Below are 49,423 nucleotides of genomic sequence, written 5' to 3' on the forward strand. Positions count from 1 at the left end.
GGAGTAGGAAGTAAACAGTAGGAAGTGGTTAGTGGTTAGTAAACAGTGGTTAGTGGTTAGAGGTTGGGATGCGTCATCCTACGAAGTCGAAGGATCCAGTTACGGTCTAGACGAGAGACTCAAAAGCAACACGGACAACAACCGAACAACAGCCGCAATCTTCATGTACTTGCGTGATTTTACCCAATAGCGGGACTTGAGTTTGTTTGATTCGTTATTGACAAAAGAACGGATACCACATCCAGCTATCAAATGGTACTTGATTTCAGCAGAAGTATCGCGAGATTCTATTTCAGCAGATTCGTTACCGCAGGCATCTTTTCCGTCCAAAATCTTCTTTATGCCATCATCAGCAGAATCGGGCGTTATGTATGTAATAGAAAACGAATCCAACAGTAACTATCTAAAAAATTCTTTGAAAACAAATGTTTTCATCATAACAACTCTTTTGTAAAAATAAATTAAGAATACACAGATTATTCCTAATTGAACAACATCGCACTACTTTTCGCACACCCTAATTTTCTAAAATTAAGGTGTTAAACAATTTTATAATGAGTGTTCCTATGATTCGTTCGTTTGTAAAAAAAGAAAGTTCTCTCGCCCGCTTGACCGCTGCATTCGGGTTGTTTTTCCTGTTTTCTTGCGCTGGCAATAACACGCCAGAGGTGAATCCCTCCCCCGCAACGGATGTATCGGCTACGACCGAAGAATCGTCTTACGAAGAAGACACCCCAGAAGTCGATTACACTTCTGAAGAAACGGTCGCGCCAAAAGCAACCGGCGGCACCATCGAAACGAGCGGCTACACGTTTACCGCCCCACACAACGGATGGACAATCATCGGCGGCGAAGACAACGCCCCCTACGAATTTTACAACCCAGAGACAGGTCGCCGCGCCGTTCTCGTCGAAGTGACGCTCCCCGATGGAGAACCGCTCCGCCTCATGGATCGCGCACAAATCGAAATGCAGTCGTTTGAATCGAGCGGCAAAAAAGCGACGCTCGCAGAGACTTACCCCGAAGAAGCTTTCGGCACGACGGGTGCATTCTTTGACGTGGCAGGCAAGCGCTACGACACGCCATACGAAGCCGTAGGCATTGTCCTCGGAGCCGGAAACCGAGTCTTTACGCTCACGCTTGCCGCAAACGATGTCCAGCTGTCCGCAGGCGAACTCAAGCAAGAATGGAAAGACTTCTTCGCGGCATTCAAGCTCAAGGACGTTGTCAAAGAAGCCGTATCGGAACTTTCCGACGAACGCGTCACGAAGCATTCAAGCGCAGACCTAGGCTACACCTGGAGCACCAAAGACACGCTTTGGCATACCTGGACAAGCGTTGCACGCCAGAACGAAGACCCAGACTTGGTCTTAAGCAACAAGAAAGAAGACATTTCGTTGTTCGTATATGGAGCAATCGTCCCGAGCGAAGAAGTCGGCCAGCAGGACATGTTCAAAGTGCTCCTCAGCCGTCTCGGCCTTTCAATGAACGATCCGTCCATTGAAGTCCAGCGCGTGAAAGTCGGCGACCGTTACGCCCAGGAATTTACGCTCACTCGCGTTGTCAACAAGTTTGACTTCTATTATACAGGCCGCTATTTCTACGATAACGGGCGCGGCATCCTCATCGCCACATGGACGCAAGGTGTCAACAAAAAGAAATACGCTTCGGTGATGAAGAACGCCATCGAAGGGCTTAAAGTCGGTGCAAAGCCAGAACAGGCCAGCGACGAAGAAGCACGCAAAAAGCAGAACAAATTCAACGCAGCCGTCATGAGCCAAGTCGGCATTCTCCGTTTGCTCGAAGACCAGCCGTTTGTCGCCCTCAGTTACTTTGAACGAGCGAACAAGATGGACCCGGAAGAACCGCTCTACCTCATCAACTGCGGATTCGTATATCAGATGAAAGAACTTTACGGTCCTGGCATCAGCTACTTTACAAGCCAAATCGATCTCGTGCGCAAGAACGGCAAGTTGCTCTCCATCCTCGGTGAAATGTACGAAGCATTGTTCGATTACGGTCACGCCCGCGAATGTGCCGAAGCAGCACTGCGCTATACGCCGAACAACCCGGAATACGTCATTAACTTGAGCGACGCCCTTTGGGGTTTGGGACAACGTCACCAGTCCCTCATCGTCGTGCAACGACTCTACGACACGCAGCCCAGCTCCCGCCTCGGCGTTTATCTCGCCAAGACATACATGGGCCTGGACCAGTACGCCGAAGCCGTCGATATTTTGTACGCTATCCGTGGACGCTTTGGCATGAGCAAGGAACTTGGCGAAACGCTCATGGATGCATTGATGTTCCTCGGTCGCTACGAAGAAGCCCGCGCCATCAGCGAAGAAACGCTCGCCAAGGCCAAGAACGATTACAAGATTTGGACGATGCACGGCAAGATTCTTTTCTACAGCCGCAATTACCGCGATGCCGAAAAGGCGCTCACCAAGGCACTTGCCCTCAAGTCGGATAACGAAGATGCAAAGAGTTTCCTCTCCGCGACAAAAGCTTACCTCGGCAAGGCCGACAACCGCACGTTGCAAAAGCCAATTACGCCTGTCGAAGACCGCACCGCCGACTTGAAAACGCTCCTGCATCCGCAAGCCAAGAAAACCGCCGTCGAAGGCGACTTCCCAGCCGTCATCCATTACCAGAAAGAAGCTCTCAAGGCAGAAAAAGGTTCTAACTGGGTCCGCAGCGAAGAAATGTTGCTCGAAGTTTTGGACCAGCGCGGGGCCGCCATCTATCGCGAATTCACGTTCGACTTTTTGCCGGGCTTTGACCGCATTTACCTGAACGCCCTTGAAGTCTATGACAGCAACTGGAAGCTGAAACAGAAAGCAAGCTTGAACGGAGCTTACATCACCTACGCTACAGAAATCGGCGGCGGCAACGAAAGCCAGACGGCCCACTTCCCGCTCTCCGAAATCGCTCCGGGAGACTTCATTTACATGCAGTTCAGCCGTACGAACATTCAGAACAAGGGAATGATACCTTACACAAATTACGAAAGCAGCCGCGACGTGCCCGTGGGAGAATCGGTATTCCGCATTTATGCCGACACGACACGCTTTGTCACCGAAGAATACGGTCCGCTCCAAAAGGCACCTATCAAGGGTGGCATCGAATGGAAGATTGAAAATCCTGTTATCGTCCGCAAGGAACTTTACATGCCGGTGTATCGCGACTTCGGCGCAGGCCTCATGCTCACGGGCAAGCAGGAATGGCGCGACGTCGGCGACGATTACCAGAACCTCATCAGTCACCAGTTCAAGCAGGCCGTCAAAGTTCGCGAACAAGCTTTCGAAGTACGTGGCAACAAGATTGGCGACGAAGCCGTCAAGGCGATTGTCAACTTTGTCCGCCATGACATTCGCTACCGCGACGTGCGATTCGGCGGTCACAGTTTGATTCCGCAGACCGCAGAAGTCACGCTCAAGGAACACCGCGGCGACTGCAAGGACATGGCTCTTTTGCTCAAGGACATGCTCGAAGCGATTGGAGTCAAGAGCTACCTCACGGCCATCCACCTGACCGAAGAAGGTTTCTCGCACTTGCCGACCATCCAGCAGTTCAACCACATGATACTCTACATCCCGAAGCAAGGCAAGATTAGCGAACGCTGGGTCGATGCAACCGACAAGACCGGCAACGACCGCCCCGTACCACTCGACATGGAAGGCAAAGTCGCCCTCGTCATCGACGGAGACCAGAGCCATGTGGTAACAACTCCGATTCTCGAAGACAACCAGGAACATCAAATTGCAATCCAGCACGATTTGTTCATCGGCGAAAACGGCAATTGCGAATTCCGCGATTCCGTGCAGCTCCAGGGCAAGTTCGCAAGCGCCATCCGCAACAAGTTCTTTGGCCGCGATGTCAAGGAACAGGAGAAATTGCTTGAACAGTTCCTCGCATCCGGCGTACCCGACGTGAGCATCGGCAACATCCGCATCGAGAATCTCGACCAGTTCAACAAGCCGCTGATTATCGTGAATACTTACCTCTCCAAGGGTTACTTCGGCCAAGGCGGTTCTGAACTCAAGGGACGCTTCCCGAACGTCTGGGAAAGAAGCCTCTTCAAGCTCCCGAAAGTCGCCAAGCGCCACCACCCCATCCGCATGCCGCACGAAACGCAATTCAGCTTCAAGCTGAACATCAAGACGGCAAGCGGACACACAGCAACGCTCACCGAAGCCAAGCCGCTCAACCGCGAAGTCGATTACGTCAGCTTCGAAAAGCAGCCGAAGTCCAAGACTTCCAGCGGTATCAAGTGGACCACGTTTGCGCTCTACGCCGACCCCAGCGAATACGACAAGATCCGCGAAGAATGGAACTACCTGTTGAACGAAACCAGCCCGATGATTACAGTGAAATAAGCGGCTTCGCCGCAGTAGGCAATAGGAAGTAGACAGTAGGCAGTGGTTAGGATTTACAATCGCGGAGAAGCCGCCCTGCATACTAACCACTGTTTACTAATCACTAAATTCATTCCTGTTTACTAACCACTGTTTACTAACCACTAACAACCATTGACTAATGACCAATAACCATTGACTAACTATGCGTGCTTTAATTCTCTCCGATATTCATGGTTCGGCCTTGGCAGCAAGGCAAGCACTCTCGTTCTTTGAAAAATTCAACTGCGACAAGATTTTCTTGCTCGGCGATACGCTTTATCACGGGCCACGAAATCCGCTCCCGGCAGGACACGGCCCCATGGGCGTTGTCGAAGCACTCGCGCCTTACAAAGACCGCATCGTCGCCGTCCGTGGCAATTGCGATGCCGAAATAGATTTGATGATGCTCGACTTTTCCATCGAAAACGAATACGCCGTCATTGAAGATAACGGTTTTCACTTGTTTTTGAGCCATGGGCATATCTTTATGCCGGAATGCTTTCCGCGTAATGCTCTCGAAAGCATCGAATCGACAGGCGCCGCACACTCCATAGAACTCGAAATCGCCGCAAAACAAAAGCCGTCAATTGACGTTTATTTATACGGACACACGCACATCTGGAAACTCGAAAAGAACTTTCGTGACGTGCTCATCGTGAATCCCGGTTCCACGAGCCTGCCCAAAGGTGGAAATCCCCCCACCTTCGGCTTTTATGAAAGCACGCCGGCAACCGCAAATGAACCTGCCCAAGCCAAATTCAGCATCCACAAACTTGACGATGGCAAAGAACTAGCAACCTTCAGCATCACTGCATGAAGTTAAGTTATAAATAAATCCCCCTAAAAGATTCCGATAGTATTTAATAAAATTAAAGAGTCTCCACCGGAGACTCTTTTTTTACGACACTCGCCTTTAAATTAAGTAAAAAACAACTTCGTTGTTTTTATAGATATTGCGCCTCGGTTATAAAAACGTGCAAGCACGGTCGCAGCTCTCGCCTTTAAATTAGTTCTTCAGCGGTGATTTTTTCGTCGTGTTCGGGTTCCTGGTAGCAGGCATCCGGCACTTGAACCTGATTCTGGAAATAAGCCCTGTGAGCGGCTATCACCTTTTCACGGGCGAACGCCGCATCTTTCCAATCGCCAATTTGAACGTCCTTGCCTTCCAATTCCTTGTAGTTCTGGAAGAAGTTCTTCGTAATGCGGAGGAACATTTGATCAACGTCGGTAATATCGCAGAACGGACGCGGGTTGAACACCGGCACGCCAAGAACCTTGTAGTCCTTCTTGCCGCCGTCGGTCATGTCGAGAGCGCCAATGACACGGCACGTGCAAACGGTTCCCGTAATCATGGATGCCGGACTATAGATGAGCATGTCCAAAGCATCGCCATCGTCAGCCTTGGTGCTCGGAATAAACCCATACGTGCAAGGGTAGCTCATGGAACTCAAAAGGCAGCGATCCAGACGAAACACATGCAAGCGTTCGTCGTATTCATACTTCAAATTCGTGTCTTTGCCGATTTCCACGACGCAATCCACTTCAAAGGGATACTTGCGTCCGATAGGAAGATCTAGATAGTTAATAGCCATTTGTTCTCCGTAGCCCCAAATCGAGCTTTTTCATTTCTTTCAATATGGTAATATAAATTTAACATTTATTTACATAAAATTCAAGGGGGATGGTTAGAGGAAAGACGAGAGACGAGAGACGAAAGACGACAAGCGCGAAAGACGAGAGAAAAATCTTTCGTCTCTAGTCTGTAGCCGCGTAGCGGCGTTCTTTCGTCTATCATCTGTAGCCGCATAGCAGCGTTCTTTCGTCTAACCTACCGGGCTCGCCAGCGGATGGCGGTGGTCTTGTCAAACAAACCTATGTGGAAAACCGGTTCCCCGTGATCAGGGCTGTACCCCACTTCAAAGCGGATGCGATCCAACGCAGGAACGATAAGATGCAAACCTCCATAAACAGCGCCTTCGTAATTTTTCCAGCTAGGAGTACCTTTATCCCAAAGCAAGCGGCCATCCAAACCCGCCACAATCTGAAGCCCATAGAAGAAGTTGACACCCCACAGCGACGCAGAACGGCGTTCGAGCAATACAAAACGCTCTTCGAGCGTGAGCAACACTTCGTTGATGCCCAAATACAACGAATCCGATTCATGACCGCGGAAAGTATTTGCCCCGCCATGATAATAGTAATCGTAGCGTTCCACCTCACCCAATCGCATACGGAGCAAGGCGGTAGCCCCCGTCACAAAAGGCCCATACGAGTAATAAATACGACCATCCCCCAGAAATTCCGTGAAATTTTCGTTCGTACTTCCAGCCCCCACATGCGTTACGTTACCTTCAAAATAAACACCCTTGCGGGAGTCCAGTTCACTATCGCGGAAATCAACAGCAAAACCAAGACCGAATTCAGGCAAATGGCCAGGACCACCTTCAAGATAGCGGTAAGCCGTCTTTCCCAAAATCGACAAATGCGGGAGCATATTCCAATCCAGATCCAAACTAAACAACCAACTTGCATCTTGAAAACCACGAATATCGTCCCAACTGTTCGTCCGCAAAAATTCAAAATTCCAACCCAGCGGAAGCCCCAATAAATACGGAGAACTGGCATACAAGGCATACTCGTTGTTTTCGAAGAACGGATTGACCGAAGTACGGTACTGCACCTCTGCACGGATATCTTCACCAAGAACGTTCAAGTCCGCAAGGGCAACTCCCAGCATGAAGCCATCACGATCTGTCTTTTTACCTGCGGGAGAGGGAATCCAGCGGAAAATTTCTTTAAAGTGGTAAGTAACTTTATACGAATTTAACGAACGTACCGTAGAGAGGTAGCCTTTATCAGACGAGATGGAATTAGGATTAGATGAACGTTGTTCAGCTAATTCGACAGATTCATCAACCGGAATGAGAGATGAAAGTGCGACGGTATTAGCCGAAAGACGAGAGACGAGAGACGAAAGTGAGTCCGTGTTAGACGAGAGGCGAGAGACGAGAGACGAGAGAGAATCTGTATTAGACGAGAGACGAGAGACGAGAGACGAAAGAGAATCTGTATTAGACGAGAGGCTTGCGACGAGAGACGAGAGGGTTTCGTTATTAGACGAGAGACGGGAAACGAAAGACGGGAGCGAATCCGGGTCTGGCGAACTCGATTTTTTTACAGGAACACTTGGCGGAGGTTCTGGGGATGGTTCATCCGGAACAGCAAGGATTTCATTGATGGATTCCTTTGTCGGCTCACAAGTGACCGTAATTTCGGTAAAAAGGTCAAGATCTTGCAACCGCAATTTTTCAACTTCAAAAGTTTTCTGTGTAAAGTGCTCCCCTACCTTTTGCAAGAGTTCACGCAAGACGACATGCGGCTGCGTATATTTAAGCCCCTTGAGTTCAATGGATGCAATTAAAGCTTCATCAGTACAAGGAACAGAATTATCAATGATTAGACCAGCGAAAGCTTGTCCAGAAAAACCAAGAACAGCACCCCATAAAACACAATTTTTCAAAGAACTAAACATGGGTGGAAATATAAAAATTCAAATTAATGATTTTCATCTACGGTTTATAATTTCTCGAATTACAGATTTATTTAAAATATAAGCTTTGGGCGATGGAGCATTTTTTCTATATTTGGGTCGTCTGAACCGAATGTTGAGGTGATTATGTTAGACTTTTTTGCAAACTACTGGCCGTACATCCTTATTCTGGTGGTGGTCGTTGTTTTATTTTTTGCTATCCGTGGTGCATTGAAGGGCCTAAAGGCTAGAAGCCCGTTCAACATGGAAAACATCCGCAAGAGCACCGAGCCGAACTTCCTTGCCCTCCAGCAGAAATCCAAGGCTCTGCTTGCCGACGCCGACATGATCTGCGAAATCAAGCCGGGTAGCGATCAGGTAATTCCCAAGAAAGAAGACATCAAGTTCTTCCGCCGTGCCGTGTCGCAAAAGTTCAAGCTGGCCGTGTTCCAGGTTCCGGGCACCAACAAGGTCGTATTCTTCTTCTGCAAAACCGAAGCCGGCATCAAAAGAAGACTCCAGAATTTGGTCATCAACCAGAAGTTCCGTGAAGGCAAGCCGCCCTACATGGACGATGCCACCGGCGAAAAGCTGAGATATCCGAAGGCTTAGGAAGTAGACTGTAGACGGTAGGAAGTGGTTAGTCGTTAGTGATTAGTGGTTGGGTTTTGTCACCATTGAGGGAGCCGCAAGGCAAGTCCTAGAGCGATGTGATAAAACAGATCCAGAGCATATATTTTACCGTTGTCACCCCGGTCACCGTGCCGGGGTCAGTTGTTTAAAGAGAAACTAAGAGAAAAAGACGCATGCGCACATACAAAGACCTAGCCATTGCCGAAGAAGAAGATAAGCTTGTCCAAGCCATCGAAACTTCAAGGAATTTGTTGATTGAAGCGCCTACGGGTAGCGGCAAGTCCTTGTATATTCCGTGGTTTTTGAGTAGGCATTGTAGCGGTCGCATTGTCGTGTTGCAGCCGAGGCGAATCGCGGCCCTCGCACTTGCACAGTATTCGGCAAAACTCCACAGCGAACCATGCGGAAAGACGGTCGGTTACCAGTTTAGGCAAGAGAGCTGCAAATCTAGCGAAACCCGCATTTTATTCCAGACATACGGAAACTTTTTGCAGGAACTTTTGCACGGGAAACTCGATGCGGACTGGGTCGTGTTCGACGAATACCATGAACGCAAAGCCGATATGGATTTGCTGTTCGCATTTTTGGTTAGACGAGAGATGCCACGGATTGCGGTGATGTCGGCAGCGCTGAACCGAGACGAACTCGAAAGCGCCCTTGGTGTAAAATGTTTGCAGCTCGGGCATCCGCTTTATCCTGTACAAATTCTGCACCAGAAACCCACCGCTGGAATAAACCTTGCAGCAGGGCAAGGCCTCGAAAGCGAAGTCGTCCGCGCTTTGCGAACTCTGTACCGCAACAACATTTGGCAAACGACGCTTGTCTTTTTGCCGGGTAAAGCAGAAATTGCCCGTTGCCACACCGCCGCAAGCGAAGCGTTTGGCGAAAACGTCGCTGAATTTTTGGAACTCTACGGCGGACAAGACCGCGCAACGCAAGACCGCATTTTCGAAGAAACGGAACGTCCGCGAGTCATCTTTACGACCAACATCGCAGAAACATCTATCACTGTGCCGAATGTAACTGGCGTCGTCGATAGCGGCATCGAACGCGTGAGCGAATACGACGATAGCGAAAAAGTGAACGTACTGCGAACGCTCCCGATTTCGTTGCAAAACGCGATACAACGCAGTGGCCGCAGTGGCCGTACGCAGAACGGCTGTGCCATCCGCCTCTGGACCGAAGATGCAGAAAAGCACATGCCGCAGGGAATCGTGCCCGAAGTATTGCAAATCGAGCCATCGGAACTCTTGCTGCAAAAAGCGGCACTGGAATTAGACGAGAGACGTGGTTCGACTAATTCGACAGGCTCATCAACCGGCTCACCAACCTTGACGAGATATACAACACTTGGGGCTTTGCCCCTTAGTGGACGTTATCCACTTTGTGGAGACGAGAGAGGCGAGAGCTGCGGGGCTGCTTGCAGACCCATAGCCGAGCCGACCAGTTTTGGCTCGAAGAGCAAAGACGAAAGAGGCGAGAGAGATGTCATTGCGAGCGAAGCATGGCAATCTCAAATACAATTGCCTACCGCGATTCCAGAAGCACGAGAGAGAGTCGCGACCAAGCTTCTCGAAATGTTCGGCATGCTCCAAGACGGTCGCATCACGGAACTTGGCAAACGTGCGATCCAAACGCCAATTTCAAGCATTCCGCTCGCCCTCATTCTCGCTAAGGCAAACAGCGCGGCAGACCTCCCCGACTTACTTTTAGCAGCTATGGCATGGATCCATTCGGGAACAGAATTTGTCCAGAAATCCAAGGTTTCGCTGGACTTGCTCACACTTGCGAATGACACACTTTCAAAAGCTGTGAACGTTCCGCGAGAAGTAAGCTTTACGCTGAAGCAGTTAAAGGATTATAGAGACTTTATAGACGAGAGACGTGGTTCGACTAATTCGACAGGCTCATCAACCGGCTCACCAACCTTGACGAGAGACGAGAGACGTGGTTCGACTAATTCGACAGGCTCATCAACCGGCTCACCAACCTTGACGAGAGACGAGAGACGAGAACCTTACAAGGCAAGCGACAACAATGACAAAAACAGTTCCATCAAAAGGAACGAAGTTCCGTCCTCGCAGTTCATCGCCCAAAGCCTTCTCGACGCTTTCCCAGACCGTCTCGGCACGCCGAGCGGAAGTGCATACAAGCTAAGCAACGGCAATACAATCCGGTTGCAAGTAGCTGAACCGCCTTACGCATTGCTCGCCCTCACGATGCTTCGCACCGGCGGTGGCAGCAAATCGGAACTCCGCGTAAGCCTTTACGCCCCCATCCCTAAAGAACTGCTCGGCGGCGAAAGCGAAAACGTCCGCTACGAACTCCTGTGGCGAAGCGGCCAAGAACGCTTTATCGGCGTTGAAATTCACGAAAGCGAAAGCATCAACGGCGACGTGCGCGAAATCAGCCGCAAAGAAATCCTCCCGCAAGAAGCGTCGCCCAAAGTTCTCGAAAAGCTCAAGGAACTCACCGCCGAAGCGTGGCAAGACAAACTTGAAAAAGAAAACTGGACGGGACGCTACATGACCGAAAACGTGCAGACGCTCCTCATCAAAATGCGTCTTGCCGCAAAACTTTATCCAGAATACGGGCTCCCGGAATTCAACGACGAGGACATGGAACTGATTTTCAATGAACTCACGGACGGCATTTTCTTGCTGCGAGACATCAACGAAGACCGTTACAGAAACATCGTCGAAGATTACTTCGGGAAGTCGATGTTAGCTTGGTTGCAAAAGACATTCCCCAACCATTACGTTCTTCCGAACGGGAAACGCGCACGCTACAGCTACCAAGCCGTCGCCACAGCCGACGAACAAAGCAGCGGCAAGATTGTGCAAAGCGCAGACGGCGTACTCGTCGAAATTTCTGCCCGCATCGAAGACTTCATGCAGCTCCGCGGTGAACATAAAATTGCCGACGGCAAACTCAAAGTGCGTTACGACATTCTCGCCCCGAATTTTCGCACGATACAGAAAACGTGGGACCTCACAAGCTTCTGGCAAAACACCTACGCCGAAGTCCGCAAAGAATTAAGAGGAAGATACCCCAAGCACCCGTGGCCGGAAACGGTATAAGTGGTTAGTGGTTAGTGATTAGTGGTTAAGGATGTAATAAAAACGTTCTAATTACACATCCTGTTTACTAAACACTGTTTACTAACCACTAAAACCTACTTCACGCTATATACCGCTAGCGCTTTGCTGTACTCGTAGCCGACGACTAAAAGCGGCTCGCCGTTCGGGCTTTTTTCAGCAGGAATAAATAAAATGCCTTCAGGGCCGCGATCTTTCGGATTCAAATAAAAATCAACGATTTTCGGCATAGTTCCGTTTTCGACTCCGGTAATGTCAAAAACAGCGACAGCACTTGCGCGTTCCAGCCCAGCAAAAGCATAGCGTTTTGCGCCCGCAACTCCCGTCGTCACGTTTTCCGGTTCGCATCCTTTGTCCTCACTGCGGGCATCCATCTTGACTTTGCCTTTCTTGGAATTCCAGTTAAAGTAATCCGGAGCGACTTTTGCCATCGTCTGTTCAAAAGCATCACCGGAATCCCAAATCAAGCGTCCCGTTGCACCTTCAAAAATGCTGATGGAACGTGTTCCAAAGCTGTACATATAAGGGCACTTGCCATTCTGCGTTTTATCCGGCGCGGTGTCGCAACGTTCCAAATTGCTGACCGTCACGTTTTTGAGTTCATCAAGCATGCCTGTGTTAAACAGAACCGGGTCAAGAACTCCCTGCTGCATAAGCATCATCGGAGTCGTCACGTCCGTCCAAGCCTTGTAATCATTGACTGGCGCGCCTTCATTTGCGGTGAGCACAAACGACTTTCCGTTCACGGTGAACGAAGATATTCCATCCGGCTGGCGCAAGCCTCGCAACGGATAATTCTTGATATCAATTTTCTTGTCCTTCTTGACATCAAGTCCAAAGCCCGGCTTCGAATGATCGACATACCCCAGCGGGAACACGTCCAAAATTTTCTTGGCCACAACATCAAACTTCACAAGTGCATTATTTTCTTGCAAACTAATCCATGCCGTCTTGGAATCCGAGGCCACCGTGATATATTCCGGTTCGAGCGACTGCACGAAACTTTTCACGCCCGTTTTGCGGACACCGGCAGCCATAAGCTTTAGCGAGTCAAGCCCATTAAAACCCACAACAGTTTTTTGTGGCTTTGCCCAAGCTTTCGCAAGGTCTGCATCACGCGCCGGCGCATTTACGCCAGCAATCGAAAGCACGCCAATGCCGCCTTCCGGGTCTTCGGCAAACGTCTCGTCCGGCGAGCCTTCGCAAGCCACTAGCAAATTCTTTCCGTCCGGCGTAAACGTAATCATGTCGGGCATGTAGCAAAGTTCGTGCAAGCCCAGCACCTCAAGCCCTTTATTGTAGCGCATCACCTGCACATGGCCCATCTTCCATTCGGGATTGTTCAAGAGGCTCACCGCCACGAGGTCGCCATAAACGGTCACGCTAGAAGCGCCGCCCGGCAGCTTGACTTCACTGACCTTTTTCGGATTCGCAGGATTGGCCATATCCACGACTTCAAGGACGTTTTCGCCACCGACAACGAACAACACCTTCTTTTCGGGCATGAACGATGAGATTTCAGCCGTTGTCATGGGAATTGAAGCAATCTGCTTTAACACAGAGCCCATCTGGAACGGACCCGCCGGAGCATCCGACTTCTTAGCAAACGAAATACCCGTACCGAAGGTCGCTCCCAAGAGCAAACTACAGACTAAAGCGAATTTATTCATTTCAACCCCCACCGCGACGACCGCGATTGACTCAAAAAAGTTATTTCATGATAAGCCACATGATAAGCATGCCCACGCCAAAGCTCGCCGCCATCGACATAGAAGCCATCGCACGGTCGGAGACTTGCTTATCCTCGTCCGCTTGTTTCTGCTTTTCAATTTTTTCAGCTTGTTCCTGGCTGGCTTCCATCGCAACGCTCAAAGCCTTGGCACAAGTTTCGTTGTTTTTCTTGAGCGTGTTGTAGCTCTGTTCCCAGTTTTCGCATTTTGCACGTTCGACTTCGAGTTCAGAACGGAGCGAGTTTTTCTCGACGGTGCAAGAGCTATCACGGAGGGCCATCACGCTATCGCGAACGGCGATTTCCGCAACAAGTTCCGCCTTTTCCGCATCCTGAGCCGCACCCTTAGCGCTTTGAGCAAGCACAGGCGATACAGCCAAAGCAGCGACAGCAAACAACTTCACAAAAGAACGAACAACAGAAACCATATATCCTCAACTACATCTGTGCGTGAACGCGCTGCCAGCCTTCTTCCGGGATTTGCGCACCCATGACCTGGACGACTTCGTTCGAAACGATGCTGCCGAGGTTGCCCGAACGTTCCATGTCCCAGCCGTTCATGTAGCCGTAAAGGAATCCCGATGCCCAGAGGTCACCGGCGCCCGTCGTGTCGATTGCTTTTGCAGCCCCCGCAGAAACACGAGTCACCACGCCGTCCTTTGCAATCAAGGCACCGCGTTTGCCAATCTTCACGACTGCAACCTTCGCTTTTTTCGCTAAAACTTCGAGTGCAGCTTCTTCTTTCACGCCCGCATAAGCAAAAGCTTCGTCTTCGTTCGCGATGATGATATCAATCATCTTGTTTTCGAAAAGTTCATCGAACAACTTGCGGCAAGCATCGACCACGCCGAACGAGCTGAAATCAAGAGCCGTTTCGACACCGAGACTGCGGGCAAGTGTAAACGATTTTTTGAAGCATTCGCCGTTAAACGCACGGTAGCCTTCGGCATACAAAAGTCCCACATCGTCATAAAGCGCCGGCGTAAAATCATCCGAACCGAGGAAATCAGAAGCACCAAGATACGTCCACATCGAACGCTGGGCATCCGGAGTCACGGCAGAGAATACGCAACCCGTAGCCGCTTCGGAAAGACCGACCTTTGACTCCACACCGTTGTTTTTCAAATGAGCTTGGAAGAGCTTGCCGAGTTCGTCATCGCCCACCTTGCTGATAAACGCAGCCTTGCCACCGAGACGGGCAACACCCACCATCGTATTGCAAGTCGAGCCACCCGGAACGCGAATCGGATTTTCGAGCGAACCCAAAAACTTTTCCATCTGCGGCCAATCGACCATGTTCATGCCGCCTTTCTGCACGCCCTGGGCCGCGATCCATTCATCGCTTACGTTAGCCAAAATATCAACAAGGGCAGCGCCCATACCAAGTACTTTTTTCATTAGAATCCTCCGCGACGGCGACGCAACTTGTCGCCCGCTTTCAATAAAAATTCACGTTCCGATTCGCTCAAGGACTGGACGCCTTCGCGCTCCACTTTCTTGAGAATATCGTCCATGCGTTTCTGTTCATCAACGTAGAACACTTCACCTTCGAGAACTTCCGGCTCTTCGCTACGACTTTGATAAGAACGCGAAGAACTTGTCCGATTATATTTTTCAGGATTGTTCGAGAACAAGCGGAACAACCCGGACAACGGAGAGTTGTAAAGAAAATTCGAACCGTTCTGGTAAATCGACATATAAATGAAACCGGCGACAACGCCGCCCAAGTGGGCAAAATGCGCAATCATGTCACCGGATCCGGCAAAGAAAATATCCAAAAAAATCATCACCCATATAGCATGCTTGATTTTCATCGGAATGATAAAGAACATGAGGAGCATGCGTTCCGGGAAGAACTTGTAATAGGCGACAAAGATTCCCATCAACGCACCCGATGCGCCGATAATCGGATTGTTCGTAAGACCGAGCAAGCACATAAAGAAACTGAACAAGGCCGCAAAAATTCCACAGAAGAAATACATGACAACAAAATGCCGCGTCCCCATCCATTCCGCCACTTCAGAACCGAACATCCAAAGCATAAGCATATTGAAGAAAAAATGCACAAAATCGACATGGACGAACATATACGTCACATAGCGCCAAACTTCGAGCGGACTCGTCGGGAAAAACGCCCCGAAATAAACGATATACTCGCGTAAACTACCGTAACCGACTCCCGGCAAATTCAGAGCAAGATCTTTCCCAAACAAGGCCATCAAGAAAACAGCCGCGTTCACAAGCAACAAGAGCCGTAAGGGTGTGGTTAAATATTTAAAGGGTTTCATAAGTTTTCCTATACGCAATTAAAAGCATTCTAACAATATTTTTCGGAACGAATTTCGACAAGAGATTCTTCCGTTCGGCCAAGGATTTTTCTTTACCGCACTTGAGGAGTTCACGGACAAGGGAACTGCTCACCGCGAGGTGTTCCTGCGCGCTCATCAAAAACACAGTTTCGATATCGCCCACCCCATAAATGACCTTGTTGTTCCATGCGACCGCCTGTTCTGCGTCGAGGTCAGACGCATTGCGGATTCCGCGAACGAGGTAACGAGCATCTACGGACTTCATAAAATCGACCGTCAGTCCATCGTGAACAGCAACCGAAACGTTCGGAATTCCTGAGACAGCCTCCTCCACCATCGCCTTGCGGGTTTCGGCATCGAACATGTTCTTTTTGCTTGCGTTCTGCGCGACAACGACAAACAAGGAATCGAACATCATTGCGGCACGCTTCACAAGGTCCAAATGCCCAACGGTAAACGGGTCGAAAGAACCGGCAAAAACCGCCACGCGAAGTCCGCAACGATTCCCTTCAAGCAATTTTTCCGCGATTGCATTTTTGAGTGTGTTCAAGTTCCGCTCCATGGTTAAAATTTACAAAAAAGCAAGCAGGAAAAAGAGGTATTAGGCAATAGGTTTTAGGGATTAGGCTTTAGAAAAAGGTCAATGGTCATTAGTCATTGGTCATTGGTCAATGGTTTACAAACATTAGAGAAGCCCGATTAAGTCGGGCATGACAGGACGAAAAGTCCGAGACAACAACGCGTAATATGTCCTAAAACCTACAACCTGTAACCTAACCCCTAACAATTATCAACGACGATTCGCCGTAGCGGCGGACCTGACCTTGAAAACCTTCTTCTGTGGCCCAATCGGGCAACTTACGGCTCGGAGCCTCGAACACAGCGACTCCGCCGGGATTTAGCCATTCGATGAACGGTCGCAAGTCCGGGTAGTCCATATCCTTAAACGGAGGGTCTGCATAAATTAAGTCAAAGCCTTCTTCCGCACAAAGAACTTCTTTCTTGAGCGTAAGCACGTTTGTTTCTAACAATTTAAGTTTGTCAAAAACGCCAACGGCCTTATACGAACGCTCAATCATCCGCGCTTGCGGACGAGCAAGCTCTACCGCAGTCACGCTTACAGCCCCGCGACTAATCGCTTCAAGTCCCATGATGCCGCTCCCGGCAAACAAATCCAGCATGTGGAATCCTTCGACTCCCTGCAATATATTAAAGAGAGCTTCCCTTGTACGGGAAGCTGTTGGACGAGTCTTCATGGAGTCCGGGGACTCTATATTACGTCCCCGCAACAAACCACCAGTGATACGTATCGGCATACTAGCGGAGAACGAACATTTCGATGCGCATCGATGCGAGCATAAACTTCTTTGAGAACTTGAGAGACGTTTTTGGAATACCCATACGGATTGGGGATTCTGCGAACGCGTTGAAGAAGTTCAGCATATCGGCAAAGTCTGTCGTCGCCGTCACAAAGTACGCATAACGTTTATAGACACCGAAATCCTCGATTACAGGCTTTTCAAAACCCTTCAGCACGACTTTATTTGCAGTGCCCAAAGCCTTGACCGCCTTTATCTCAGCAGCGATTTCTGCAGATGGAACAAACTGACGCACCGCATCAAGGCGTTTCTGCGGAACAGAGAACTTACCAAATGCGGAAACTTCCGTCGCTGCTTCAGAAGAGATATCCGACTTGAGATCCATAGACACAGCCTTGAGTCTATCCATAAGCGAATGCTGAGAAGAAGACTTCATCGCAACACCGCGCAAATAGTAGTAGTTCGGAACTTGATAAACTATTTCAGAGAAGCCGATATCGTCCGGTACAGCCGTATTGAGGAACGACATGAACTGCGACAAGGATGTCTTTTGGAACGAAAGTTTTTCAAGAGGGAGATAATTATCATAGTCCGTTCGTTTGTTATTAAACAACGCTTGCGGACTAATCTCGCCGACAAGTTCCTTCACAGGCATCGCAGCACGCTTCTGTGCAGCCAAACGTTCTTGCTCGGCAATTTGTTCGGCAGTCGGACCGGCAGGGGCTGTCGGAGCAGCCTTCTTAGCACCAATCAAATCCACATAAGCATTCGGCAAAACGCCATCCAACGCAGCAGGAATACCAGCAACTTTCAAGAAAATGCTAAAAGCAGCAAAGATAACGACAGCCGCAACTGCAATAGTCAAAACTTTCTTCTTATGGCGGCGCTCCACTTCCACCACATTCGTCACATGCAAGTGTTGCGACAAATTACCCAAAGTGGCGTTCTTTTCAGCCACTGCAATAAGGTTCATGTGAATCATAGACCCTCCACCAAATTCAATGCTGCACCAACAGCACCGACACAGCAAATCATATCAACCGGGTTCACGCTTTCGTCAGACGGAAGCTGCGACAAACCAGTCACCAGCGAAACCTGGTATTCAGGAAGCTTATCCATAAGGATATTTACAAACAGTTCGTTCGAAGCCATTTCACCGCACAAACGAACATCAGTCACGCCCTTGACAGCATTCTCGGACTGGACCAGTTTCATCTGTTCGACAATTTCATTGGCAAGAATCGGGTAAGCAGCGTCTTCAGTCTTACCGACCATCGAAAGAGTCGATACGCAACGCAATGCTAAAAGTTCATCGCGGCGCATCCAGACAAGCGTCACGCCAGAGAAGTCCGCCTTCACGATGCAAACGGCATCCTTGATTTTTTCGCCAACATCCATCACGTTCATCAACGAAAGCACATCGACTTCCATAGACCTCGGGGAAAGCACACGAGAACGGAATCCCTTGCGAAGAGCATCAACCCATTCCTTGCGGACCGCCATGACAAGTTCGTTGTAACCCAACGAATCATCGCCACTTAACGTCTTGGAATCAACGATATAAGCACTTGATTCGGCATTGGTAAACAGTTCCAAATACCAGTCCAAATACTGATCCTTGCTTGCAACAGCCTCAGGCGGAACATAAACCTTGCGAATGATGGACATCGTCGCAGGCATCGTAACCGACGTAGCTTCAATGTTTTCGATCTTATTATCATCAACCCACTGCTGGAGCGTACTTTCGAAAAGAAAGATGTCATAAACAGGGTTGCACTCCGTCGGAAGGACTGCAGCCTTGAGAACCTTTTTTGCGGACGCATCCACAAGGGCGACTTTCATAGAAGTGTCGCTAACTTCAATTCCTAGATATAACTTCGTTTCACTCATAAAAATGCTTATGTAAAGTTTTATATCCTAAAACTAATCAAAAATTATCGATTGTAACATGTTTTCAAGTTTTTTCTTTCCAATTCCATGCACTTTTTTAAGGTCTGAGGGGCCTTTGAACGGTCCGGCAGCGTTTCTACGCTCGATAATCTTCTCGGCAAGCTTCGGTCCTACCCCTTTTAACGCACATAAATCATCGACACTCGCCGTGTTAATATGAAGCGGCAACACGACTTTTTTCTTCGGTTTTCGGTGATTTTCAAATTGAACCGCCCCCGCCTGATCAATCGTCTGGACAAGTTCTGTAGAGGTATTTATTTTATTTACAACGTCTCCAGAATCCGCACTAGCTATCGTATCGGGAACATCTTTTTCAAGCAGCGGCGATGACGCATTCGCGACAACAAAAGCCTCCCCCACCTCGAAACTTTCGATAGACGGGAGCCCCCAAGGGAAATAACGGAAAACAAGACCAATTGTAAAGAGGATTATTGCAAGTTTGATTATTCTTTTTTCAGATACGTTCATTGCCTTTTCTTAAAGGTTCATCTAGCAAAGGATATAGCAAACGATCTAATAAAATATTTTCAACCTGCTCTGCGTCCGAAGGGACATCCACAGAGATGCTCGGATAAGCGCTCTTGACAATGCGGATGGGACGACGTCCAAGAATTCGCATTTGTTCTAAAGAACGCTCCAGCTCAATTTTGCTCTGCGGAAGCGACGCAAACTCTTCGCGCGACTCGCGGGAGTAAGCGTAAATGCCCTGGTGCTGGAACCAGCGGCTAGCTTCTGCAGGGGCAACCGACCTTGTAAAATCGACAGCCACACCATCGCAAACGAGCACTTTCACGACGGTCTTGAGTTCTGCTTCTGACGGATTGAGCGGGCACGCCACCGTCACCCAGCAGTCGGGGTGTTCCGAGAGGTCTTGCGCAACATCGCGAAGCACCGAAGGCTCCACAAGCGGTTCGTCGCCCTGAAGATTCACGACCAAGTCGAGACCGAGCTTTTTGGCGGCCTCCGCCACGCGGTCCGACCCCGTCGCACATTCGCCCGTCATCACGCAGTCAAAGCCCGCCGCCGTGACTACCGCTTCGATTTCGGAACAGTCCGTCGCACAAACAATGCGGTCAAAGCAACCGGCAAGCATCGCCCGTTCCATGGTACGCACAATCATCTCCTTACCGTTGAGCTTCAGGAGAGGCTTTCCCGGGAATCTGGACGAGCCCATGCGGGCAGGAACAATGCAACTGACCATAATTTTGAATAGCGAGGTAATGCGCGGAGACGCGAATTGAACCGACTACAAAGCCCCACTCAATGCGAAGACAACTCGTCATTGCGAGGAGTGCAGCGACGCGGCAATTTCCGACTACATCACCTTCGGGATGGCAAAATGGTCGTTCTCAACCGCCGGAGCGTTCGCAAAAGCCTGATCGAGCGTAAAGCCCTGCACCGGCACGTCTTCGCGGAGGATGGTCGCGCCGTTTTCGACAGCGGTCATCGGTTCCACGTTCGAAAGGTCCAAAGCCTTCAATGCTTCGAGATGGTCGAGCATCTTATCCAGGTGACCCTTGATAGACGGAATATCTTCTTCTGCAATACTCAAGCGAGACAACTTCGCGAGCTTCAAAACTTCTTCACGTTCAAGCATAAAAAACCTCTTTTTTACGGAATGCAAGATAGAAAATTTTAGTGATTAGTGGTTAGTGGTTGGTGATTAGGATTTATGAATTAAGAATAAAAATTTCATTTTTAATTTTTCATCTTTAATTTTTCATTTTTTATCTGGAACGCCTACTTTGACGAAGAGCTTCAAGCCTAGCCTCCATTTCTGCAATTTGTTCATCGGATATTCCCATTTCACGCAAAACAGTTTCAGTGTCGTCACGATTCTGCGCTAATTTTGCTTCCGCCTTGGCTTGCTCTTCGATGCGCGCATCGGCAATCTCCTGACGGTAAACATCGCCGGCACTGACGAATCCGTACTTTTGTCCAATGCTCTTAAATGCCATGTTCAACTCCTTCAGAAAGCCATTTCCTAAAAATAAGTATAACTTTCAGAATCAACCGATTATTGCCTTTCCGCTAGAATTTGTTCCTTGGAATAGCCGAAGTAAGCCATCGCGTTCTCAACAGAAATGACACCGTCACACACCAGTTTCTTGGCTGTATTGAGCTTTTCCGCTTCAGCAATTTCAGCTTTTTGATGTTCTGCTTCGGCTCTTCGATCGGCTTCGGCAATTCTCTGGCGGTAAACATCGCCGGCACTGACGAATCCGTACTTTTGTCCAATGCTCTTAAATGCCATGTTCAACTCCTTCAGAATTTTATCCATGAGACTGTCTACTTTGACGAAGTACCTCTAATTTGGCCTGCATTTCAGCAATTTTTTCATCGGACATGCCCATTTCACGCAAAACGGCTTCAGTATCGTTTCGATTCTGAGCTAATTCCGCTTCTGCATTCTCGGCTTTTTGACGTTCTTCGTTAATCAGCTTTTTCGCCTTGGCTTGCGCATCGGCAATTCTCTGGCGGTAAACATCGCCGGCACTGACGAATCCGTACTTTTGTCCAATGCTCTTAAATGCCATGTTCAACTCCTTCATAACTTCTTTACCGAGATACTCCGTCAAATATACACTTATTTTTTCGAGCAAACAAGAGAGCTCGTTGCTGGGCATTTTTCGCAATCTCGGCTTGAATTGACGGAACACTTCAAGGAAGGCATCCTTGTCGTAAGCATGCGCCATCGCCGCGATTCCGAGGCCTGTTGCGGCATTTTCGCAAGCAAGGCAGTCGCTGTCCGGAATGTCCGACATGTTCACGAACGCACAGCGGAACGGCAAAACCATGCCATGAAAATATGCAGGATAGTCCTTTTCAAGCAACTCTAGCGGGTTCCAGTTTTCACGCCCGTTGTAGAAGATCATCGCCATGGTCGGGAGGCCGTCGAATAGGCGGCCCTCGTCAAAGCGCTTCATCACGGAACGCATGTAACGCGCAAGCTGGTTGAACATATTGGCGTCGCGGCCGGACTTGTGTTCCACAAGGATGCCCACAAACACGGGCGCACCCGTCAAGACATTCACTCGGAAAGCCAAATCCGCGTCACCCGTTTCGTACACTTCGGAATACGAATCCGGAATGCGGACTAGCGTATCCAAATTTACCGCAGCGAGGAACTCCCCCACATCAATATTTATTTTACCAGCAAGTTCAAGCAAGTACCTGAGATGCTTAACATCTGCAAATAGCCAACGGAAAAAAGCATCGTGAGGCTTTTTTGCCGCCTGTTTTTCTTCCATAAAAATCCTTTCTCTTTTTTAGAGACAAGTTTATATAGCAAACGATATAAGAAAGGATATAGATAACGATATAATAAAGTCAGTTCACCAGAACTGTTGATTATAATCTAACAAAGTTATTCAAGAAAAGCAAGAGGAAACATTGTCAATCGTTCATTTTGCAAACAACCGTTTGCACAAGCGTCGCGGCAACCAAGCTTGCTTGGATTGACATGACCGAGTAGCAGGTTGTTCTACAAACAACCGTTTGCAAATAAAATTCATTCAAAAAAGGTAAATGGGATTGTGACGGTTGTTTCACCTGATTTTACCCTGAAAAATACCCAGCTGCCTACTAATTGTTGTATTTCGGCATCAAATTTGCTGTTTTGTGTTGTAGAAGAAACGATGGAAACGTCTGTAATTTTACCTTCGGGAGCAATTGTGAATTTTAAGGCTATTTCACCTTGGAGTCCTGGAATTTTTTTCAAATTTTTGTTATAAACATGACGAAGTCCTGGTGCACGCCTACGAGCTATTTTTATAATATCCGAAGCAGAACGGTTGGCACCTTTTTTATTTTTCACCTTAATATCACTTAATGACGGAATCTTAACATGGCCCCTATACTTAATGTTCTTAGGTCGATTGTCTAGGAGACACTCTATTCCAGGGGAATAACAATCGAAAATAGAGTTTTCCCCTACATCATAACCTTCCCTGAAACAACAATTTATTTTTTCATTTTTACTTTGCGATTTTACCGATTCCTTCGTTACGGTCGAATTACTAGACTCCATCTGTCGGCTAGTTTCTTCATTACACCCAGAAAATACCAAGGCGACACATGCGATGACAATCGCAATGATAAACTTGTCCATTTTACAAATTTTCATATTTACAAAGTTAGCAAGCAAATTTCATTCAAAAAAAGTAAATGGGATGATGACAGTTGTATTACCCGATTTTACCCTGCGGAACCCCCAGCTGCCTACTAATTGTTGTATTTCGGCATCAAATTCGCTGTTTTGTGTTGTTGAGGAAACGATGGAAATGTCAGAAATTTCGCCATCTGCAGCAATTGTTAATTTTAAGGTAATCTTGCCTTGAAGTTCAGAATTTTTTTTCAAATACTTTTCATAAACATGGCGAAGCCCCGGTGTTCGTTGACGAATAATTTTCATAATCTCCGAAGCAGTTCGATTGGCACCCTTTTTATTTATCATCTTAATATCACGTTCAGAAGGCTTCTTAACAAAGCCCTTTATTTTAGGAGCAACTAAAATATCACATCTAACCTGATCACCGAAAAAAAGACCAGAACCTTCATAACCACGGTTATAATAATCATGCTCTGACGAGTCTTGACTACTCTCGGATCCATTTGAACTACTTGAAATTTCTACCAGCCCCTTTTCTTCATTACAACCTGAAAAAATAAAGGCGACACATGCGATGACAATCGCAATGATAAACTTATCCATTTTACAAATTTTCATATTCACCATACTTTCTGTATTACAAGCTTTAAGACCTCTGAATATCATTTACAAAATCACAAAAACAACGCCAAGCGTTTTTATGAAAATTTACATGCAAAAAAGATTCCCGGTCAAACAGGAAATGAGGTCGCACCCCCTAAAGGTGCTTTATGGTATGGGCTCGGGGCTTGCGCCCCTTTGGGGTATGAGGTATGAGCGCAATCAAAATAGGAAAGCTCGAAGCGAAGCGTGCACAGAGGAGCTTTAGCGCCGACCTCACACCTCAATCACCCAACTATTTCCAATGCGGCGTACTTGAGGATGATGGTGCGGTTCATGCTGTCACGGTCAAAGCGCACATCGACGCGAGCATTGTCGCCACTGCCGTAAGCTTTGACGATAACGCCGTTTCCGTACTTGGAATGTCGCACTCGTGCTCCGACGTGATACGGATTCTGATTTGCAACTTGGCTGTATTCATCATAGACTACACGCGGACCGCTTGGTGCAGCAGGCTTTGGCGAAGCCACCTTAATCGGATTGCGATAAACAATGTGCTTATCGTTTTTCTTGATGGACGCAGGCACCGCCGCCGGGCGAGAACCGTACGAGCCTCCGCCATAACTGCCGGAACCGCTACGCGAGCCATACGAATTGCTGCCGTAAGAGCCTCCGGATGAGCGAGAACTTCCGAAAGATCCCGAAGAACCACCATAAGACGGACGGGAACCAAAACTTGACGAGCCGTAAGAACCATAAGACGGCTTAGAACGAGTATTGCCTACAAAATCAGGCACGCCCGGACGCGTATTCAAGCACGGCGTAAAGTCCACAACCGACGGGTCCAATTCCTTGAGGAACCTAGACGGAGCAAAAGGACGAATGTTTCCCTGGAAAAACCTACGTTCCGCATGGTACAGATAAAGTTTCTTTTCGGCGCGGGTACAGCCCACATAGAACAGGCGACGTTCTTCTTCCATTTGCTCGTTGATTTCGGCCATTGATAGCATCGACGTTCCGCGCACGAGCGGGAAAATTTCGTCATCGCAGCCCGCAAGGTGGACCGTATTGAATTCAAGGCCCTTCGCCATGTGGATTGTCATGAGCGTCACAAGGCCCTTCGACGTATCGACCTTCTTGTCGCCATCCGTCAAAAGCGAAATATCCTGCAAGAACGCATCGAGAGTCGCCCCCGGATGGTCTTCGTCAAATTCGCGAATAGCGTTGATCATTTCGTCCAAGTTTGCAATGCGTTCGTCAGCCGTAGTTTCGTCTTCCTTACGCAAGAAATCTTTATAGCCCGTCTCGTTGATAATCGTCTCGGCAAGAATCGGGAGCGGCGTTTCGCCCGAATTCATCATATTTTTCCAGCGAAGGACAAGGTCGGTAAAGCCTTTCAGCTTCGGAGCACCACGGCTTGTGCCGTTCGCTTCGGCCAAGAGGTTATCCCATAGCGAACCCTCACCCGCTTTCACTTTCGCAAGAACGCCTTCGACTGTAGTTTTGCCGATGGCACGCGGCGGCGTATTGATTACGCGCAAGTACGCGGCATCGTCTTTTTCGTTCGCGAGCACGCGCAAATAAGCCAAAACATCCTTGATTTCTTTACGGTCCCAGAACCTCGTTCCGCCAAAAATCACCGACGGGATTCGCAAATCGTTGAGCGCCTTTTCAAGCACACGGGACTGCGCGTTCGTGCGATAGAAAACAGCCGTCTTTGCATAAAAATCAGGCCCCGCCTGTGCAATTGTCTTAGCTATGTTTGAAGCTTCGGAACGGTCATCTTCAAAGTAGCGAACATGAATCAATTCGCCCGCATCTTCCTTGGAATACACGTTCTTCTGCATTTCTGCAGGACGGATGTTATGCGCAATCACGGAACCGGCACCCTTCACAATGTTAGCCGTCGAGCGATAATTGCGTTCGAGCTTGACAATCGTCACCGGGGCAAAATCGCGGTGAAAGTTGCGGATAATCTTGATGTTCGCACCACGCCAGCCGTAAATACTTTGGTCGTCATCGCCCACCACCGTTACATTCTTCGTTTCCGGATTGATGAGCAACTTCAAAAGTTCGTACTGCACATCGTTCGTGTCCTGGTATTCATCTACCACAACATACTGGAATTGACGTCTCAAAGACTCGACCAACCTAGGCACCATCTGCAACATCTTGACCGTATTGAAAAGCAAGTCGTCGAAGTCCATCGCATTCGATTCCGCAAGTTTTTTCTGGTAAGCGGCGTAATAACGGGCATAGCGTTCTTGATCGGCGAATTCCGCATTCAACATCGCGATATCCGGAGTCTGCAACGTTGCCTTGTCGCCTTTGTACAAAATCGTGTTCTTGTAACGCGAAATCGCACCGTGAACTTTTTTCAGTTCCGCAGCATCGTAATCATCGCCCAGATCGTCCTTCAAAATTTCCTTGAGGATGCGTTTCTGGTCATCATCATCATAAATCGAAAAGTTCGCATCGAACCATTTACCGCCAAGCGCCTGAATCACAAAATCCTTTGCAAGGCAGAGTTTCAAAAGCTTGAGACACACGGAGTGGAACGTGCCCATCCACATGAACGGCAAGCGACTATCCAAAAGTTTCTGGATACGGTCCTTCATTTCGCGGGCAGCCTTGTTCGTAAACGTCACGGCCAAAACGCGATTGGATTCTACGTTATGGAACGAAACCAGATGAGCAATTTTGTAAGTAATGCAACGCGTCTTTCCCGAACCTGCACCGGCAAGAATCAGCATCGGGCCGTTAATCTTTTTGGCGGCAGCCGCCTGTTCCGGGTTCAACTCTTTATCTAAAACACTACCATCTACAATATTTGCCATCTAGCACCTCTAGTCGATATACAGATGTGCAATATAGAAAATAGGTTGTAGGTTTTAGGGGTTAGGCTTTAGGAAATGGTTATTAGTCATTAGTTATTTGTCATTCGTTATTGGAGATTTGGGAATCTGAGGACAGTTTACTTTCTACCCAAATTTTTGAAATCCGGAGCTATAAAAGCACAGTTTGAGTCTTTGGGAGCTACACGGGACAATATCAAATCTACAGTAAAAAATCCCTTCGTCGTTGCACTCACAGTCCAACGGCTCCCGGCAGGGCAATCCTTGATATTCTTGTTTAACGTCGCCACAAAGCGGCTCCCTGTCACCCGATAAGTAAAGAAATCGGTCGAAAGTGAATCCGGCATCTGCAAAGCCTTAGGGCCACCCACGGCTTTGTTCTTAGCAAAGTAAGATTTTTGAGCACTTATATAAAATGAAGCTTGTTCCGTGAGATCATCTGTTAAAGCTTGGGATCCACCAAAAACACTCCCCGTAGAACAACCGCGCACACCGAAAATAAGAATCATTATAAAAACAAAAGCGCCCCCTATAAAAATCCAATATTTCATTTGTACTTTTTTAGCAGCTGCCAGAGCCTTTCTGCAAAAATCCTTGAACTTTTTCACAGGTTTCGAACTAGACTCCCTGGATCCAAAGATTGACGCATCTTTCAACAATCCTCCATCTTGCCATTTAAGCAGTTTCACGGCCACGAGTACACGACAGAACGGTTTCGGAAACGCTAATCCAAATGCTGCAATCACAAAGAGAACTATGCTAACAATAAACAAAACCAGCAAAGCCTCATCTGCAACCGGCAGCAATTCCTTTGCATTTCTGAGAACGCTCAAAAGCTTTTTGTCATCCGAAAAGTTTTCAGCGGCAAATCGTCCCGTAAACGAATTCGTATAACGAGCAAGCCCCATCTGCACTCCGCTTTTCGCCATAATGCAAACCTTCGTAAGCACTCGTTCAACCGCAAAAGAGAACATTCCGAGAATCGCTATAAGAGATGCAATTAAGCGAGCTGTACGTATTGAAGTGAGTCCTTTCATTTTTTTCCTTCGTATCTGCAATGAATCATTATTAGCTGGAATATAAATCTATAATAGATAATATATAAAAGCAAAAAAAAACGCATGATCTTGCGATCGTGCGTTTTTCAATTTCTTTCGAAAATCAAGAATTACTTGGCTTCGAAGTAATACGTCTGGAGAGTCTTTCCGTCTTGGGAGAGCTGAATAATCTGCTTGCCCTTCGGAAGGTCGCCCGTAATCTTAAAGAGGTTTTCAGCAACGTATTCGACCTTGAGGTCTGTGCCCTTGTCCTTAACCGGGAACACGCCGTTCGTTTCGCCAGCGCCGAAGCCCTTGCAGTCCTTATGAGATGCAATGGAAGCGACAACAGCCGGGTAAGTCTTAGCAATGAGCGGAGAAGTCACAGAGGAGGCATTGCGATAGAAGACTTCGAACTTGCCTTCGACGACACGCGGATCCGGAAGGTTCGAAACCTTAGCTGCGACCGGAGCTGGAGCTGGCTAGGCCTTCTTGCCCTTCTACTAGCCCTTCTTCTGCGGAACGCCAATCTTTTCAGCAAGGCTTGCAGTAGCGTTTTCAACCTGCAACGGCATCGTCAAGCGGTAGCCTACAATGGATTCATCGCAGTTGGTAGAATAGACAACCCACTGGTTCGAAATCTTGAGCGGTCCTTCAGGAGTGCCCTGGTACAAACCCGGTTCCACCTGGGAGTTGTAAATGTAAAGACGAATATTTGCGTTCGGATTCTGTTCCGTCGTCTCGATTCTCATGCGAGTCTTAACGTACTTGGAACGGCCTGCATAAACTCTATAGGAGCCTACCGGAACCTTCGTAAACTTGAATTTACCCTTGCGGAGTTCCTGGTTGAACTCATACTTCTTGGAAAGGGTGGTGTAAATCGTGGAGTCCATACCGACGGTCGGCATTTCCAGCGGCTTACCGGTGAATGCATCGCAAACTTCACCTTCAATAGTACCAGTCTTTTCGCAACCGGTCATGGCGAGAGCGATGATTGCAGCAGCACAAATGCTAAGTTTCTTTTTCATTTTGCGTCCTCTAGGGTTAATAAGACAAAAGCCTCCCTAATTAGGGAGGCCCTAAGCTTTAGAAGATTAAGCTTCTTCTTCAGTCTTGACCGGCACAGCCTTGCGAGTCTTACGCTTTGCAGAGGTGATGTTAGCACCGCCGCCATAGCGCTTGTTGAAGCTGTCGATACGGCCAGCCGTATCCACGCGATGCTGCTTGCCCGTCCAGAACGGATGGGTATCAGCCGTAATTTCCAAGGAAATTACGCTATATTCAACACCATCGATAGTCTTCTTTTCGGCGGAAGACTTCGTGGAGCGGGTGATGTATTCTTTACCCGTATTCGCATCGACGAACACGACCGGTTGATAATTAGGGTGGATACCTTCTTTCATTATAAAACTTCCTGTGAAGTAAAATGTTTGGAGCCTAAATTTAGTTGTTTTTTAGGATTTTGGCAAGTTGCAACCTCATTTTTAGTATTTTTATAGCATGAAATCTTTATTGTTGCTCTGTACATTATCCTGTTTTTTGCTTTTAGCCTGCGGAAACGACCATCCGACCATTAAAATAATCCAAGTTAACAAGAAAATGGTCCTCGAAGAATGGCCGGACAGCAACTATATTGCCTCATTGGACTCCATTCTGGCACTCGAACCCGTCAAAAAGGGCAAGGATTCCGCCGACGTAAGCCTCAAGATGAACGCATCCAAGGCGCCCATTTTCAAATTGCCGCCATCCGTCACCGGAAAACCGAACAGTTCCAAAAACGTGCACTCGAAGAGCGATTCCCAAAAGCCTAAAAACGACAAGTCCGTCGCTAAGAACTCGCAAGAAAGCAAGTCCAACCATTCCGCCGAGAATTTCGTTGCCAAGTTTTCGAACGCACTCTCGGCACTCCAGTCCGACCCGTCGAACAAAAGTCTTTACAAGGTCGTCACCGTCAACGATGGAGAAGACTTGTTCAAGCTGCTCCGCAGGACTTACGGTGCCGGTACGCAGAACCTCCCCCGCTTTTACGTGCTATCTTCGTTGCAGTCCGTCAATCCGGGAGTCATGCTAGAACACCTGAACGCAGGCGACAAAGTCAGAGTTCCTAGATTATAGACGAGAGCCTACCGTTTTAAAGACTATTTATCCGAACCTTTAGTACTTCAGCAATTTCCGCGGAATAAGCAACTTGGGTAGGCGGAGCCAAAAACGGGGCGAAAGGGTAATAACTTTTGGAATGAGGCGAAGAGCATCTAATTTGCTCTGGGCCGCCACGGCAGAAAACCAATTCGCTTTCCACGCTTGAACCGCTTTTTTGTACAGCGGGTGCGTGCTATAATTGTCCGCCAAGATACGCAAAATTTCACGGTAAATGCGGTCGTGATTCACATGCAAATTGTCGCCGTGTTCGCGGTAATAACAGCAAACAAAATCAGGCGATACCGGTTGCGGTCCGTACTGATAAAGTATTTTGAGGTAAAGCGGATAATCTTCGAAAAAATACCGCATGTCGTAGCCGCCAATCGCAAGAATTTTTTCACGCATGAACATTTCGGCACAGCCATGCAATGCCTTTAAGCCCAAGAACGATTCCTCGAACGATACCTGCGGCACGCTGCGGAGGTAACGCGCATCCATTTCCGTCCCAACTTTGTCGCCTTCGTACAGCGGAACGACTTGGCCAAAGCACGCCACCGCATTCGGGTGCTGGTCTAAGAAGTCGCTCTGTTTTTTAAGACGTTCTGGCGGCATGATATCATCCGACGAGAACGAACAGACGTATTTTCCACTGGCCATCGAAAGCGCTTCTGCAAATGTTGCCGTCGCCCCTTTATTCGGACGATGGACGTAAGCGAAACCAAGTTCTAGCGACAAGCGTTTCAAAATTTCCGGGGAACGGTCTTTGCTACCGTCATCGACGACAATCAATTCAAAATCAATGCCAGTCTGCGACATCACGGAACGCACCGCCTTTTCGACATACGGTTCGTGATTGTAACTTGCAATGATAACAGAAACTTTCGGTGTCATGTTCTAACAATTTAAATTTTTTTCAAAAGAAACGTTCATCACGCATCCGTCGCCAAATCATCGATCGCCCAACGGTCCCCATTTCAAACGGCTCACGATTATGAGCGAAGCCACAAGCGTGAGGAAGTTTTCAACGGCATACGCCATCATCGGCCCATTAAATTCGTACAGTTTCACAAAGATGTAAGTGCCACCCGCAAGGACGCATTGCGAACAAATTTCGAGCGTCAAGAATTTTTTCGTTTCACGCCGTGCAATAAGCACAAGCCCAAGAGCCCAACCGCCCACGCGGAAAAAGTCTCCCAATAGCTGCAACGGTATGTAATCGGCAGCGCCCGCATACGACGACGAGAGCATCACCGCGACAAGAAGCGAACGCCCAAAGTAAAGTATTGCAACCGCCACAAACGCAAGCATCATCGTTTTGACGAAAATCGGGCGGAACAAGCTCCAGAATTCCGACTTCGTCATGGCCGAAGAAACTTTAGGTAAAATAATGACGCCGAGAATCGCCGAAAAGAATGCCGTCAGAAAATCAGAAATTTTCCAAATGCCCTGCCAGATGCCAGCCGCGTTCCAGCCCAAATTTTCCCCTACAGTCACACGCATGAATGTGAGCACCACAGGGGTCAAGACCATCGGAACAATTCCCATCAACGCATACGAAAACCACGGAGAGCGGATATCAAGTGCGGTTTTGCGGATTTCTTTCAAACTAAATCCAGCTCGTGACGCAATTTGCAAGGCAAAAATTCCCGCAACAATGGACTGCGTGGCCACAATAGAAAGGACACTCAGCCGTTCCGTATAAAGAAAGAACGCCACCCAAAGCATTTGCCACAATGACGCCACCATGTTGATGATAGCCCATCTGCGGTAATGTCCCAGCCCGTTAATCACAGACGACGTAATCGTAATAATGTTCGTGGCAAACACGCCCGGCAACGCAAATAAGATTGCCGTCTTTACCCAAAGCGGATGAATTTCAGGGAAAAACGTCTCCAACGGAACCGTAAAGCAAAGGACAAGGGCCACTGCAAAAGTTCCAATGCTCGCAAACGTCGTCAAACGAAAGCCGCCGCGCCAAACGCCACGCAGTTGTTCAAGATTGTTCTTGTTCTGAGCAGAAAGGCTCACCCAGCCATTCTGGAGAGCAAGCGAAGAGGTCGCCTGCCCCATCGTCATGAAGTTCATAAACTGCCCAACGCACGCAAACACCGTAGGCGAAAGATAAACAGCAAGCAATTTATTTACAACGAACACACGCAAGGCGTTCAAGAACGTCACCATTCCAGACCCCAAAAACACTTTTCCAAAATGTACAGAATCAGACTTCATCAAATTTCACCATGTATAGATTGCTTCATAGATTGCTTCCACCACGCTTTGCTCGTGGCAGGCTCTGCTTCGTTCCTCGCAATGACGTGTAAGAAAAAGTTGCGCCCAAAGACAAGACTGTTCTTTAAAACGCATTGATTGCTCCAATGACTTCGGACACATCATCGTCTGTAAGCACAGGGCTCATGGGAATGCTCAAAATCGTCTTTGCCATCGCTTCTGCAACAGGGTACTCGCCGCCAAATTCCCCAGCGTAAGCCACTTGCAAATGCGGAGGAATCGGGTAATGAATAAGCGTTCCAACACCGCGTTTTTCCAAGAACCTTTGCAGGTCGTCGCGATCATTTTCACTCTTTAAGCGGATTATAAACACATGCCAGACATGCTCCGACGGCGATCCCGGAAGCTCTGGCAGCAAGACCTTCGAATTCGTGATTTCGCGGCAATAACGCTCCGCAATTTTACGACGGCGTTCATTCGATTCGTCCAAATGCGGAAGTTTCGCAAGCAACAATGCGGCTTGCATTTCGTCCAAACGAGAATTCACTCCTTTAAATTTATTCACATACTTCTGCTCGGAGCCGTAATTGCCAAGGGCGCGGACGACGTTTGCGACATCCATATCGTTCGTCAATACCATTCCGGCATCGCCAAGCGCTCCCAAATTTTTTGTCGGGTAAAAGCTAAATGCAGCCGCAGAACCAAACGTCCCCGCAGAACGACCATCACAAAGACGCGCCCCATGAGCTTGAGCGCAATCTTCAAAAAGGAGCATTCCATGTGAATTGGCGAACTCGCAAATTTCATCCATCGCACACAGTCGCCCGTACAAATGAACCACCAAGATACCGCGAGTTTTCGCACTGCAAGCATTTTTCAACCGCTTCGGATCCATGTTGAAATTCTCGGCAGGTTCCACAAGAACAGGCTTGAGTCCAACAGCGCTCACGGCAAGAATCGTCGCGATATACGTATTCGACGGCACCAGAATTTCATCGCCCGCATGCAAGCGCCCCAGTTCCATCGATGCACGCAGCATAAGCGTCAAAGCATCCAGACCGTTCCCAACACCGACCGCATATTTAACGCCGCAATATTCCGCAAACGCCTGCTCAAAACGCTCTCCGTACCGCCCACGAATAAACCACCCCGAATCCGCGACATCTATCGCGGCCTGACGCAGCACGTCATTGTACGGTTCGTTCAATCGTTTCAAGTCCAAAAAAGGAACCATTGCATAAACTCCAGTTGAGTCGTTTGTTGCTAGCGGTTAGAAAGCAATATAAAAAAAATCGGCTCCGATAAACGGAACCGATTACTGAGCTACGAAGGGCTCGAACCTTCGACCCACGCCTTAAAAGGGCGTTGCTCTACCAACTGAGCTAGTAGCCCGAGCAAGTCCAAATATAGTAAATCTTTTTCTTGTTGTAAAGGTATTAAAGCACGTAATAAATAAAAAAAATGAAAACGGCACATCAAAAATTACCTATCCTACATGTTATACTCAAAAAAGTCATTAATTTTTTTATAAATTTGCATCATGGATTTAATGAAAAAACTTTCAGCAATTGCAATGTGCGCTCTTACGTGTTCGGCAGCAGAACTTGGCTATTTTACTAAACACGATGCAGGAAAAGAAGCTTTTTCATTTTTATCTACTTTTGACAGCCCCCGCAATGCGGCACTTGAAAAATCAGCAGCGGCACTACCCTCCACCGATCCGACCATCACGCAATTGAACCCTGCAGCAGTCACCATCGCGAGCGATAAAAAACGCGTCGCTGCATTCCACTGGCAAACTGGCGAATTCGCAGGCAACGTGGGAACGCTCTCATACACGACACAGTTCGACAAATACATCGTACAAGTTTCGTACAACTGGAGTTCCGTCGGCACTATCGAAGGTTATAACGAGCTAGGAGAACCCACCGGCAAAGAGTACAATCCGTACAGCCAGCTTGCAACCGCTACCGTAGCATTCCCGATGAAGCACATCCGCTTCGGTGCAACCATCAAATTTGCCTCGGACTTCTTGACCGACGAAAGCGGAGACCAAACGGCCATGGCAGCGGCATTTGACTGGGGCTTGACTTGGATGTCCGACACAAAAAACTATGGTTTTTCGTTTGTAGCAAGAGATTTCGGTGCCATGCTCCGCGGTTATGTCAAGAATAACGCAGACAAGTTTTACACACCATCGCAGACGTTCGCCTTTGGCGGATTCCTCAAGCCTCGCAGCGTTCCGCGTTTGACTTTGTTTGCCGAAACAGACTTTCCACGTTACGCAGAACCAGACTTGAACCTCGGCGCCGAATATGCTCTTGGCGAATTTTTCCGCATCCGCGGAGGTTTTACACGCACATGGCTTGACCTCTCCCGTGACATCAAGAGTCTTGCTTCCTCAGCAAGCAGGCCGGACGAGACAAACGAAAGCCGCTTATTCAGCCTTGGCCTTGGCTACACCTCTAGCCTGTTCGCTTTTGATTACGCGTTCTCCTACCTTGCCGAAAGCTTAGGCTACGAACATAGGCTCGGTCTCCGCGTTGAATTTTAACATTTCGAGATAAGCGATGCGGCAGTTCGATGTTTTTGTTTTTAGCGAGAGCTTTGACGAAAGCGACGAACAGCACCGGAACAAAATCCAACCACCATTCACGGACGCCGAACTCGGCTGGTTCTTTACAAACGATTGGAACAAGCATTTAAACGAAATTGAAGGGGAATGGGTCGTTTTTGCGCACCCGAGCATCAAGATAGACCGTGATTTTTTGAATAACGTTGCAGACGTCACGGATAGTTTTCCGATGGTCGATGCGTTCGCCCCGAGGATTCGCACACAATCACCCAACAGCCCCAAAACTCCCGCCAGCACAGGCAAAAGAAAATTTCTTAGCGGGTATCTGCTGAAACGACCGCTGAAAGGTTCCGGCTTTGTAGAGATCGACGAGAACGCGCCATTGCGTTATGTCGCAGCACCGCACCCGTACCTCGCCGTTTTTTCGAGACGCATCATCCAGCGCACTGGCGGATTCGACACGACACTCCCGGAAAACGCAAGGCTCGCGGACTACACGCTCCGCATGATGCATGCCGGCGGCAAGATGTTCTCTGTACCCTACTTAGTAGCTCAAGCAACAAACGACGATGCTGAAGCCATTGCGGGGAACATCAGCAAAGAAAATGCGTACGATCTCGCAGGAATGCTAGACCTCAACTCCACCGCAATTATTTTATCCAAAGCATTCGGATTAGAAGCATCCTTGCCGTTTGCACTCCACCACCCAAGCGTTATTCCAACACTACTGCGTAATCGCAAAGAGCGTAAGCAAAAACGCGAAGCCGCGACACTACTTTCAAAGTTGAAAGCAGATTTTTTGAAAGAAGTGGTTAGTGGTTAGGGACTAGACGAGAGACGAGAGACGAAAGAGGGAAACTTTTAGGCTCGTCATCCTGAACGAATGTGAAGGATCCAGTAAATTCTAGACATAACTGGATTCCTCATCCCTACGGGATTCTGAATGACGAGAAGCTAGGATTCGGGATAACAACCCCAGAAAGCCCCAATCCTTCCTACTGTCTACTTCCTACTGCCTACTGCGCCTTCGGCGCAAAAAAAAGAACCCCGTCATCAAGACGAGGTCCAAAAGATTTTCTAGCGGAGGTGCGGGAATCTATTTGCTTTTAGGCTGTTGCGCCCGCACCACTAACACTATTTAAAAATCTTACTTGGTGATCACGCGGGCCATTTCGCAAACCTTGTTGCTGTAGCCCCATTCGTTATCGTACCATGCGCAAACCTTCACGAAGGTCGGGTCGAGCTGGATGCCAGCCTTGACGTCGAAGATGGAAGTGCGAGCGTCGTTGCGGAAGTCCGTAGAAACGAGAGTTTCTTCGGTGTAACCGAGGATGCCCTTGAGTTCGCCTTCAGAAGCTTCCTTCATAGCAGCGCAGATTTCAGCATAGGTAGCCGGCTTTTCGAGTTCTGCAGTGAGGTCAACGAAGGACACGTCAGAAGTCGGAACGCGGAGAGACATACCAGTGAGCTTGCCATTGAGTTCCGGAAGAACCTTGCCCACAGCCTTTGCAGCACCCGTAGAAGACGGGATGATGTTTTCGAGGATGCCACGGCCACCGCGCCAGTCCTTCATGGACGGGCCGTCAACGGTCTTCTGAGTAGCAGTTGCAGCATGAACGGTGGTCATGAGGCCGCGCTTGATGCCGAACTTTTCGTGGAGAACCTTGGACATCGGAGCCAAGCAGTTCGTGGTGCAGGAAGCGTTAGAGATGATGTCCTGGCCAGCATAGGTCTTGTCGTTCACGCCATAGACGAACATCGGAGTTGCATCCTTGGACGGAGCAGACATGATGACCTTCTTGGCACCAGCGGTGATGTGCTTGCGAGCGAGTTCGTCGGTCAGGAAGAAGCCAGTGGATTCGACGACGACGTCAACACCGAGAGCACCCCAAGTGATGTTCAGCGGATCACGTTCAGCGAAGATCTGGATCTTGTTGCCATCAACGATGAGGTACTTCTTTTCGCCATCTTCGAAGGAAACTTCGTGCTTGAATGCGCCATGAACGGAGTCGTACTTGAGCATGTAAGCGAGATAGTCAACAGAGAGGAGGTCATTGATACCGACAACCTGAATGTCGTTAGAGAAGTTTTCCACAGCAGCGCGGAACACCATACGGCCGATACGACCGAAACCATTGATACCGAGTTTGAGAGCCATTATTGGATCCTTTTTTATATTGTGAAATGTTTGCACCCCCACACGGGGAACGCTCAACTGCAACCAAATCTATTAAAATTTTTTTTAATTGTCCACTCATTCAAATAAAAAATTAATCGAATTGGACTTTTTTTAAACGGATTTACCTAATTTTGTGATGCTCCCCCCGAACCGAAGAAAAGGAAAAAGTATGAGTGAAGACATTTTGGCTAAAATCGTACGGATGCGTCGCGAAGATATCGAACGACTCGGATTGAATTTCGGCATAGAAATCCCGAAAGCACGCCGCGTCGGTCATACGGAATTCCTCGGTAACGCAGGGGCGATTCTCGAAGTCAAGCGGGCATCGCCCTCCAAAGGCGATATCGCTCCCGATTTGGACCCGGTGGATTTAGCGAACACGTACGCCGAAGCTCATGCGCAAGCCGTTTCGGTGCTTACCGAAATGAACTTTTTCAAAGGTTCACTGCGCGATTTGATTGCAGTGGCAGATTTGATGGAGCGGAGACGCAAGCAAGGACAACACGCATGCGCGGTGCTCCGCAAGGATTTCCTCTTGTACGAAGATGAAATCGACATCGCCTACCGCTGCGGTGCCGACGCAGTTTTGCTCATCGCCCGCATTTTGAATGACGAACTGTTAATTAAGATGGCCAAACGCGCCCAAAGTTTTGACATGCAAGCATTTGTCGAAGTCCGTGAAACAGACGACTTGCGAAAGCTTAAACTCGTGACAGACGCACTCGGCGAAGGTGCTGCCAAGACCATCGTCGCTGGAGTCAATTCACGTGACCTCGCCACATTCCATACCGATCCGCTAGTTCCGGCAGGAATCCGCAACAAGCTCCCCGCCAAAGCCGTCTTTGAATCGGGCATCCACAGCGGCGCCGATGCCACCTATGCCCGCAGCCTCGGATTTACCGGCATCCTCGTCGGTGAAGCTGTCGCCAAGAATCCGCCGCTCGCAAAAGACGTTGTGAGTTCGTTCGAAGGCGGATGCGAAAACGCATGCGGCAAATTCTGGAAGGAATACGCCGAACGCCGTGATGCCAAAAGATTGTCCGCTAAGTTCCCTGAGCTTGCCGAAGGGAACGTGCGGCCTCATCCGCTTGTCAAAATCTGCGGCATCACCCGCGAAGAAGACGGTCTCCTTGCCGCAGAACTCGGCGCTGACATGCTTGGATTCGTGTTCAGCAAAACCAAACGCCTCACCACCGAAGAATTCGTTCGAAACTTCGCTGCAAAAATCCGTATGTGTCATCCTGAGCCCTTCGACAAGCTCAGGGACCTAAATAAGGTTGGTGAGCCTGTCGAACCACTACTCGTCGGTGTGATTACCGACCCCAATTCCGAAGAAGGCCAAACCGCCATCAAGCTCGCCCGCGAAGGCATCCTCGACGCAGTACAATTCCACGGGATTGCTCCCGCGCAATCGAACCTTGCATGTCATTGCTCTGTGAGCCATAACGACGGCGGTTCTCTTATGCGTGAGCAAGCTCCCGCGCAATCGAACCTTGCATGTCATTGCGAGCACGAAGTGCGAAGCAATCTCAATGCAGCCATTCCGCACTACTGCGCGGCCCGCGTTGGCGAAGATTCCGACTTCGAACAAGTGGCCACCCTCCGCAAAAATGGCGAACCCCGCGTTCTCCTCGATGCAAAAGTCGAAGGCATTCCCGGCGGCACAGGCAAGACAATCCCTGAATCGCTCCTCCGCGAAAAAGCAGGCGACATTCCGCTGTGGCTTGCAGGCGGCATCAATCCCGAAAACGTCGCGACAATCTGCGAAAAGTTCCACCCCGAACTCATTGACGTTTCAAGCGGCGTGGAAGACGCCCCCGGCATCAAGAATCACGACAAGATGCGAGCGCTGTTTGCGGCAATTTCCGCCGTGAAATAACATTCACAAAGCCGCAAAATGAAAATAGTCTCTCCGCCAAGGAGAGACTTTTTTATAGTTTATCAAGAACAATCACTCTTTTCCGTAGCACCATTTTCCGTTGGTTTTTATCGGATGATATTATATTGTAGCAGCGGAGCAGCCTACCAAGCGCAATAAAAAATTTACAATAAAACTTTACTAACCTATTGACAGACAACGAGTTACGATGTATATTGTTAAATGTAAAGGTGAAATCGGCAATCCACTCAAACCGCTTGCGGGAGGGGTTCCCGTAAAACGGAACGGATTTGCAGGTTTCATCAAGTGTTTAGCAAAATGGCTTCCGAAATTTCGGAAGCCTTATTTTTATGTGTTGTCCAATAAAAACGGATTACATTTCCTGCAAAGACGTGCATTGGTTCATAACGAATTCAAAAAGTTCATCCCTATTTTGATTCGTCATCGTTTTGTCATCCTTGTCGTTGTGGTAATTTTTCGTATAGCTCTTGTATTCCACAGTCGTGGCATCCACCCAAGTGTATTCTTCAACAAACTGGTACGAAGAATATTTAAACTTCCATACGTTATCTGTCTTGGCAAAGTTACAGCCCGCCGCCGGCAAGCCATCACCGCCGCCGCCACCACCAGCAGAAGAGCCTGAATCGCTGCCACAGGCCGTAAAGAGAGCCATCCCAATGGAAAGCGGAATTGCGAACAAAAGTTTCCTCATATTATACTCCTTTTTAGAATAGTTTAAATTGTTCGTATCAGCAAATTACAAAACAAGCTCCCCCAAAACAAAGTTGTGCATAATTTTTTTTCAAACCATTGATGCTTAAAACAATTACCATTAACGCTAAGATAATGTTGTAACAACATTTACAAGATGTCTGGATTGACTCAACGCCTCTACAGTTCTCAGAAGTTAAAATTTTATTACATAAATATTTCATTAATCTATTGACAGACAACGAGTTACAGTATATATTGATATACGTAAAGGTGAAATCGGTAATCCACTCAGACCGCTTGCGGGAGGGGTTCCCGTAAAACGGAACGGATTTACTGGTTTCATCAAGTGTTTGCAAATATGGCTTCCGGAACATACCGGAAGTCTTTTTTATTTTTCCACTAGCAGCAAAAAATTGGTATTTTTACGTCAGTCCAGTCAAATCTCAAATTTGCAATACAAGAAATAACTGGATCCTGCTCCTACGAACCTAAGAATTGTAAGCCAATAAATTGGCAACAATTCTATATCACGTCGTTCAGGATGACGAACGAACAAGTCTATTAACAGCCAAACGGTATAACAAAGCTTTTGAGGAAACTTCATGGACGCTACTCTTTGTTCCTGCGAAAAAATCTCGGCTGCAACCATATCCGATTGCAAGAGAAACTTTGAATTTACCGAAAGCATCGCAGCTATGGACTGGGGAAAAGGCACAACTTACGTATTCGGCCATAAAACTCCCGATGTCGATGCGGTCGCCTCGTCGTTAAGCTATGCCGCCCTCATGCGGACCTTGGGGCATAACGCCGTTGCAAAAGTATCCAGCCCCGTCAATCGCGAAACAGCCTTTATCGCAAAACGCCTCGGCTTTGAGCTCCCAGAGCTGATGAAATCCGTCGAACCCGGGACTCGCCTGATTCTCACCGACCACGCCGAATTTGCACAGTCCGTCGATGGGGCGAGAGAGGCAAAGATTCTCCAAATCATCGACCACCACACGCCAGGAAACATCGATACGATTTCGCCAAAACCTTACGTGCGGCGAGAACTCATAGGCGCGACTTGCACTCTCGTTTGGCTCCTTTACCAAGAAGCTGGATTCAAGATTGACGATAACGCAGCACGCGTCTTGTTCGCCGGAGTCCTCTCGGACACGAAGAATTTGACCAAAGTAAATACGACAAGCATCGACATCATCGTTTTGAACGAACTCGCAAAGCAACTCCATTTATCACTCGATAGCGTACAAAGTCTTTATCAAGAGATGTCCGCCGCCACACTCGATTACAGTGGCATGACAGACAAAGAAATTTTCCTCGACAATTACAAAGATTACGAAATCGAAGGTTTCAATATTGGAATTGCGAGTAGCGATTGGAGCGACTACGCCACGCAAAACGACTTTTTCAAAAAACAATTAGCAGTGATGCCCGAAATCGCACAGGATAAGAGACGCGACATGCTTTTTGCAAAGATAGACTCGCCCACTCTAGCCGCAGAACCAACTGAAAAAGGCAAACTTGTTCTAACGACAGCATCTTACATTCTCTATTACGGCAACGGCACAAATGCGGATTTCGCAAAGAAAATCGCCGAAACCGCCTTCGGAAAATCAATCACAGAAGGGATCTGCTTTTCCCAAACGCCATTGAACCGCAAAACGCATGTGGTGCCGATGATTACCGAAATCATCAAGAAAATGTAATTATTTCATAACACGTAACCTCAGAAATTTCATTTATCAAAATAAATTTACATTATTTTGTCAACTACGTAACAAAAATAAACTATTTTTGTAATATGAATAAACAAACTCTCTTCAACAACATCTTATCCCTTTGTCTCTCGGGCGCTCTTTTTTGCGCTTGCGGTGACAGCACTTCTTCGGACTCTAACAACGAAGGAGACGAATTCAAAAACACCATCAACGCCTTGGACTGGGGAACCGACACCACGTTCGTCATCGGGCACAAGACTCCCGATGTCGATGCAGTCACATCGGCTTTAAGCTACGCGGCACTCATGCGAGCCTTGGGCCACAACGCCGTAGCCAAAATTGTAAGCCCAATCAACCGTGAAACCGCCTACATCGTCGAAAAATTCGGCATCAAAGTCCCCGATGAGTTGAAATCCGTAAAAGCAGGCACTCGTCTCATCCTCACCGACCATGCCGAATCCGCACAGTCCGTCGAAGGAGTCAAAGAGGCTAAGATTCTCCAGATTATCGACCATCACGTTCCTGGCGACCTTGACGAAAAAGTCACCTCCGACACTTACGTGAACCGTCAAATTATCGGTTCCGCCTGCACTATCATTTGGGATCTCTACAAGAAGGCTGACGTCAAAATTGACGACGAAATGGCCAAGATTCTTTTGGCGGGCATCCTTTCTGACACGCGCAACTTGACCAAAGTCGCATCCTCGGCTTTAGATTCGTCTGCATGGAAAAGCCTTATCGAACAGCTCAAGATTTCCCCCGATAGCGTTGCCAAGCTCTCCCGCGAAATGAGCGACGCGTCGCACGATTACTACGGCATGACGGACAAGGAAATTTTCCTCTCCGACTACAAGGATTACGAAATTGAAGGCGTCAAAATCGGAATCGCAAGCAACGACTGGTATGTCGATTCGACCAAGAGCGACTTCTTTAAACGTCTCGCCGCCGTGATGCCCGAAATCGCCAAAGAAAAGAAGCGCGACATTCTCTTCACCAAGGTTGATGGTCACGACCCGAATCCGGATCCGGAAACCGCAGAAGAAATGCCGTTCATCGAAACGGGTTCTTATACCCTCGTTTACGCCACAAGCGGCAACGAAACCACCGCCAAGGAAATTGCCGAAAGCGCTTTCGGTGAACTTTTCAGCGAAGGTGTTTACTTCTCTGCCACAAAGTTAAGCCGCAAGTCGTTCATGGTTCCCAAAATTACGGAATACCTCGAAGGCAAGAAAAAATAAAACCACCCCTTGCCAAAATAAAATTCCATTCCTACATTTGTAGTATGAAGATGAACGCAGTAATCCGTTTCAACCGTTGGTGGTGGGGCTCTACGAAATAGAGTCCGGTTTGCTGATTTCATCAAGTGTTTGTAAAAGGCTTTCGGGACTCTCCGGAAGCCGATTTTTTTGGTTTCTGGACTCGCAGCGCCTCAGCAGGCATAGAGACTTTAACCCTTAACTAGATCCTTCGACTTCGGGCTCCGCCCATCGCTCAGGATGACAGAACAACAATGACCTCTACAACTTCTAACAACGGTTTCTTTGACAAGTTCGGCGGCAAGTACGTTGCCGAAATCATCCGCCGCCCGCTCGACGACCTCGAAGCGGCATTCAACAAGTACATCCACGATCCGGAATTTCTCGAAGAACTCCGCATCATCCAGCGCGACTACATTGGCCGCGAAACGCCGCTGTACTTTGCCCCGACCGCAACGGAACTGTTGGGCGGCGCACAGATTTACATCAAGCTGGAAGGTCTCGCCAACACGGGCGCCCACAAGATCAACAACGCTATCGGCCAGTGCCTACTTGCTAAGAAGATGGGCAAGACCCGCATCATCGCTGAAACAGGAGCCGGCCAGCACGGGCTTGCTACAGCCGCCGCTTGCGCAAAACTCGGCCTCGAATGCGTCGTCTATATGGGCGAAGTGGATGTCCGCCGTCAGCAACCGAACGTTGCCACCATGGAAATGTACGGTGCCAAGGTCGTGCCGGTCACAAGCGGTAGCCGCACACTCAAGGACGCCGTGAACGAAGCCATGCGCGACTGGGCCACGAATTTCAAGAACACGCATTACGTGCTGGGTTCCGCTCTCGGCCCAGCCCCATTCCCGGATATCGTCCGCACTTTCCAGTCCATCATTGGCGAAGAAGTGAAGCGCCAGGCCGCAGAACGCAACATCGACATTGCCGCGGTTGTCGCTTGCGTGGGTGGCGGTAGCAACTCCATCGGCGTGTTTACGCCGTTCATCAACGACAAAAACGTTCGCTTGATTGGTGCAGAAGCCGGTGGCGTAGGCCCGAACGTTGGTGAAAACGCAGCCCGCATGACGGGTAACGCCAGCCGCGAAGGCATCGTGCAGGGTTACAAGAGCCGTTTCCTCATTGACGAAGACGGTCAATCCATGCCGACGCGCTCCATTTCGGCAGGTCTCGACTACATGGGCATTGGCCCGCAGCTCGCCGCACTCGGTGAATCCGGCCGCGTGGAATTCACCGCGATTCTCGACAAGGAAGCATTGGAAGCGGTGAAGTTCTTCGCCCGTAACGAAGGGATTTTGTTCGCCCTCGAAAGCGCGCATGCCGGTGCCGCCGCCATGAAGATTGCGAAGGAGCTCCCGAAGGACAAGGCACTCGTCATCAACATGAGTGGCCGCGGCGACAAGGACATCTTTATCACGAGCCCCGTGTTCCGCCCCGAAAAGTGGAAAGAATTCCTGAAGGCAGAACTCAAGCGCCTCGACAACAACGAAGACATCCACGACGCGGAGATAATGAATAAGTAAACAGTGGTTAGTAAACAGTAAACAGGGATGAATTTAGTGATTAATAAGCAGCGGTTAAGCGTTTAGGCCATAAATAGGAATATAAAAGGAATGTTCTTATAGCAATCCTAACCACCAACCACTAATCACTAACCACTTTTAATTTATTTCCTAACAACTAATCACAGAAATCTAATCACTAACCACCAACCACTAGTCACTATGAATTTAATGTCTCACCTCATTGCCGGGTTTCCGGACGCAGAAACTTCTATCGCTATCGCCGACGCTCTCGTGAAGGGAGGCGCGAACATTCTTGAAATCCAGCTCGCCTTCAGCGACCCGAGCGCGGACGGTCCCGCCATCCAGACGGCCTCCACCATCGCTCTCGAAAAAGGCTACTCCACCAAGCAAGGGCTCGAAGTCGTGAAGAAGATTCACGAACGCCACCCTGAAACGCCGATTTACATCATGACTTACGGCTCCCTCGCTTTTACCCCCGGCGTCGAAAACTTCGTCAAAATGTGCAAGGACGCAGGCGTTTCCGCCTGCATCATTCCCGACCTTCCGTTCGACTGCGACGAAGGCCTCACCGAAGCTTGCAAGAAGCACGGCCTCGAAAACATCCCGGTCGCCGCTCCGAGCATGACGAAGGAACGTCTCGAAACGATGGCTTCCAAAGGATTCAAGTACATCTATGCAGCCCTCCGCGCAGGTACAACCGGTAGCGAAACCACGATTGACCAGGCGACGCTCGACTTTATCGACACCGTCGGTAAGGGTGGCGCGAAGGTGCTCGGCGGCTTTGGCATCCGCAACGGCGAACAGTCCAAGGTGCTTAGCAAACACGTATATGCCGTGGTGGCGGGTTCCGTTTTCGTGAACATCGTGCTTGCAAACGCAGACACCGCCGAAGGCCGCGCAAAAGCCATTGAAGAAATCGAGGCGAAGGCCAAGGAAATCGCCGGCAAGTAACAATATTCCGCTAAGAAATCCTTGTAAGGCGATTCCGCCACGGAACAAGTCCGGGGTGACAAAAAGGCCGGAATGACAACGCATATGAATTCGGCACTGGATCCTTCCCCTCTACGAGGGTCAGGATGACGGTTCTTAAAAGAGGTCGGGCCATCCGGCCTCTTTTTCTATTCATCTTCACAATAGACCATTCATCGTACAAATATCAGTCATTTGTCATAATTTACAGTTCCTTACCGTAAGACTTATTATTTTTTATTAGACTTTAGCTGAAAAACATTATGCGTAAAATCATTCTTTTAGTCATTATTTTTGCATGGGTAACCGCATGGGCTGAAGACGATGTCGTTTTAGCCCCCAGCTTTGCGCCCCCAGCTATGGCAGCAAAGCAGATTGCACCAGGCACGGAGTATCTTTTCACAATCGGCAACTCGCTTGGAGCCTGCGAACCCTCAAGCCCAACAACAATGCATTCCGACTTATGCCGAAGCGACCGCGAATACGGTGAAGATAAAATCAGCGGTTTCAACGCCCGCCTTGACATCAGCTTATACAGCATCATGTGGCCCAAAACAGAAAACACCGAAGGAGCAGAGAACTGGTACGGTCACACGTTTGGCGGCGGATTATTCTTGACCATGCATTACTCCATCCCGTTAGAAATTGGAGTCTCCCCCATCATCGTGCAATGGCTCGGCCCCATATACATTGGAGCCGCATACGACTTGTCATTCGGTCATTACTTTGGCTACAACAGGACTAGAAAAGGCAACGAAGTCTATTACACATACAACTTTGACGCAGGGGTCAGTACAAACAACATCTCCGGCTCGCTCAATTTAGGAGGCGGAACCATGTTTTTCATGAACAACCACGGTCTAGCCTTTGGCGCTCACGCCGGAATACGGCAATTGCACATCATCAATGCCGGCGAAAATCTTAAAGAATATCCAGCGACCCGATTTTCAAAAGGCTATAAATTAGATAAATGGATATTCTATTACGGTTTTGAATATGCCTCTTATTCAAATTTGCCTTTGCTGAAAGAAGCAAACCAAAAGCAGCACTTTTTCTCTATTATTTCATACGAAATGGGGCTTCATACAGAAACAAATCCTGTCATTTATTGGTCTTTGTCGTTTAGTTTACTCCTATGAAAAATATCTTAAATCATTGGATACGTTCTTTTTTAGCAATCGCATTGGCGATATTCCTTGCTAGTTGCAGCTCTATTACGCGTCCGCCTCCAGCAGCCGCTTTTATGGACAGCTATGGAAGAAACGAAGCTCTCAACAGCGCCAGTTTTGCATATTACGCAGGGCAACTAAAAAATGCCGTTCATGACGATGACGGTCACAACACTGAATGGTGGGGCGACGTATCCTTCGAAAGATTTATCAGCGGCAATTACTTCACTTTCGGATACGGACTGCAATCATTCACCCCCATCGTGCAAGCTGGTTTTGCATCCCCGTACTTCGGCATCACAGGATGGGGCAACGCATTCGCTATTTTGTACGCACCGATGCACGATTCCAGCACATTTTTCACCCGATATTCCGGCGGAGGAATGCTTATCGAGCAGATACCAATCAACGACAAATGGAAATTAGGTTTTACGCAACACTTGTCAAGGAACGGGCGCGAGATCGACAATGGCGGCAGACTCGGCAAGCTATGGATTCCGTATCCTGAGCCTAAATTCTATACAGAAGTTGGCGGAGGACTTTTCATAACCGGCCCTATTGGAGAAAAAGGCAAAATGTCATTTGAACTGCGTTATGGCAGAGACCTCGACGAAAAGCGTAACCGTTTTGCAATAACGATAGATTTTTGGGGATTTTCCTCGCCATTTTCACTCGGCGGAAATGACGAAATAAGGAAAGCGGCTGCAAAGAATCTTGAAAAAATGAAAAACATGAAAACAGCTACGATTGAGAGTCCCCAAACAGCAACGTTCACAGATGCACAAAAAAACGATTCTAAAACGACGAGTTCGCTAACAAATTCAAGCACGTTCACCACAACAGATATACTACACACGATAAAACGACGCTGGTTCCGTTTCAGCGACACCACTCAAACGATTTCAACCATATACCACCCCGTTAAAAACGTTACCGCAAGCACCACCAAGGGAATTTGTTACAATGAAAAAGACAATACCGTTTGGCTCAAGCAGGATTATGGCAAAATGTTGTACCAAGTATCCGCAGATTCAATTGACTATTGCCAAGAAATGGAACGCAAAAACCTTTGGGGTACCGCTATTTTAGAAGGCGTACTCGGAACACTTCTAGCGGGCACACTTACAGGGAGCCTCCCTGCAAGCATTGCGATAGGAGCCGGTTTTGGAACAGGATTTTGGGCACTTTTTAACTTTGGCTTTGATCCAGAAGAACTCGCCCCCAAAGTGTATCGCGAACTCTGTTCCGAGCAGCACACCAAAGAGCAAATTATCGAGTGGCTCAAGCAATACCCGTGCGGCGGAGATTTTAAGACGATAAAAATAAAAGAATAAAGCTTTCAATCCGGGGGCGTTGCGGGGGTGGCCCCCGCTGTGGGGGTCGTGTAAGACTTGCCCTAGACCCATTCGACTCCGTGCTTTGCACTCCGCTCAGGGTGACACAATGTACGCACGGAATGACACAGGGCAAGGCTGGAGCGAGGGGGAACCCTCCCCCCTTTTAACCTAAAATTTCTATCTTTTCAATTGAATCAATTCACAGGATTCTTCGCCCCCGTTTACCCTGAGCCTGCCGAAGGGCACAGGATGACTCCTTAAGAACGATCCTACAACCTAAAACCTATAACCTAAAACCTATCCTATGCTTTTTAATTTCGACATGATCCAGGCCACATACGCTCGCATTCCTGCACGCGTCGCTGTTGCCCGCAAGCAGCTTGGCCGCCCGCTCACTCTCGCCGAGAAGATTCTCTACAGCCACCTGATCGATGGCGCAGAAAACAGAACCTACAAGCGCGGCGCTGATTTTGCCGAATTCCATCCGGACCGCGTGGCCATGCAAGACGCAACTGCCCAGATGGCCCTCCTCCAGTTCACGACTGCAGGCAAGTCCCGCGTGGCCGTGCCGAGTTCCGTGCACTGCGACCACTTGATTATTGCTCGCGAAGGTGTCGAAAAGGACCTTCCGCGCGCCAAGGAAGAAAGCAAGGAAGTGTACGACTTCTTGCAGTCCGTCTCTGCCAAGTACGGCATTGACTGCTGGCTCCCGGGTGCAGGCATCATCCACCAGGTGGTGCTCGAAAACTATGCTTTCCCGGGCGGAATGATGATTGGTACCGACTCCCACACCGTGAACGCAGGCGGTCTCGGCATGCTCGCGATTGGCGTGGGCGGTGCAGACGCTGTCGATGCAATGGTCGGTCTCCCGTGGGAACTCAAGTACCCGAAGATGATCGGTGTGAAGCTCACTGGCAAGCTCCAGGGTTTTGCAACGGCTAAGGACATCATCCTCAAGCTCGCAGGCATCCTCACTGTTAAGGGTGGCACGAACGCTATTATCGAATACTTTGGCGAAGGCGCACGCAGCCTCTCCGCTACCGGCAAGGCAACAATTGCCAACATGGGTGCCGAAGTGGGCGCTACCTGCTCCACCTTCAGCTACGACGATTCCATGAGCCGTTACCTCCGCGCCACAGGCCGTGCCGACGTCGCCGATGCCGCCGACAAGATTGCCGCCGACCTCAAGGCCGACCCGGAAGTTGAAACCGAACCGGAAAAGTACTTTGACCGCGTTGTAGAAATCGACCTCAACACGCTCATTCCGCATTACAACGGCCCATTCAGCCCGGACCGTGCATTCGCCGTGACCGACATGGCAGAATCCCTCAAGGCCACCGAAACCAAGCCAGAATCTACGCCGGTCGTGAGCGCAGCCCTCATCGGTTCTTGCACGAACTCCAGCTACGAAGACCTCTACATGGCCGCGAACATGATCAAGCAGGCTCTCGCCAAGGGTCTTTCCCCGAAGTGCCCGCTCCTCATCAACCCGGGTTCCGAACAGGTGCGCTACACCGCCGAACGCGACGGCCTCATCGACTTGTTCAAGCAGTTCGGTGCAACCATCATGACGAACGCCTGCGGTCCTTGCATTGGCCGCTGGGACCGTGCCGGTGCCGACAAAAAGGAACTCAACACCATCGTCCACAGCTTTAACCGCAACTTCGCGAAGCGCGCCGACGGCAACCCGAACACGCACGCCTTTGTGGCTAGCCCGCTCATGGCCGTGATTGCAGCTCTCAGCGGCGACATCCGCTTCAACCCGATGACCGACACCCTCGTGAACAATGAAGGCAAGGCTGTGAAGCTTGATCCGCCGGAACAGTGCGAACTCCCGCCGAAGGGCTTCGAAGTCAAGGACGCCGGCAACCAGGCTCCGGCCGAAGACGGTTCCAAGATTACCGTTTCCATCAACCCCGAAAGCAAGCGCCTGCAGGCCCTCGCACCGTTCGCCGCCTGGGACGGCAAGGACATCGTGGGCGCCCCGCTCCTCATCAAGGCCAAGGGCAAGTGCACTACCGACCACATTTCTATGGCAGGTCCGTGGCTCAACTACCGCGGTCACCTCGAAAACATTTCGAACAACATGCTCATCGGCGCCGTGAACGCCTTCAACGGCGAAACGAACAAGGTCCTCTGCCAGTGCGGTGAATACAA

General features: G+C 48.9%; 44 protein-coding genes and 1 tRNA gene. 15 read left to right on the forward strand and 30 right to left on the reverse strand.

What is annotated here, in order from left to right:
• Positions 1-99: 99 nt before the first annotated feature.
• Positions 100-393, reverse strand: a complete 294-nt coding sequence (locus tag IKG78_RS10490; protein ID WP_290943123.1) for a hypothetical protein — start codon at positions 391-393, stop codon at positions 100-102.
• A gap of 173 nt (positions 394-566) precedes the next feature.
• Here IKG78_RS10490 and IKG78_RS10495 point away from each other — a divergent pair, with 173 nt between their 5' ends.
• Positions 567-4,379, forward strand: coding sequence for a transglutaminase domain-containing protein (locus tag IKG78_RS10495; protein ID WP_290943125.1), 3,813 nt, complete (start codon positions 567-569; stop codon positions 4,377-4,379).
• A gap of 184 nt (positions 4,380-4,563) precedes the next feature.
• Positions 4,564-5,217: a phosphodiesterase gene (gene yfcE, locus IKG78_RS10500; protein ID WP_290943127.1), complete on the forward strand. Its 654-nt coding sequence runs from the start codon at positions 4,564-4,566 to the stop codon at positions 5,215-5,217.
• A gap of 184 nt (positions 5,218-5,401) precedes the next feature.
• Here yfcE and IKG78_RS10505 read toward each other — a convergent pair whose 3' ends face one another.
• Positions 5,402-5,992 (reverse strand): inorganic diphosphatase, encoded by a 591-nt coding sequence (locus tag IKG78_RS10505; RefSeq protein WP_290943129.1) that lies wholly within the window; start codon positions 5,990-5,992, stop codon positions 5,402-5,404.
• Positions 5,993-6,228: 236 nt separating this feature from the next.
• A complete protein-coding gene (locus IKG78_RS10510) occupies positions 6,229-7,932 on the reverse strand; it encodes a BamA/TamA family outer membrane protein (protein ID WP_290943131.1) in 1,704 nt (567 codons plus the stop codon).
• 144 nt (positions 7,933-8,076) lie between these two features.
• Here IKG78_RS10510 and IKG78_RS10515 point away from each other — a divergent pair, with 144 nt between their 5' ends.
• Both IKG78_RS10515 and IKG78_RS10520 read left to right on the forward strand, forming a co-directional pair.
• Complete coding sequence (locus tag IKG78_RS10515; RefSeq protein WP_290943133.1) at positions 8,077-8,541, forward strand: hypothetical protein; 465 nt, start codon at positions 8,077-8,079, stop codon at positions 8,539-8,541.
• A 194-nt stretch (positions 8,542-8,735) separates the two neighbouring features.
• A complete protein-coding gene (locus IKG78_RS10520; RefSeq protein ID WP_290943135.1) occupies positions 8,736-11,642 on the forward strand; it encodes an ATP-dependent helicase C-terminal domain-containing protein in 2,907 nt (968 codons plus the stop codon).
• Between the two features lie 95 nt (positions 11,643-11,737).
• Here IKG78_RS10520 and IKG78_RS10525 read toward each other — a convergent pair whose 3' ends face one another.
• From IKG78_RS10525 to IKG78_RS10625, 21 genes are all read right to left on the reverse strand, one after another.
• Entirely contained in the window at positions 11,738-13,330 is a 1,593-nt protein-coding gene (locus tag IKG78_RS10525) for a choice-of-anchor I family protein (RefSeq protein WP_290943137.1), read from the reverse strand.
• A gap of 40 nt (positions 13,331-13,370) precedes the next feature.
• Positions 13,371-13,817, reverse strand: a complete 447-nt coding sequence (locus IKG78_RS10530) for a hypothetical protein (RefSeq protein WP_290943139.1) — start codon at positions 13,815-13,817, stop codon at positions 13,371-13,373.
• A gap of 10 nt (positions 13,818-13,827) precedes the next feature.
• Positions 13,828-14,787 carry an adenosine kinase gene (locus IKG78_RS10535; protein WP_290943141.1) on the reverse strand — a complete coding sequence of 320 codons (960 nt, stop codon included), beginning with the start codon at positions 14,785-14,787 and terminating at the stop codon, positions 13,828-13,830.
• Positions 14,787-15,677: a rhomboid family intramembrane serine protease gene (locus IKG78_RS10540; protein WP_290943143.1), complete on the reverse strand. Its 891-nt coding sequence runs from the start codon at positions 15,675-15,677 to the stop codon at positions 14,787-14,789. Before IKG78_RS10540 ends, IKG78_RS10535 begins: the two co-directional genes overlap by 1 nt.
• Positions 15,664-16,248 carry a pantetheine-phosphate adenylyltransferase gene (gene coaD, locus IKG78_RS10545; RefSeq protein WP_290943145.1) on the reverse strand — a complete coding sequence of 195 codons (585 nt, stop codon included), beginning with the start codon at positions 16,246-16,248 and terminating at the stop codon, positions 15,664-15,666. Before coaD ends, IKG78_RS10540 begins: the two co-directional genes overlap by 14 nt.
• Before the next feature lie 223 nt (positions 16,249-16,471).
• A complete protein-coding gene (gene rsmD / locus IKG78_RS10550) occupies positions 16,472-17,014 on the reverse strand; it encodes a 16S rRNA (guanine(966)-N(2))-methyltransferase RsmD (protein ID WP_290943147.1) in 543 nt (180 codons plus the stop codon).
• Between the two features lies 1 nt (position 17,015).
• On the reverse strand, positions 17,016-17,999 hold the full coding sequence (locus IKG78_RS10555) for a hypothetical protein (RefSeq protein ID WP_290943149.1): 984 nt from the start codon (positions 17,997-17,999) through the stop codon (positions 17,016-17,018).
• Complete coding sequence (locus IKG78_RS10560; protein WP_290943150.1) at positions 17,996-18,907, reverse strand: hypothetical protein; 912 nt, start codon at positions 18,905-18,907, stop codon at positions 17,996-17,998. The genes IKG78_RS10555 and IKG78_RS10560 overlap by 4 nt, the downstream gene beginning before the upstream one ends.
• 33 nt (positions 18,908-18,940) lie before the next feature.
• Positions 18,941-19,435 (reverse strand): helix-hairpin-helix domain-containing protein, encoded by a 495-nt coding sequence (locus IKG78_RS10565; RefSeq protein ID WP_290943151.1) that lies wholly within the window; start codon positions 19,433-19,435, stop codon positions 18,941-18,943.
• The gene (locus IKG78_RS10570) at positions 19,422-20,168 is read right to left on the reverse strand and encodes a 3-deoxy-manno-octulosonate cytidylyltransferase (RefSeq protein ID WP_290943153.1); all 747 of its coding nucleotides are present in this window, start codon (positions 20,166-20,168) and stop codon (positions 19,422-19,424) included. Before IKG78_RS10570 ends, IKG78_RS10565 begins: the two co-directional genes overlap by 14 nt.
• A gap of 114 nt (positions 20,169-20,282) precedes the next feature.
• Positions 20,283-20,564: an Asp-tRNA(Asn)/Glu-tRNA(Gln) amidotransferase subunit GatC gene (gatC, locus tag IKG78_RS10575; RefSeq protein WP_173356903.1), complete on the reverse strand. Its 282-nt coding sequence runs from the start codon at positions 20,562-20,564 to the stop codon at positions 20,283-20,285.
• A gap of 130 nt (positions 20,565-20,694) precedes the next feature.
• Entirely contained in the window at positions 20,695-20,925 is a 231-nt protein-coding gene (locus IKG78_RS10580; protein WP_290943156.1) for a hypothetical protein, read from the reverse strand.
• A 59-nt stretch (positions 20,926-20,984) separates the two neighbouring features.
• On the reverse strand, positions 20,985-21,221 hold the full coding sequence (locus IKG78_RS10585) for a hypothetical protein (RefSeq protein WP_290943158.1): 237 nt from the start codon (positions 21,219-21,221) through the stop codon (positions 20,985-20,987).
• Between the two features lie 19 nt (positions 21,222-21,240).
• Entirely contained in the window at positions 21,241-22,218 is a 978-nt protein-coding gene (locus IKG78_RS10590) for an Rpn family recombination-promoting nuclease/putative transposase (protein ID WP_290943161.1), read from the reverse strand.
• Positions 22,219-22,478: 260 nt separating this feature from the next.
• Positions 22,479-23,078: an AgmX/PglI C-terminal domain-containing protein gene (locus IKG78_RS10595; protein WP_290943163.1), complete on the reverse strand. Its 600-nt coding sequence runs from the start codon at positions 23,076-23,078 to the stop codon at positions 22,479-22,481.
• 39 nt (positions 23,079-23,117) lie between these two features.
• A complete protein-coding gene (locus tag IKG78_RS10600) occupies positions 23,118-23,681 on the reverse strand; it encodes an AgmX/PglI C-terminal domain-containing protein (RefSeq protein WP_290943165.1) in 564 nt (187 codons plus the stop codon).
• 284 nt (positions 23,682-23,965) lie between these two features.
• The gene (locus IKG78_RS10605) at positions 23,966-26,515 is read right to left on the reverse strand and encodes a UvrD-helicase domain-containing protein (protein ID WP_290943167.1); all 2,550 of its coding nucleotides are present in this window, start codon (positions 26,513-26,515) and stop codon (positions 23,966-23,968) included.
• A 137-nt stretch (positions 26,516-26,652) separates the two neighbouring features.
• On the reverse strand, positions 26,653-27,570 hold the full coding sequence (locus IKG78_RS10610; protein ID WP_290943169.1) for a hypothetical protein: 918 nt from the start codon (positions 27,568-27,570) through the stop codon (positions 26,653-26,655).
• Positions 27,571-27,701: 131 nt separating this feature from the next.
• On the reverse strand, positions 27,702-27,956 hold the full coding sequence (locus IKG78_RS10615; RefSeq protein ID WP_290943171.1) for a hypothetical protein: 255 nt from the start codon (positions 27,954-27,956) through the stop codon (positions 27,702-27,704).
• 117 nt (positions 27,957-28,073) lie between these two features.
• Positions 28,074-28,598, reverse strand: coding sequence for a hypothetical protein (locus tag IKG78_RS10620; protein ID WP_290943173.1), 525 nt, complete (start codon positions 28,596-28,598; stop codon positions 28,074-28,076).
• Positions 28,599-28,664: 66 nt separating this feature from the next.
• Positions 28,665-28,973: a type B 50S ribosomal protein L31 gene (locus tag IKG78_RS10625; RefSeq protein ID WP_072828269.1), complete on the reverse strand. Its 309-nt coding sequence runs from the start codon at positions 28,971-28,973 to the stop codon at positions 28,665-28,667.
• A gap of 97 nt (positions 28,974-29,070) precedes the next feature.
• Between IKG78_RS10625 and IKG78_RS10630 the strand changes: the two genes are divergently transcribed.
• Positions 29,071-29,685 (forward strand): hypothetical protein, encoded by a 615-nt coding sequence (locus tag IKG78_RS10630; protein WP_290943176.1) that lies wholly within the window; start codon positions 29,071-29,073, stop codon positions 29,683-29,685.
• 39 nt (positions 29,686-29,724) lie between these two features.
• On the opposite strand, the gene IKG78_RS10635 is transcribed toward IKG78_RS10630, so the two are convergent.
• The 4 genes from IKG78_RS10635 to IKG78_RS10650 form a co-directional block, all read right to left on the reverse strand.
• Complete coding sequence (locus IKG78_RS10635) at positions 29,725-30,600, reverse strand: glycosyltransferase family 2 protein (protein ID WP_290943178.1); 876 nt, start codon at positions 30,598-30,600, stop codon at positions 29,725-29,727.
• A 57-nt stretch (positions 30,601-30,657) separates the two neighbouring features.
• Positions 30,658-31,938, reverse strand: a complete 1,281-nt coding sequence (locus tag IKG78_RS10640) for an O-antigen translocase (RefSeq protein WP_290943180.1) — start codon at positions 31,936-31,938, stop codon at positions 30,658-30,660.
• A 124-nt stretch (positions 31,939-32,062) separates the two neighbouring features.
• Entirely contained in the window at positions 32,063-33,172 is a 1,110-nt protein-coding gene (locus tag IKG78_RS10645) for a DegT/DnrJ/EryC1/StrS family aminotransferase (protein ID WP_290943182.1), read from the reverse strand.
• 85 nt (positions 33,173-33,257) lie between these two features.
• Positions 33,258-33,330 (reverse strand) — tRNA-Lys (locus IKG78_RS10650).
• Positions 33,331-33,487: 157 nt separating this feature from the next.
• Between IKG78_RS10650 and IKG78_RS10655 the strand changes: the two genes are divergently transcribed.
• Positions 33,488-34,492 carry a hypothetical protein gene (locus tag IKG78_RS10655; RefSeq protein WP_290943184.1) on the forward strand — a complete coding sequence of 335 codons (1,005 nt, stop codon included), beginning with the start codon at positions 33,488-33,490 and terminating at the stop codon, positions 34,490-34,492.
• Between the two features lie 16 nt (positions 34,493-34,508).
• Positions 34,509-35,336, forward strand: coding sequence for a hypothetical protein (locus tag IKG78_RS10660; protein WP_290943186.1), 828 nt, complete (start codon positions 34,509-34,511; stop codon positions 35,334-35,336).
• 324 nt (positions 35,337-35,660) lie between these two features.
• Here IKG78_RS10660 and gap read toward each other — a convergent pair whose 3' ends face one another.
• Positions 35,661-36,671, reverse strand: coding sequence for a type I glyceraldehyde-3-phosphate dehydrogenase (gene gap, locus IKG78_RS10665; protein ID WP_290943188.1), 1,011 nt, complete (start codon positions 36,669-36,671; stop codon positions 35,661-35,663).
• A 190-nt stretch (positions 36,672-36,861) separates the two neighbouring features.
• Here gap and IKG78_RS10670 point away from each other — a divergent pair, with 190 nt between their 5' ends.
• Positions 36,862-38,571: a bifunctional indole-3-glycerol phosphate synthase/phosphoribosylanthranilate isomerase gene (locus tag IKG78_RS10670; RefSeq protein ID WP_290943190.1), complete on the forward strand. Its 1,710-nt coding sequence runs from the start codon at positions 36,862-36,864 to the stop codon at positions 38,569-38,571.
• 373 nt (positions 38,572-38,944) lie between these two features.
• On the opposite strand, the gene IKG78_RS10675 is transcribed toward IKG78_RS10670, so the two are convergent.
• Complete coding sequence (locus IKG78_RS10675) at positions 38,945-39,283, reverse strand: hypothetical protein (RefSeq protein WP_290943192.1); 339 nt, start codon at positions 39,281-39,283, stop codon at positions 38,945-38,947.
• A 604-nt stretch (positions 39,284-39,887) separates the two neighbouring features.
• Here IKG78_RS10675 and IKG78_RS10680 point away from each other — a divergent pair.
• The 7 genes from IKG78_RS10680 to IKG78_RS10710 form a co-directional block, all read left to right on the forward strand.
• Positions 39,888-40,991 (forward strand): DHH family phosphoesterase, encoded by a 1,104-nt coding sequence (locus IKG78_RS10680; RefSeq protein ID WP_290943194.1) that lies wholly within the window; start codon positions 39,888-39,890, stop codon positions 40,989-40,991.
• 95 nt (positions 40,992-41,086) lie between these two features.
• Entirely contained in the window at positions 41,087-42,241 is a 1,155-nt protein-coding gene (locus IKG78_RS10685; RefSeq protein ID WP_290943196.1) for a DHH family phosphoesterase, read from the forward strand.
• A gap of 272 nt (positions 42,242-42,513) precedes the next feature.
• Positions 42,514-43,788 (forward strand): tryptophan synthase subunit beta, encoded by a 1,275-nt coding sequence (gene trpB, locus IKG78_RS10690; RefSeq protein ID WP_290943198.1) that lies wholly within the window; start codon positions 42,514-42,516, stop codon positions 43,786-43,788.
• Positions 43,789-43,989: 201 nt separating this feature from the next.
• Positions 43,990-44,742, forward strand: a complete 753-nt coding sequence (gene trpA / locus IKG78_RS10695) for a tryptophan synthase subunit alpha (protein ID WP_290943201.1) — start codon at positions 43,990-43,992, stop codon at positions 44,740-44,742.
• A 281-nt stretch (positions 44,743-45,023) separates the two neighbouring features.
• Complete coding sequence (locus IKG78_RS10700; protein WP_290943203.1) at positions 45,024-45,899, forward strand: hypothetical protein; 876 nt, start codon at positions 45,024-45,026, stop codon at positions 45,897-45,899.
• The gene (locus IKG78_RS10705; RefSeq protein ID WP_290943205.1) at positions 45,896-47,263 is read left to right on the forward strand and encodes a hypothetical protein; all 1,368 of its coding nucleotides are present in this window, start codon (positions 45,896-45,898) and stop codon (positions 47,261-47,263) included. The genes IKG78_RS10700 and IKG78_RS10705 overlap by 4 nt, the downstream gene beginning before the upstream one ends.
• A 307-nt stretch (positions 47,264-47,570) precedes the next feature.
• Positions 47,571-49,423, forward strand: a 1,853-nt coding sequence (locus IKG78_RS10710; protein WP_290943207.1) for an aconitate hydratase, incomplete at its 3' end; no start/stop codon positions are given.

The organism is Fibrobacter sp. (assembly GCF_017545445.1).
Classification (GTDB): domain Bacteria; phylum Fibrobacterota; class Fibrobacteria; order Fibrobacterales; family Fibrobacteraceae; genus Fibrobacter.

Excerpts from the sequence above, each read along its gene's own strand:
- IKG78_RS10645 (WP_290943182.1), bottom strand. The coding sequence starts at position 33,172 with ATGGTTCCTTTTTTGGACTTGAAACGATTGAACGAACCGTACAATGAC.
- IKG78_RS10590 (WP_290943161.1), bottom strand. The coding sequence starts at position 22,218 with ATGGAAGAAAAACAGGCGGCAAAAAAGCCTCACGATGCTTTTTTCCGT.
- IKG78_RS10680 (WP_290943194.1), top strand. The coding sequence starts at position 39,888 with ATGGACGCTACTCTTTGTTCCTGCGAAAAAATCTCGGCTGCAACCATA.
- rsmD (WP_290943147.1), bottom strand. The coding sequence starts at position 17,014 with ATGCCGATACGTATCACTGGTGGTTTGTTGCGGGGACGTAATATAGAG.
- IKG78_RS10670 (WP_290943190.1), top strand. The coding sequence starts at position 36,862 with ATGAGTGAAGACATTTTGGCTAAAATCGTACGGATGCGTCGCGAAGAT.
- IKG78_RS10595 (WP_290943163.1), bottom strand. The coding sequence starts at position 23,078 with ATGGACAAGTTTATCATTGCGATTGTCATCGCATGTGTCGCCTTGGTA.
- IKG78_RS10625 (WP_072828269.1), bottom strand. The coding sequence starts at position 28,973 with ATGAAAGAAGGTATCCACCCTAATTATCAACCGGTCGTGTTCGTCGAT.
- IKG78_RS10565 (WP_290943151.1), bottom strand. The coding sequence starts at position 19,435 with ATGAACGTATCTGAAAAAAGAATAATCAAACTTGCAATAATCCTCTTT.
- IKG78_RS10620 (WP_290943173.1), bottom strand. The coding sequence starts at position 28,598 with ATGAAAAAGAAACTTAGCATTTGTGCTGCTGCAATCATCGCTCTCGCC.
- IKG78_RS10580 (WP_290943156.1), bottom strand. The coding sequence starts at position 20,925 with ATGGCATTTAAGAGCATTGGACAAAAGTACGGATTCGTCAGTGCCGGC.
- IKG78_RS10600 (WP_290943165.1), bottom strand. The coding sequence starts at position 23,681 with ATGGATAAGTTTATCATTGCGATTGTCATCGCATGTGTCGCCTTTATT.
- IKG78_RS10555 (WP_290943149.1), bottom strand. The coding sequence starts at position 17,999 with ATGATTCACATGAACCTTATTGCAGTGGCTGAAAAGAACGCCACTTTG.
- IKG78_RS10660 (WP_290943186.1), top strand. The coding sequence starts at position 34,509 with ATGCGGCAGTTCGATGTTTTTGTTTTTAGCGAGAGCTTTGACGAAAGC.
- IKG78_RS10700 (WP_290943203.1), top strand. The coding sequence starts at position 45,024 with ATGCGTAAAATCATTCTTTTAGTCATTATTTTTGCATGGGTAACCGCA.
- IKG78_RS10570 (WP_290943153.1), bottom strand. The coding sequence starts at position 20,168 with ATGGTCAGTTGCATTGTTCCTGCCCGCATGGGCTCGTCCAGATTCCCG.
- IKG78_RS10505 (WP_290943129.1), bottom strand. The coding sequence starts at position 5,992 with ATGGCTATTAACTATCTAGATCTTCCTATCGGACGCAAGTATCCCTTT.
- IKG78_RS10560 (WP_290943150.1), bottom strand. The coding sequence starts at position 18,907 with ATGAGTGAAACGAAGTTATATCTAGGAATTGAAGTTAGCGACACTTCT.
- gap (WP_290943188.1), bottom strand. The coding sequence starts at position 36,671 with ATGGCTCTCAAACTCGGTATCAATGGTTTCGGTCGTATCGGCCGTATG.
- IKG78_RS10610 (WP_290943169.1), bottom strand. The coding sequence starts at position 27,570 with ATGAAAGGACTCACTTCAATACGTACAGCTCGCTTAATTGCATCTCTT.
- yfcE (WP_290943127.1), top strand. The coding sequence starts at position 4,564 with ATGCGTGCTTTAATTCTCTCCGATATTCATGGTTCGGCCTTGGCAGCA.
- IKG78_RS10685 (WP_290943196.1), top strand. The coding sequence starts at position 41,087 with ATGAATAAACAAACTCTCTTCAACAACATCTTATCCCTTTGTCTCTCG.
- IKG78_RS10530 (WP_290943139.1), bottom strand. The coding sequence starts at position 13,817 with ATGGTTTCTGTTGTTCGTTCTTTTGTGAAGTTGTTTGCTGTCGCTGCT.
- IKG78_RS10535 (WP_290943141.1), bottom strand. The coding sequence starts at position 14,787 with ATGAAAAAAGTACTTGGTATGGGCGCTGCCCTTGTTGATATTTTGGCT.
- IKG78_RS10515 (WP_290943133.1), top strand. The coding sequence starts at position 8,077 with ATGTTAGACTTTTTTGCAAACTACTGGCCGTACATCCTTATTCTGGTG.
- IKG78_RS10525 (WP_290943137.1), bottom strand. The coding sequence starts at position 13,330 with ATGAATAAATTCGCTTTAGTCTGTAGTTTGCTCTTGGGAGCGACCTTC.
- IKG78_RS10640 (WP_290943180.1), bottom strand. The coding sequence starts at position 31,938 with ATGAAGTCTGATTCTGTACATTTTGGAAAAGTGTTTTTGGGGTCTGGA.
- IKG78_RS10520 (WP_290943135.1), top strand. The coding sequence starts at position 8,736 with ATGCGCACATACAAAGACCTAGCCATTGCCGAAGAAGAAGATAAGCTT.
- IKG78_RS10635 (WP_290943178.1), bottom strand. The coding sequence starts at position 30,600 with ATGACACCGAAAGTTTCTGTTATCATTGCAAGTTACAATCACGAACCG.
- trpA (WP_290943201.1), top strand. The coding sequence starts at position 43,990 with ATGAATTTAATGTCTCACCTCATTGCCGGGTTTCCGGACGCAGAAACT.
- IKG78_RS10675 (WP_290943192.1), bottom strand. The coding sequence starts at position 39,283 with ATGAGGAAACTTTTGTTCGCAATTCCGCTTTCCATTGGGATGGCTCTC.
- IKG78_RS10495 (WP_290943125.1), top strand. The coding sequence starts at position 567 with ATGATTCGTTCGTTTGTAAAAAAAGAAAGTTCTCTCGCCCGCTTGACC.
- IKG78_RS10510 (WP_290943131.1), bottom strand. The coding sequence starts at position 7,932 with ATGTTTAGTTCTTTGAAAAATTGTGTTTTATGGGGTGCTGTTCTTGGT.
- IKG78_RS10605 (WP_290943167.1), bottom strand. The coding sequence starts at position 26,515 with ATGGCAAATATTGTAGATGGTAGTGTTTTAGATAAAGAGTTGAACCCG.
- trpB (WP_290943198.1), top strand. The coding sequence starts at position 42,514 with ATGACCTCTACAACTTCTAACAACGGTTTCTTTGACAAGTTCGGCGGC.
- IKG78_RS10655 (WP_290943184.1), top strand. The coding sequence starts at position 33,488 with ATGAAAAAACTTTCAGCAATTGCAATGTGCGCTCTTACGTGTTCGGCA.
- IKG78_RS10585 (WP_290943158.1), bottom strand. The coding sequence starts at position 21,221 with ATGGCATTTAAGAGCATTGGACAAAAGTACGGATTCGTCAGTGCCGGC.
- IKG78_RS10705 (WP_290943205.1), top strand. The coding sequence starts at position 45,896 with ATGAAAAATATCTTAAATCATTGGATACGTTCTTTTTTAGCAATCGCA.
- IKG78_RS10630 (WP_290943176.1), top strand. The coding sequence starts at position 29,071 with ATGAAATCTTTATTGTTGCTCTGTACATTATCCTGTTTTTTGCTTTTA.
- IKG78_RS10540 (WP_290943143.1), bottom strand. The coding sequence starts at position 15,677 with ATGAAACCCTTTAAATATTTAACCACACCCTTACGGCTCTTGTTGCTT.
- gatC (WP_173356903.1), bottom strand. The coding sequence starts at position 20,564 with ATGCTTGAACGTGAAGAAGTTTTGAAGCTCGCGAAGTTGTCTCGCTTG.